This window comes from Flavobacterium algoritolerans (assembly GCF_030010385.1).
GTDB classification, from domain to species: domain Bacteria; phylum Bacteroidota; class Bacteroidia; order Flavobacteriales; family Flavobacteriaceae; genus Flavobacterium; species Flavobacterium algoritolerans.
Map to the genome: position 1 here is coordinate 115343 of NZ_JASCRZ010000008.1, position 57671 is coordinate 173013.

Sequence of the window (57671 nt, forward strand, 5' to 3'; positions counted from 1 at the left end):
GCTTGAAGTTAAAACACGGTGGTAATTTTCATAAAATGGTGTTTTATTATCAAAATGATCATGTATTTCAGAGTAATATTTTTCTAAATCATCAGGATGCACAATTTCATCCCAACGCTCCGGATTATCAAAAATATCCAAAGATTCCTGCTCCAGGATTTTCATGGATTGTGAGGAATAAAAAACTTTATTGGTCGTTAAATCCCAATCCCACACTCCTGCTGTAGAAGCTTCAAGAGCAAATTTAAAACGTTCTTCAGAAATTTTAAGTTTAATCTCCTGTTCTTTTAGGTCGGTCACATCCGAAATTCTTCCATAAAAAGCAATATTACCATCCGGATACAATTCTGGTTTTGATGAAACTTTAAGCCAACGTAATCCTTTTTTAGGCAATAAAACCCGAAACTCAAAATCCCATCTTGTAATATTCCTTTTTGCATGTACTAATGACTGAAAAAACAACAATCGATCCGCTTCAAATATCCTATCATAGACCAAAAATTTGTCACTGTCAACAAAATGATTTGAAGACAATTCAAAAAAATCGTTTACCGATTTACTCACTAAAGGAAATAAATAGGTATTACCCGGAGCAATCACAAACTCAAAAATTAAATCTGGGATCTCATTAAATAATTTACTGTAAAAATCATTTACCTCTTGGCAATTTCCGTTTTGGGGAAAATCAAAAACCATACTCTTTTTTATAACATTTAATATGTGAACAATTTAGATTATATTTTTTATTTAACAGACAAATTAACAATAAAATCGCACCAATTTGATGGAATCTTATGCTGATTTTTTAAAAATTTAATTTTAGACTTAAACCGTAAACCTTTTCTTTCTTAAACAATTCTAAACTTTAAATTATTAACAAAATGTTACTTTCTGGGATGAAATGAATTTAGAACTTGTGTCAGAAATGTTCTGTCAAGATGCACATATATTTCAGTAGTTGTTATCGATTCATGCCCAAGCATCAATTGTATAGAGCGCAAATCAGCTCCGTTTTCTAAAAGATGAGTAGCAAAAGAATGTCGGAAAGTATGCGGACTTATCGTTTTATTCAAATCTATTTTGACCGCTAAGTTTTTAATGATAGTAAAAATCATGGCTCTTGTTAACTGTTTCCCTCTTCTGTTCAAAAAGAGCGTATCCTCAAAACCTTTTTGAATAGTAATAGATGTTCGAATAGAATTCCTATAAATTTGAATGTACTTCTGCGTTAAATCACTTATGGGCACAAAACGCTGTTTATTTCCTTTACCCGTTATTTTAACAAAACCTTCCTCAAAAAATAAATCCGAAATTTTCAAAGAAACTAATTCGGAAACCCTTAATCCACATCCATAAAGGGTTTCGAGCATGGCGCGATTGCGTTCGCCTTCGTTAGCGCTTAAGTCAATCGCAAAAATAAGACTATCAATCTCTTCTACCGATAAAGTATCGGGAAGTTTCCTGCCTGTTTTGGGAGTTTCAATAAGTTCTAATGGATTATCTGCTCGATAATCTTCAAAGACCATATAACTAAAAAAACTTTTAAGACCCGATATGATTCTGGCTTGTGAACGTGGATTGACTTCCTTAGCTACACTATAAATAAATTGCTGAATCGTTTCTTCTCCAATTTTTATTGGTGAAACAACAATTCCATTTTTAGTCAAAAAAAGACACAACCGTTCAATATCGAAAGAATAATTATCTATAGTATTCTTAGACAAACCGCGTTCAATTTTCAAGTATGACTGATAGCTTTTGATGCAGGAAATCCAATTCATAGTTGCAAAGTAACGCTTTTTTGAGCATAAAAAAACCACTACAAAGAGTGGTTTTAAAAGTATTTTTTAAGAATAATAGGTTATTTTCCCCATTTTCCTCCACCCAAATAAAATCCTAAATGAATCCCTAAATAAGAATTTGCTACAGAGCCTTTATTAACTCCGTTAGAATCTTCTAAATTAGTATCAGGAACTAAATTATACTCCAGACCCATTCTGAATTTACCCCATTCAAAACCAGCTCTAACTAAACCACCAAATACACCGCTAACTTCCGGTTGTAATTCTGTTCCAGCATCCACATCAGCTTCATTAAATTCAACATTTCCAATAGCATAATAACCCGCTCCACCTCCAATATAAGGGACAAAAGATTTTCCAGATTTGTTAAAATAATAATCATAAGTACCTAAAAACGAACTACTCGCAGAAAGCTTAGCATTATCAATTTGCCCATTAGTACTTTCTACATCACGAACTATCGCTGCAACACCCATTCTTAAACCAATATTCATATTATCCTGAATATTATACTTTGGTTCCAAAGAAAATAAGATGCCACCACCTCCATTAGTAGGAACAACTCCTAAATCTAAACCAACTCTAAAACCATCTTTTTTTTGCGAATAAACGTTGAAACCAACGAAAGTAATAAGTACTGCTAGAATAATTCTTTTCATTTTGTATGTTTAATTGTTAATAACGACATAAAAGTATATTAATTATAAAGTACTACACTTCCTACCTATTATAAGTTATTAACATATTTTAATTATGACTTTACATAAAAAAACCTCCCAGATTGAGAGGTTTAAGATATTAACTTTTTAAAAATATTAAAATTTGTAACCTACTGAAATTTGAAAAACAGAGTTTTTAGATTCATCTTCTCCGGGGAAAATTTCATCTTGTAAACGTGTCAGACCAAAACTATAACGCACACCAATCATAAAGTTTGGCGTAATATCATATCCTGCACCAAAATTTAAACTTACATCTGTTGATTTAAGCTCGTCCTTAACGTCCTCAGATTCTCCTCCGGATTTAGCTTTAGCAGAGACTAAAAAACCTATTTGAGGGCCTAGTTCAAGACTAAAAGCATCCGCTACATAATATTTAGCCATAACCGGAATAGTAATATAATCTAATTTTAAATCTCCACTTACACCCTCAAACTCTAATTCAGTTCCTTGCGCAGAGTACAAAACTTCAGGTTGAATCGCAAATTTATTACTAATCATAAATTCTCCAAAAAAACCAACATGAAATCCTATTAAAGATTTCGAATTTACTCCATCTACATCAGCATTAGTAATTGTAGAGATATTCAAACCTCCTTTGACTCCAAATGCCATATCTGCTTTCTCTTGAGCATTCACAAAACCAAAAGTGAACACGGTAATTACCATTAAAATAATTTTTTTCATGATTTTTCATTTAAAATTAATACTACCAAAGTTAAAAAAATCAAATAGGAGAAGACTTATTTAAAAGAAAAACTCGTTGAATATCAAATAAATCAGATTAAAAACAATAAAAATAACATTTATAAATATCTGATTATCATTATTTTATATTTTAAAAAAATAAAAAAGGACACTTAATATTACTTTTGTAATTTAGTGGACTAATTTTTGCAGCAATGCATTTTAAGAAAAATTAAACAATAATACTTAAACAAAATAGTTTTAAGTAAAAGTCCCAATTCAATTATTAATATAAAAAACAAATTATGAAGAAAATAATTTTAGTAGCAGTAGTACTTCTTGCCACGTCTGTAGACATGCAAGCACAATTAGTCAAGTTTGGAATTAAAGCTGGTTTAAACTATGCCAACCAAACTGGTAGTGATATTACAATAAATAGTGAAAATTATGATAAAGAAGCTATTACCAGTTATCACGCTGGTTTAATTGCCGAAATCAAAGTAACTGACGGTTTTTCAATTCAGCCCGAATTATTGTACTCTACACAAGGTGCAACCTATAAAAATGCTTTTGAAGAATTCAAAAATGAATTGGGTTATCTATCTATTCCCGTTCTAGCAAAATTTAATTTCAATAAAACAGTCAGTTTAGATCTTGGTCCCCAAGCCTCTTTTTTATTGAGCGAAAGAAAAAATGTGGATTTTAAAGAGTCTGAAACTTTTGAGTTTGGAGTTGCCGGAGGTTTAACACTAAATGTTACAAAAAGCATTTTTATACAAGGACGTTATGTATTAGGCCTTACTGAAGCATCTAAAGATGCTGATATCAAGAACTCAGTAGTGCAAGTTTCTGCTGGATTTAAATTCTAGAAATAAAAAAATTAAATTTATCAAAACCGTTCTTTAAATTAGAACGGTTTTTTTATTTTTACCAAAACTGGAATTATGAAAATTAGTATCATCAACGGACCAAATCTCAATCTTTTAGGAAAACGCGAACCAGAAGTTTATGGCAGCTTAACCTTTGAAGAATATTTTACGACTTTACAAATAAAATTTCCAACAATAGAATTCTCCTATTTTCAGAGTAATATTGAAGGGGAATTAATTGATAAAATTCAGGAATTTGGTTTCACCTACGATGGTATTATTCTAAATGCTGGCGCTTATACCCACACTTCCATTGGCATTGGTGATGCCATTAAAGCTATCACAACTCCAGTTGTTGAAGTCCATATTTCCAATACATTTTCACGTGAAAGTTTCAGACATCAGTCCTACATTTCTGGAAATGCAAAAGGAGTAATCTTAGGTTTTGGTTTAAAAAGTTATGAATTGGCTATTCAATCTTTCGTGTATGTCCCATTTTAGAATAAAAATATTCTTATAAATGTTTAACAAATAATTAATAGCCTCTTTTTAAACTTCTTATATTTTTGTGAAAGAAAAAACTTTCATGAGAAAATACTACCTACTTCTAATTTCATTGGTGTCGCTTACCAACTATGCACAAATAAAAGGAACCGTTTCTGACGAAAAAGGGAATCCTCTGCCTTTTGTGACTATTTTTCAAGAAGAAACCTATAATGGGACTACCTCAAATGAAGTAGGTAAATATGAACTCAACTTGAAGAAAGCGGAAAAGCAAACAGTAGTATTTCAATTTTTAGGTTTTAAAACACAAAGAATAACAATTCAGACGGATAAATTACCCTATTCATTTGACGTTAAAATGATTGAAGAAAGTTATTCTTTGAATGAAGTTGTAATCAATACCAAAATCAATCCTGCAATTGCTATCATAAAAAAAGCGATTGCCAGCAAAAAAGAAAATACTGAAAAAACAGTACGTTTCAATGCTGATTTTTATTCCAGAGGAATTTTCAAACTAAAAAATGCCCCTAAAAAAATATTTGGTCAAAAAATTGGCGATCTGAATGGTTCTTTGGATTCTACAGGAACGGGAATTATTTCATTGTCTGAAACTTTTTCTAAAATTACTTTTGAGAAACCCAATAATCTAAGAGAAGTCGTAACCGCCTCCAAAGTAAGCGGAAGAGATAATGGCTACAGTTACAATACGGCCAGATCTTCGTTTTATGACTTCTATGACAATACGATTGATTTTGGAGTTAATATGATTTCTCCTATCGCAAATAATGCTTTCAATTATTATAAATACAAATTAGAAAGTACTTTTTATGATGCCAATAATCAAATGATTAATAAAATAAAAGTTACTGCAAAACGTGACAGCGAACCTGTTTTTGAAGGTTACATTTATATTGTTGAAGATTCTTGGGCCATATATGCCGTTGACTTGGACATTAAAGGTTATCGAATGAAAGAAGAATTTGTAGATGTAATGACCCTAAAACAAAACTTCAGTTACAACAAAAGCAACAAAATTTGGGCTAAAAACACACAAAGTCTTGATATTACAGCAGGAGCCTTTGGAATAAAATTCAATGGAAAATACACCTATGTCTACAGTAATTACGAATTTGTGAATTCGTTTGCTAAAAAAACGTTTACAAATGAGATTACAAGTGTCGAAATAAATTCAAATAAAAAAGATTCTATTTTTTGGAATAGCAACAGACCCATTCCTTTAACAATTGAAGAGAGTAATGATTATATTCGAAAAGACAGTATTTATAAGGTTCGAAATTCTAAAAAATATTTAGACTCTATTGATGCAAAAGGGAATAAATTTAAACTGCTGAAAATCCTAACGGGTTATACTTATAGAAACAGTTCAGAGAAAAATTCCTTTAGTTACGAAGGATTACTAAATCTAGGTTCTCTAAGTTTCAATACTGTACAAGGATATAATTTTGATTCGGGATTTAGATACTCCAACTGGAAAAATCAAGAAAAGAAAGGAATATACACTTCTATAAGTACAAAAATCAATTACGGTTTTGCTGAAGATCGTTTGCGTGTAACAGGACAATTTATCCATCGGTTCAACAATCAGAATTATGCTACTTTATATATGACAGGAGGTAGTTCAGTCAAACAATTTAATGCAGAACAACCCATTAGTGCTACTATAAATTCGATAAGTTCATTGGCATTCAAGAACAATTTCATGAAGTTGTATAATCTGGAATCGGGGGCAATTGGCTACAGCCAAAATATTGCAAATGGAGTAAACCTAAATGGAAAAATAGAATACCAGCAACGTAAACCATTATTCAACAACACTGATTTTTCTTTGTTTAAGAAGGATGATTTATACACTTCAAATAATCCTTTGGCACCAAATGATTTCACCACTCCAGCTTTTCAAAAACACCATTTGACGAAAGCTACTTTAAATGCGAGAATCAATTTTGGAAACAAATATTCTTCTCGTCCAGACGGAAAATATAATATAAGAAATGAAAAATATCCTACACTATTTTTAGGATATGAAAAAGGCTTTGCTGCCAATGAAAAAAAATATGAATTTGACCATGTAAATGCACGATTAACTTATGATTTAAAATTAGAAAATAAAGGAACTCTAGGAATGAATTTAAAAGCCGGGAAATTCCTGAATGCAGAAAATATCTCCTTTGTAGATTACAAACATTTCAATGGCAATCAAACACACATAGGTCAGACAGAACGCTACTTGAATGTTTTTAACTTATTGCCTTATTATTCTAACAGTACAAATAACCGTTATTTTGAAGCACACGCAGAATACAATGACGAAGGATATTTTATGAATAAAATTCCGTTGTTGAATAAATTAAAATCAACATTAATTCTAGGTGCTCATACACTTTCTACACCAAATATTAAGCCATACACTGAGTTCACGATAGGTTTAGATAATTTAGGATTTGGAAAATTTAAGATGCTAAGAGTTGACTATGTACGTTCCTACCAAAATGGATTTCAAGGTGACGGAGTAGTTTTTGGACTTAAATTTTTAAATATTTTAGAGTAAAACTTCCACAAGAAAAAAAGGCGCAAGAAGATTATTTCTTGTGCCTTTTTTTTGTCTTATAAATTTCAAAATTAATTAAATTATGAAATTAATTCGGTTCTACGTGAATCAAAACGTGACCTAATTCCGGGATTTCCTCTCGCAAGGTATCTTTCAGTTTGTGTGCTAAATCATGCCCTTCTTTTACTGTAATATTCGAATCCACAATTGCATGTAAATCTACGTGATATTGCATTCCTGCTTTTCGAATAAAACACTTTTCGGTATCTATTATTCCGTCTACTTGAAGTGAAACTATTCTAATTTGCTCAATCAAATCATCGTATAAATGTTCATCCATGATTTCGCCCAAAGCGGGTCTGAATATTTGATAACTATTATAAAGAATGAATCCCGAAGCAAAAAGTGCAGCCCAATCATCAGCAGATTCGTATCCATTTCCTAAAATCAAAGCAATTGAAATCCCAAGAAATGCCGCTACCGATGTTATAGCATCGCTACGATGATGCCAAGCATCAGCTCTCAAAGAAGAACTATTGGTTTGAATGCTCCTTTTCATCACTACTCGAAAGGAATACTCTTTCCAAATAATTATTGCCCCTAGAACGATTAATGTCCATGGTTTTGGCAATTCATGTGGCGTACCAATATTGATGATACTTTCATAAGCGATGATGGTGGCAGAAGTGATTAAGAAACCAACAACCAAAAAAGTGATCAAAGGCTCTGCCCTTCCATGTCCGTAAGGATGATTTTTATCTGCAGGTTTATTCGAATATTTTATTCCAAATAAAACTAAAAATGAAGCAAAAATATCCGTGGTAGATTCAATTGCGTCCGCTATTAAAGCATACGAATTTCCAAAAAAACCTGCCAGACCTTTAATAATGGCCAAAGATGTATTTCCAATAATACTAAAATAAGTGGCCTTTATCGCTGTTTGTTCCGTTGACATGCTCTTTTTCTAAAGATGAATTAAAATTAAAAACGTTTAAGTAAACCGTATTGAATGGTTAGATTCAAATCCAATTTGGTTTACTTAAACGATATTTTTGTAATTATTTATTTGATTTATGCACGTACAATATTAGCGCCAATAGCTCTCAATCGTTCGTCAATACGCTCGTACCCTCTGTCTATTTGTTCAATATTCTGAATGGTACTTGTTCCTTTTGCTGAAAGCGCAGCAATCAACAATGAGATTCCCGCACGAATATCCGGAGAAGACATTGTGGTGGCTTTCAATTGTGATTTGAAATCGTGTCCCATAACAACGGCACGGTGTGGATCACACAACATGATTTTAGCCCCCATATCAATTAATTTATCCACAAAGAACAATCTGCTTTCAAACATTTTTTGATGAATCAATACATCACCTCTCGCTTGAGTGGCAACAACAAGAACAATACTTAATAAATCCGGAGTAAATCCAGGCCAAGGAGCATCTGCAATTGTTAAAATAGAACCGTCAATATCTGTTTTTACTTCATATCCGTCTACGTGAGCAGGAATGTAAATATCATCTCCTTTACGCTCCAGGGTAATTCCAAGTTTTCTGAAAGTATTAGGGATTACTCCTAAGTTATCCCAACTTACATCTTTTATCGTGATTTCTGATTTTGTCATTGCAGCAAGACCTATCCAGCTTCCTATTTCAATCATATCAGGAAGAATTCTATGCTCACAACCACCTAAACTTTCAACACCTTCAATAGTCAATAAGTTAGACCCAACACCTGTAATTTTAGCTCCCATGGAGTTTAACATCTTACACAATTGTTGTAAATAAGGTTCACAAGCAGCATTATAAACTGTTGTTTTTCCTTTGGCCAAAACGGCAGCCATAACAATATTTGCTGTTCCGGTAACTGAAGCTTCGTCCAGTAACATATCGGCACCTTTCAATCCTTTAGGCGCTTCTACACCATAAAAATGATCTTCTCTGTTGTAACGGAATTTTGCTCCAAGATTTATAAATCCTTCAAAGTGGGTATCTAATCTTCTACGTCCAATTTTATCACCACCTGGTTTTGGAATATATCCTTTTCCAAATCGTGCCAAAAGTGGTCCAACAATCATAATAGAACCACGAAGAGAACCGCCTTCTTTCTTGAATGCTTCGGTTTCTAAATACGCTATATTCACTTCATCAGCTTGAAAAGTATAAGAGCCAGATCCAGTTTTTTGGATTTTAACTCCTAAATTTCCTAAAAGCGTAATTAGTTTATTGATGTCAATAATATCAGGAATATTATTAATAATCACTTTTTCAGGGGTTAAAAGAACAGCACATAAAATTTGTAATGCTTCATTTTTGGCTCCTTGTGGCGTGATTTCTCCTTTAAGACTAATGCCGCCTTCTATTTTAAAAATTCCCATATTTTTTTACAATTATGAATTATGAATGAATAAACTATGAATTGATAAACTACGATTTTTTTAAACTCATAACTTATAATTGATACCTTATAACTAAATTTTACAACGGTTTTCTATTTTGATTTTTGTGAATCGGATTTGGTTTTCCAGTTTTTGTATTCTTATTACTTTGATTTTTTGGAGGACCAGCCGGTGAGATTTTATTAGAAACTCGCTTATTGGTTCGCAATAAATCAGTGGTATTAAGAAGCTCTTCGGTACTTTGAAGCAAATTCAATTTACCGCCTGACAATTCATATAAATGTTCGAAAATAACATCATCCTTAACAGTGTCTTTGTTCCAACTCAAATAGGATTTTTTCATGTGATTAGCAATAACTTTCACTAAAGCACTTTTCATTTCACCATCTTCCCATTTATTGGCTACATCAATCATGTATTTTATGTTGTTGCCGTAGTATCTATATTTTGGAAAATTCTGAGGATAACTTAACACATCCGGTTTCAATTGTAATACTTCACGGGATGGAATTGGGTATGGAGAATCAGCCACTAATTTAAAATCAGACATAATAAAAATCTGATCCCACAACTTGTGCTGAAAATCAGGAACATCACGCAAATGTGGATTCAAACTTCCCATAACCTGAATAATGTATTTTGCCGCTTTATTGCGTTCTACATCATCTTCAATTTTGGTCGCTTGATCAATTAATTTTTGCAAATGGCGTCCATATTCTGGAATAATCAAATGCGATCTTTCCGCATTATATTCCAAATGATGCACCACATCGTTCGAGTTTTCTTTAATATATTTTGAATTCATATTCGAATGTATATTTTTTAATCTTACATGCTCTTTTTCGAAGATTTGCAATCATTCGATTGTATATGCATCAAAATTTAGTTTTGTATCTAAAGAGAAATAATTCCCTTAATGGTAGAAACTTCTAGGTATTTATCTACTATTTCTTGTGAATCTTTCATGGTTACATCAACAGATATACTGGTAAACTTACCCGTCTTAGATTTTGTCGTTTTTATAACCGCTCCCATACAATCAAAAGCCAGTTGAACACGTTCGATATTGTCCTCTTCAGTTGGCACAATAAACTTAAACAAGTATTCTGCCGGCCATGTATTGCTCATGTCCAACTCTACTTTTAATCTATCATAAAATTCTTGAGTGTTCTTATCCATTTTTCATTTAAAAATAAAGGCAAATATACAGTTTCAAACGTAAATTATGAATTTTGAATTATGATTTTTTACCTAATATTATTTTAACCGCAATCATTTTTTCAAATCCCAATAAGTTTAAGTAAATTTGCCCCTTATTTTTTAAAGGTGCAGAAAGAAATCATAGTTATCATTGGCGGTCCAGGAACAGGTAAAACAACTATCATCGATGGATTGATAGCCAAAGGACATTGTTGTTATCCCGAAATTTCACGGGAAGTAACTTTGGAAGCAAAAAAACAAGGAATTGAGCAGTTATTCCTTGAAAAACCAATCTTATTCAGTGAATTACTCCTTGAAGGAAGAAAAAAACAGTTTCATAATGCTTCCAAAGAGCCACATGAAATCGTTTTTATTGACCGAGGAATTCCAGATGTTTTGGCTTACATGCATTATATTGGCGATAGCTATCCTGCGTCTTTTGACATCGCTTGTCGCGAACATACGTACTCAAAAATCTTCATTCTTCCGCCTTGGGAAGAAATTTATATTAGCGATCACGAACGTTATGAAAACTTCGAACAAGCTAAACTTATCTATAATCACCTTACTGAAACGTATCAAAGTTACGGTTACGAACTCATAGAAGTTCCTAAAGATACTCTGGATAACAGAATTCTTTTTATCTTAGATGAAATTTCTAAATAATTTTCGAGTTTAGAAGTTACAATTTGGGATTTTTTCTACGAATTGAAATCTGTAATCTATGCAAGAAGCGTTAGCTATTCTTCAAAAATATTGGAAACACGACAAATTCAGGTCGCTGCAAAAGGAAATTATTGATTCCGTTTTAAGTGGTCAAGACACCTTTGCATTGATGCCAACCGGAGGAGGGAAATCTATATGTTTCCAGATTCCGGCAATGATGAACGAGGGAATTTGTCTGGTAATTTCGCCATTGGTCGCACTGATGAAAGATCAAGTTGCTAATTTGCAAAAGCGAAACATCAAAGCCATTGCATTAACTGGTGGCATCAGATCCGAAGAAATGATTGATTTGCTGGACAATTGCCAATTCGGCAATTATAAATTCCTCTATTTATCCCCGGAACGCTTACAATCCGATTGGATTTTGGACCGAATAAAAAGCCTTCCCATAAACTTAATTACCATTGATGAAGCGCATTGCGTATCACAATGGGGACACGATTTCCGACCTGCTTATTTGAAGATTTCGGCATTAAAAAAACATTTCCCAAAAGTACCTTTCCTTGCATTAACGGCTACTGCAACTCCAAAAGTCAAAGAAGACATCATCACTGAACTGGGATTGCATGATGTACACGTTTTTGAGAAATCATTTGCAAGAGAAAATATTGCCTACATGGTTTTTGAAGTAGAAGACAAACTTTTCAGAATAGAACAAATCCTGAAGAAAAATCCAGAATCATCTATCATTTATGTTCGAAACAGAAAATCCTGTCTGGACATTTCGGCACAACTGAATTCGTTAGGATTTAAAGCAACGTATTATCACGGCGGACTTTCGTCCAAAGAAAAAGATAAAAACATGCAATCATGGATGAATGAAGACGTTCAGGTTATTGTGGCCACCAACGCCTTTGGGATGGGAATTGACAAAGCCAATGTAAAAACCGTAATCCACATTCAATTACCCGAAAATTTAGAAAATTATTACCAAGAAGCAGGTCGCGCAGGAAGAAATGGCGAAAAAGCCTATGCTGTTTTGCTAACAAGCTCTTCGGATATAATTCAGGCTGAAAATCAATTTATAAATATTCTTCCAGATAAAAAGTTCTTGAATCTCATGTATGTCAAACTCTGCAATTATTTTCAGATAGCTTACGGAGAAGGAATCAACGAGCAGTTTACATTCAATTTGAATCATTTTTGTTTAAAATATGAATTCCCCACATTGAAAACATACAATGCAATGCAATTTCTGGACAGACAAGGAATTATCAATTTGTCTCAAGAGTTTTCTAAAAAAATTACATTACAATTTCTTATTCCTTCCAAAGAAGTGATTCGTTATATGAGTTTGAATCCGAATGACGAAGAAATTATTTTAGCAATATTGCGAACCTATCCCGGGATTTATGAAATGCAAACCGCTTTCAACTTACAATTGATTGCCAAAAAATCAAATCACAAGGAAGCTGAAATACAAGCGGTCTTACATAAATTAAAAGGAAAAGAAATTATTGAGTACCATTCGAAAAATAATGATTCCACATTAATTTTTAATGAAGTTCGGGAAGATGAAAGAACTATCAGTAGGGTTTCAAAATATTTAGAAAATCAAAATCAACTAAAGAAAGAACAACTTCAATCCGTTCTGAATTATATTACCGAAAAAAAGGTTTGCAAGAACAAGCTTATCTTGAATTATTTTGGAGAAAAAAAGGATGTTGATTGTGGAATTTGTTCCTTTTGTATTACCAAGAAAAACAAGAAAAAAGACAACACGTCACTTTCTGCAGCAATCATAGCTTTATTACAGTCTGAAGATTTAAATTCGAGAGACATACAAAACAGAACTAAAAATAACCCTGACGAAGTTATCTTTGCACTTCAGAATTTATTAGAAAACAACACAATTTTGGTTAAACCAAATAATAAATATACTTTAAAATCATAATGGAAAAATTACGAATTGTTTTTATGGGAACGCCCGAATTTGCAGTGGGAATATTAGATACCATACTCAAAAACAACTACGAAGTTGTGGGTGTCATTACTGCCGCAGATAAACCTGCCGGTCGTGGACAAAAATTAAAATATTCAGCAGTAAAAGAATATGCGCTGGCTAATAATCTTATTTTATTACAGCCTGTAAATCTTAAAGACGAAACTTTTTTATCGGAATTGAAATCGTTGAATGCTAATTTACAAATCGTAGTTGCCTTTAGAATGTTACCAAAAGTAGTTTGGGAAATGCCAGCGTTAGGCACTTTCAATCTTCATGCCTCGCTCCTGCCGAATTATCGCGGAGCAGCGCCTATAAACTGGGCAATAATAAATGGAGAGACAAAAACGGGTGTGACTACTTTTTTTATTGATGACAAAATTGATACCGGTGCAATGATTTTAAGTGCCGAAACACCTATCAATGAAACCGAAAATGCAGGTCAATTGCATGACCGATTAATGGATCTTGGAAGCAAGACTGTTATTGATACTTTGGAGATGATTGAAAAAGGCAATGTATCCACAATTATTCAAAAAGACACTGCCGATATTAAAACGGCTTACAAACTTAATAAAGAGAATTGCAAAATTGACTGGACAAAACCAGCTTTAGAAATCAACAATCTAATTCGAGGTTTGAGTCCATATCCAGCAGCTTGGTGTTTCATTCAGGACAAAAATGAAGAATGGAATGTAAAAATATACGAAGCTAAAATTGTTTTAGAAGATCATAATTACAGCATTGGAAGTTTGATTTGTACCAAAAAAGAAATGAAGATTGCGGTAGAAAATGGATTTATTCAAGTCCTAAGTTTGCAGTTTCCTGGCAAAAAGAAGATGAATACAGCAGAATTACTTAATGGAATTGCATTTTCAGCTGAAGCAAAGGCTCATTAACATCAATAAAAACGGGTGTTTTATTGGTTTTAGTAAGAAATAACTTTCTAATTATTAACAAAAGAAATAAGTTATTAACAAAATAAACTAAAATCAAGCAAAACACTTGCAAGGAACGTATTTCCTACTAAATTTGTGTATTAACAATTTTTTTAACCAACAATTAATAACTAATTATTATGAACAAATCAGAATTAATCGATGCTATCGCTGCTGATGCAGGAATTACTAAAGCTGCAGCAAAATTGGCTTTAGAGTCGTTTTTAGGTAATGTAGGCGGAACTTTGAAAAAAGGTGGAAGAGTATCTTTAGTAGGTTTCGGATCATGGTCTGTTTCTGCTAGAGCTGCAAGAGACGGTAGAAATCCTCAAACAGGAAAAACTATTCAAATCGCTGCTAAAAATGTAGTGAAATTTAAAGCAGGTGCAGAATTAGAAGGTGCGGTAAACTAATTTTAGTTCCCCCAATATAATCAAAACCTTCCATCTGGAAGGTTTTTTTATGCGTTTCAACGATTTTATTTTGCATTATTATAATAAAAAACTTAAATTTAATAAAAAAAACACATTCCGATGATTACAGATAAACTAAAGAAAGGATATTTGCTTATAGCAGAGCCTACGATAATTGGGGATCTATCATTCAACAGATCGGTGATTTTATTAGCTGATTACAACGAAGAAGGATCAGTTGGTTTTATAATTAACAAACCCTTGAAATATACTATACATGATTTAATTCCGGATATAGACGCGCGATTTAAGATTTATAACGGCGGTCCGGTAGAACAAGACAACCTCTATTTTATACATAACATTCCAGAATTGATTCCCAATAGCATCGAAATCTCTAATGGAATATACTGGGGAGGTGATTTTGAATCGACAAAGGAATTAATCAACAAAGGAGCCATTAACAACGATAACATCCGATTCTTTCTAGGTTATACAGGTTGGAATGAAAACCAACTAGAAAATGAAATGGAAAGTCATTCCTGGATTATTACCGCGAATAGCTACGAGAATAAAATAATTGGAAAATCAGCTACTCATTTCTGGAAAGAGCAAATCATGGAATTGGGAGGAGAATATATTATCTGGTCCAATGCCCCTGAAAATCCATACTTAAATTAAATTGTACTGATCATTTCATTAAGTTTCGCTAACAATTCAACAGATAGATTCGTACTGAATGCTTTTTTTCGGTATTGTGTTATCGGTTGAATTCCTTTTATGACATTTGTAATAAATAATTCATCTGCTTTTTGAAGGTCAAATGGTGAGATTACTTCCTCTACAACTTCTAAATTTCCTAGTTTTTTAGCCAAACTTAGAATTTGTTTTCTCATAACACCATTTAAGCATCCTTCAGAAACCGGAGGTGTAACTAATTTGCTACCCAATAGCATGAATATATTACCCTGTAAAGCTTCTACAACATTTTTACTATCGTTCAACAGCAAACAATTATCTAGACCATTTTCATTTGCAAAAATGCTTCCTGTTATGTTTATAATTTTATTGGTCGTTTTAATAGACGAAAGCAATTGTTTTGTGATGTAAAAATCCTTGTATAAATCAACTTCATATTGCTTTTTTTCAATTGAATATAACGTATTTTCAAGCGCTATTGAATGAATAATAAAAGATACTGAATTATTTTGCGGCAAATAATATCCACCGTCATTTCTATAAACGGTAATTCGAGCACGAGAAGAATTTAGCGCTTGATTTTTTGCGACTAAAGAAAGTATTTGCTCTTCAAGGTATTCCATGGTAAAATTCATCGGGATTTCCATCCTAACAACACGCATTGAAGACATTAACCTAAAATAATGATCCTCGAGAAAAAGGATTTTATTGTTTATTATTTTAACCGTTTCAAAAACGGCATCGCCATATAAAAAAGCTCGGTTTTGTGTCAATATATTAGCATCCTCAGATACAATAGTTCCATTAAAATTAATCATAAAAAAGCCCTAAATTTTATTCAGGGCAAATATAAGTTATAAAATACTATTTTACTATACGGAACCTATTAGATGTTTAAGGTCTGAGATTTGATTTTCCCACAATAATGTAGCCTCGTCAACCTCATCTTTCTCTGCAAAATCGACAACCATCAAAGAAACATCTTTGGTAAGTTCATCCACTAAAATATGCAACTCAAAAAAGTATTCCGTGTCTTTACTATTCTCATCAACCCATTTGAATTTTACTTTTTCACCTGTTTTCTTTGAAGCAAGTCTAGCTTTCTCTTGGGAATCATTCCAAATGAAGGTAAAAAATTCACCACGAGAATTCACATTATCAGCAAACCATTCAGATAAACCTGACGGAGTCGATATATATTGATACAATAATTGAGGCGAAGAATTTATGGGAAACTCGATTTCGTAACGTACTTTTTGATCCATGAGCTACATTTATTTTTTTCGAAATATATAGAATATAACTCCGAAAAAAAAGCGTTTTTAAAAATATTTTTTTTTATTAAAAATATGCTTGCAAGCATTAATTTTATTTTTATATTTGCACCCGCATTCAGGGATGGTTATGCACCCGGAATCATGGCGAGATAGCTCAGTCGGTTAGAGCGCAGGATTCATAACCCTGAGGTCCCGAGTTCAAATCTCGGTCTCGCTACCAAAGCAAAAACCCTAACATCAATATGTTAGGGTTTTTTATTGAAATTATATTTCGAAAATACCGACTGCAAATGGCTCAAGTGGGGAAAATGAGTGAGGAATTTTATAAATTGAGATAAAAAATCACTAAACATTAAACATTTTAATTTTCAAAGTCATTTTTCAATCATCGGGAATTTGGCAGATTGTTAGACTATTTGATTTTTGGATTGTTCAATTTTAAATCTTCAACATTTTTTTTAAATAAATCTATTTCAAAAATTTTAAACCGCAGTCAATTTAAAGTAAAAAGTACTTCCCAGTCCCAATTCACATTCAACTCCAATAGTTCCACTTTGTGCTTCAATAAATTCTTTACTTATTGCTAAACCTAAGCCCGTTCCAGATTTATTGCTTCCTGGAATTTGAAAATACTTATCAAAAACTTTGTCTTTATACCTTTTATCAATTCCTTTTCCACTATCTACAACTTGAAACACTACTTGGCTGTTTTCTCTTTTGAGTTTGACAATTATTTTACTTTGATTTGAAGAGTAAGTTATAGCATTAGTTAGAAAGTTAATTAATACCCAGCCCGTTTTTTCACTGTCAGCTTTTACATCTGGCAATTCATCTTCTCCATCAATAATTAGTTCAATTTCCTTTTGATCAGCTCGAACTTTTACAGCATCTATAGCATATTTTACCATTTGATACGGGTTACTTTTCTCTATACTTAAATGGATATTTCCTGTTTCTAATTGCGCCATATCCAATAATTCACCTGTAATTTTTAAAAGTCTTTTGCTGTCCTCTTTTATGCTCTCGATTAACTGTTCTTGCTCTTCGTTTATTTTTCCTATTTCTGGTTTTTCTAATAATTGTAAACTTAATTTTATGGATGCAATTGGTGTTTTTAATTCATGTGAGACCGTCGCAATAAAATTTGTTTTGGCAAAATCCAATTCTTTAAAAACGGTAATGTTTCTCAAAATAATCACATCACCAATAGTGGTAGTTTGGTCTTCACCTGTTGATTGTATGGTAATTGTTACAGTTTCTTTCTCGAAATAACTTTCTTTTCCATCCGCAAAAATTTTCATGGGAAGCGATTTTTGTCTTGGATTTTTAATATCACTTTCTAATTCTTTTATAATTAATGAGCGCATCAAATCATTTGTCAAAGCCAAAGAAGGAGCTAGTTTACCAATCACATCTTCTGATTTCAATCCCATAATTTTCAAGGCTTCGTCATTCGCAAATAATACAAGACCATCATTATCCAATCCTATAATCGGGTCATGCATATTATTAATCAGTGTTTCCAATCGTTTCTTTTCAAAAGATAGTTTATGTAGGTTGCTATTACTGTATTCCTCCAGTTTTTGTGCCATCGTATTGAAGGATTTGGCCAAATCGCCATACTCATTATGATTCATAAAATGTACGCGTTGCGAATAGTTTTTATTGGCAATTTCCTTAATACTTGCTGTAAGCTCTTTTATTGGATTGGCAATATTATTAGGCAAATTCACTAATAAATTGAACGCAATCAAAAAACAAAGTGTTCCAATAACGGCTATCCACAAATTAGCGGTTTCTGCAGTATGTTTAGCAATATCACTTTTCTCTTTTATCGCAATCATATTCAATTTCATGATTTCGAAAATGTCCTGACGTATTTGACTTTTTATGTTTTCATCTGTTCTGTTTTTTTCTAAAAAATCAAAACTTTTTTGCAAATTATACGTCACTTTATCTTCCCCGATTTCTGTGATATTGGCAATTTGATTCTTCAGATTAGTTTCAAAAACAGCAATTGCCTTTCCTTTATCGACATTAATTTCATCTAATGAAAGAAGCATGTTCCGAGAATATTCTAAGGTATTATAATTCGCTTTCAGAATGTTTTCGGTATCTTTCTTTATCGAAAAAATATAAAACGAAGCTATTATTGACAAAATAATTATCATTAGAAAAAGCAGCCCAACACCCAGGTTTAATTTAGTTTTAATTTTCATAGTGTCATTGCGAGAAATGAAGTAATCCCATCCTCTTTTATTTAATTCGTTTTTTATTTATCACTACTATTTACGGCTATAAATTTGTGAACTTGCGGCTACATTCTTTTATGACAAAATCACTAAATCAACTTTTGATAACGAAAGACTATTCAATAAGCGTCTGAAAATTGTTGTAGACAAAATTACTTTAAATAAATTGAAGTGTGGTTTTCCTATGCAAACCGTTGTAATGTTTTTTTGCTCCACAATTTTCAGCATTGCATTTGTAATATTAGGATTTTGAACTTTAATCACTTCTGCTCCAAGTTGTGTGGCTAATTTGAAATTGTTTATCAAATGACGCTGCTTGTCCAATGCAATTTTATCACTGCTTTCTTTTGGTGTTTCCACATACAAAACAGACCAATTACAATTGTAATAACTAGCCAAACGAGCTGCTTTTCTGATTACAATTTTAGCCGTTTTATCATTACTGCTGATGCAAGCCAGCAGTTTTTCATGTCTAAAAGCACTATTGTTTAAAACTTCATTCTCTACTTTTCTAAGCACTTGACCCGCAACTTCTTTCAAAGCTAATTCTCGCAATTGCAAAATCTGATCTGATTTGAAGAAATTATTCAAAGCCATCTGTATCTTATCCGCAGTGTAAATTTTCCCTTCTTTCAATCGCGCAATCAAATCCTCTGATGTTAAATCAATATTCACCACCTCATCCGCCAGCCGCAGTACATTATCCGGAATTCGCTCCTGGACATCTATATTGGTAATGCGTTTTACATCTTCGTTCAGACTTTCAATATGCTGAATATTCACTGCCGAAATTACATTAATTCCCGCTTCCAAAATCTCCAAAACATCCTGCCAGCGTTTCTCGTTTTTACTCCCCTCAATATTTGTATGCGCCAATTCATCAACAATAACCACTTCAGGACGTAAATTGATAATGGCTTGCACGTCCATTTCCTCGAGTTGTTTGCCTTTATAGAAAAGTGTCCTTCTTGGAATTACAGGCAACCCTTCTAACAATTCATGGGTTTCTTTGCGAAAATGCGTTTCGATATACCCAATTTTTACGTCAATACCTTTTTTCAATAACGTATGTGTTTCCTGTAACATTCGAAACGTTTTGCCCACACCGGCACTCATCCCAATGTAGACTTTAAACTTTCCTTTACGTGATTTTCGGATTAAATCCAGAAAGTGCTTAACGTTATGTTCTTTTTCTTGTTCCATTGTCTGATAGAATGAAAAGTAAGAAGCAAAATGTGAAATGTTTGTGATTGACCGCATCTCTCCTTTACATTTCACTTCTCACATTTTACATCTTCCTTTTTTTAAAACGAAATCGCTAATGAAGTCGTTAAAAATAAATTTTCATTACTAGGCAAATTATCTTTCAAAAATACCGCATCCTTACTATTCAAATTTCTGGCTTCTACTCTAAACATTACATTTTCAGTAACCAAATAATCAAAATTAGCCGAAAAACCATAAGTCTTAAATCCGTTTGGCGTTCCCGTGGCAATGATTACCTCTTTTTCGTCTTGGTAATATTCGCCTCTTGCTGCCAATTGAATTTTAGCGGTTGGTTTGTATTGCAAAATCAAAATTGGTGAAAACCATACATCATATTTGTCACTTTTATGGGCTGATTGTTGCGAACCAATATCAAAACCAGACACAACACTTGCTTTTTCAGACACTTTAAACAATGCGTAAAAATTATTGAAATAACGCCATTTTCTGTCATTGTTCGGTTGCTCATTTCCAACATAGGTACTCCAGTTCAACGTTGTTTTTGAATTGAGTTTATAACTTACTTGTGTCCCAAAAGCCGGCGTTTGATTGCCTTCGATTTTCTGAATGCGTTGCCAACCGTTCAAATACATCGCAGCCAAATACCATTTTTCTGATTTCGAAGTATAGCCAATTTTAACTCCTGCTTCATAATACGGAGAATTGTCAGCCAAAATACTTCTGGTCAGCGTCATGCAATCTTTACCAATGGCGCTTTCAAAACCAATATGTGAAGGCATGATTCCTGCATCAATCCATAAATTTTGATTTTTAGCAATTTTCACTCCCACATTGGCTTCATATACATTTTTCAATAAGCCCTGTTCTGCGGCCAAATTATATTCGGGATACGTACCAGCCATCAAAGCAAAATTTCCGCGAACATTGTCTTGCGAATAATTCACTTTTGCCAATCCTAAATTCAAATTGACCTCATTATGTTTGTTATGACTGTAAAAAAATCCGGGTCTGACGTGATTGTCGGGTTCGCCAAAATCATAACTGTAATACGTTTCTATATAACTCGAAAACGTGAAAGGACTTTTCTCTTTCCCACCTTCTTGAGCATTGATTGTTGTAAATCCGAAAGCTAATAAAGCGGAAATTATTATTTTTTTCATTGTTTTTGTCATTGCGAGGACCGAAGCAATCTCATCCTCATTATTTATATTAAGAGCTAATCCCGCTATCATTCCAAATCTTTTCTTTTTTTTAAGGAAAAAATAAAAGGATTTTCCCTTCTATCGGGGCTAAAAAATTTGTTCTATAATTTATTTTTTTATTTCAATTCATCCAAAGCTATATTCAACTCCAAAACATTTACCGTTGAAGTTCCCATAACTGTTGGCACATTGATTTTACTTTCTACCAAAGCTTTTACTTTTTCTTCTGATAATTTTCTTGCTTCCGCCACTCGTTTCACTTGAATCAACGCTCCTTGTGGTGAAATATTCGGATCTAAACCACTACCGGAAGCTGTAACCATATCCGATGGAATTTCTTCTTTTTTTAAATAAGGATGAACGATTAAAAAAGTATCAATTCTTTTTTGGACCAAAGCAAGATAATCTGCATTGCTGGGTCCTTTATTACTTCCGGCACTTCCGGCAGCATTATAATCCACCGCTGATGGTCTTCCCCAAAAATAATTTGACTTATCGAATTTCTGTCCAATTTTTTGATATCCTACCACTTTTCCGTTAACGGTAACCGTTTCTCCTTTTCCTTTATTTGGAGCCAATTGCGCTATCCCAAAAATCGCCATGGGATAAATGATAGCTAGCAATACCAGCATGAATAGTGTGAATTTGAGTATTGAAAATATATTTTTCATTTGTTTATTTTTTTAAACCTAACCCGTTTTAAAAATAGGTTAAGCCTGATTCTACATGAATAATGCTACAGCCAAATCGATTAATTTGATTCCGATAAACGGTATAATCAATCCACCAAGACCATAAATCAAAAGATTTCTTTTTAAAATGGCACTCGCGCCAATTGGTTTATAGTCGACCCCTTTTAAGGCCAGCGGTATCAATATTGGAATAATAATCGCGTTGAAAATTACCGCCGATAAAATGGCACTTTCCGGGCTGTGCAAACGCATAATATTCAATCCTTCGAGCGCTGGTATAGCCGTGATGAAAAGTGCGGGAACAATGGCAAAATATTTGGCAACGTCATTTGCAATCGAGAACGTAGTAAGCGTTCCTCTAGTCATCAACAATTGTTTCCCAATTTCTATGATTTCAATTAACTTGGTAGGATCATTGTCTAAATCGACCATATTTCCAGCTTCTTTTGCAGCTTGAGTTCCGCTGTTCATGGCCACACCTACATCGGCTTGCGCCAAAGCGGGTGCGTCATTCGTTCCGTCGCCCATCATCGCTACCAGTTTGCCGTTTTGTTGCTCGTTTTTGATGTAGTTCATTTTATCCTCCGGTTTGGCTTCGGCAATAAAATCATCAACACCTGCTTTTTCGGCAATGAATTTTGCAGTCAACGGATTATCACCAGTAACCATCACGGTTTTTACTCCCATTTTTCGCAATCGGTCAAAACGTTCTTTCATTCCTGTTTTGATAATATCCTGCAATTCTATAACACCCTGAACGATATTATTTTTAACTACAACCAATGGCGTTCCTCCATTAGAGGATATTTCGATTACCTGTTGCGCTGTATCCTCCGGAAATACATTTCCGGCTTGTTTTGCAATATTTTTTACTGCATCCTGCGCGCCTTTTCTAATATCTGTTCCGTCTTTTAAGACAACACCACTGGTTCTGGTTTCAGCAGTAAACTTGATAGTGTGTAAAATGTGAGAAGTGTGTTGTGAAATGTCGGACTCCATTTTACCGTTTACATCTAACATTTTACTGAGCTCAATGATGCTTTTCCCTTCCGGTGTATCATCAGCAAGCGAACTCAAAACTGCCGATTTGATAAAATCGTCTTCCGAGATTCCTTTTGCAGGATAAAAACGAGTTGCTTTTCTATTTCCAATAGTTATTGTTCCCGTTTTATCCAAAAGTAATACATCAATATCTCCGGCAGTTTCCACTGCCTTTCCTGATTTAGTAATTACATTGGCACGCAAGGCTCGATCCATTCCTGCAATTCCAATTGCAGATAACAAACCGCCAATTGTTGTTGGAATTAAACAAACAAAAAGGGAAATGAAAGCCGCAATGGTTATTGGTGCATTTGCATAATCAGCAAACGGTTTTAAGGTCACACAAACAATCACAAAGATTAAAGTAAAGGCTGCCAACAAAATCGTTAAGGCAATTTCGTTTGGTGTTTTCTGACGGCTTGCTCCTTCTACCAAAGCAATCATTTTATCCAGAAAACTCTCCCCTGGTTCGTTTGTCACGATAACTTTAATTTTATCCGATAATACTTTTGTCCCTCCGGTAACTGATGATTTATCACCACCAGCTTCCCGAATTACAGGAGCACTTTCTCCCGTAATCGCACTTTCGTCAATTGTAGCTAAACCTTCGATGATTTCACCGTCAGTGGCAATTAAATCACCTGCTTCACAAATGAAAACATCACCTTTTTTCAATTCAGATGAGCTGATATTTTTGATTTCACCATTAGCTAAAACCTGTCTTGCTGGTGTTTCTTCCCGTGTTTTTCTCAAACTGTCGGCTTGTGCTTTTCCACGAGCTTCAGCGATAGCTTCGGCAAAATTGGCAAACAAAAGCGTTGCTAATAAAATTAAAAACACGATGAAATTATAAGCAAAACTACCTTGATCCTGTGAGCCAAACAAAATGGCAATACACACAGCAAACATAATCGCTGTACCGATTTCTACGGTAAACATTACCGGATTTTTGAACATTATTTTCGGGTTAAGCTTCACAAAAGACTGCACCAAGGCATCTTTTACCTGCTTCCCTTCGAATAATGAATTGGATTTATTTTTAGTCATTTTTTTAGTCTTTTTCCAAAATTAATTTAGTTTTCAATATTCTTTAAACCATTAAGGAATTAAGTGAATTAACCTTATTTAACTTCACTTGCCTTAATATCTTAATGGTTTTATACTAAATTCATTTTAATTTATGGTTTAAATTATTAAATCTATTTTAGGGTAAAATATTCCGCCAATGGACCTAAAGCCAATGCAGGAAAGAACGATAAAGCTGCAATAATGGCGATTACAGCAAAAACCATCACACCAAAAATGGTCGTATCAGTTTTTAAAGTTCCTGCACTTTCCGGAATGTATTTTTTATTGGCTAATAATCCTGCAATAGCCAATGGCCCGATTATAGGAATGAAACGACTCAATAACAAAACAATTCCTGTAGTGATGTTCCAAAACGGATTGTTATCTCCCAAACCTTCAAAACCAGAACCATTATTGGCGGCACTTGATGTATATTCGTATAGCATTTCCGAAAATCCATGATGTCCGAGATTGTTTAACCAGCCTGTAGCATTACCGCTAAACCAATAGCCAATTGCGGTATCATTTGCAGCAAAATAAGAAGCCAAAGCCGTTCCTGACAATATCAATAAAGGATGAAGAATAGCGATAAAAGCAGCTATTTTGACTTCTCGGGCTTCAATTTTCTTTCCTAAAAATTCCGGTGTTCTACCCACCATTAAACCCGAAATAAATACAGCGAGAATAATAAAAACATAGAAGTTCAAGAAACCAACACCGCAACCGCCATAAAAAGCATTGACCATCATAGCCAATAATTGCATGGAACCTGAAACTGGCATCGAACTATCGTGCATACTATTGACCGATCCTGTAGAAATTACGGTCGTAGCAATACTCCAAAATCCAGAAATAGCGGGTCCAAAACGGACTTCCTTGCCTTCCATAGCTCCAGTAGTTTGTGAGATCCCCATTTTTTTGATGGCTGGATTTCCATTCAATTCTGACATTACAGTTGGGATTACCAATAGCAAAAAACCAATAGTCATTACTCCAAAAACTACATGTGAAAATTTTCTTTTCTTTAAATAAAAACCCAGTGCAAAAATCATTGCAAACGGAATGATTAATTGTGCCCATAATTCAACCGCATTCGTAAAATAAGTAGGATTCTCTAAAGGATGCGCAGAATTAGTTCCGAAAAATCCACCACCGTTGGTTCCTATATGTTTGATGGCAATAAATACTGCGGCAGGACCACGAGAAACCGCTACTGAATCTCCTTGTAAAGTGGTAATCGTATCTTTTCCTTCAAAAGTCATTGGCGTTCCGCTGAATAACAAAGCGATAGCTACAATTGCAGAAAGCGGCAATAAAATACGAGTACAACTTTTGATAAAATAATTATAGAAATTACCTAATTTATCGGTAGTTCTTTCTTTCATTGCATTGAAAACCATGGCGGCGGCGGCCATTCCTACACCTGCAGAAACAAACTGCAAGAACATTAAAAACATTTGTGATAAATAAGAAACACCGCTTTCGCCTGAGTAATGCTGTAAATTACAATTTACAACAAACGAAATGGCTGTATTGAAAGCCAAATCGGGTGACATAGATGGATTATTATCAGGATTTAAAAATAAAGATCCTTGAAACAATAAAATGAAAAAGCAAAGGAAAAACCAAACCATATTGACACTCAATAGTGCTTTTAAGTGTTGTTTCCAGTTCATTTCTTCGGTAGCATTGATACCGCTGATTTTGAAAATAAATTTTTCAATTGGATTGAAAATCGGGTCAAGGAATGTTTTATCTCCTATAAAAACTTTAGCAATATATTTTCCAACGGGAATAGCTAAAATTATTGAGAGAATAAAAATAACGATGACACCAAATAATTCTGTGTTCATAATTTGTTGTTTTTTTGTGAAATGTAAATTATAAAATGTGAGATGCGTAGTACTGTAGATTTTTCGTCTTCTTACTCTTTACAATTCAAATTTTACTTTTTACATGAATTAAAACTTTTCAGGTTTGATTAATACATAAACCAAATAGCCGAAAACAGCTATTGAAATAATAAATAGTGCAGTCATAGTTTAGATTTTTTCAAAAAATTCGACGGATTTAAAACAAATCGCAAACAGCAAAACGGCTAATGCGAGTAATAGAATAGTGATTAACATAGATTTTAGATTATTAGACAATCGATTTGCCTCATTATACTCCTGAAGTATTGATTTGTTTAATGTATTCTGCTTTCAACGATTTAGGAAAAAGATTTGAAATACTGCAATGGCGTAATTCCATAAAAGAGGAAACCGAAAAAAGATAAACATTGGAAATAGCGATTTTTGTTTCGTTGCTTCCTGTTATCAATAATTGTTCAGCAAGTGCTAAACATTTTTTTGCTCTGGAAATATTTCCCGTAATAATTGCAGTCTTGGTGATCTCGGCAAAGCGTTCTGCTTGTTTGTAAATCGTGCTGACTTGATTTTTCATAAGAATGATTTTTATGTTCTTCATCGCTTATGCCAAAATGTATTCCAAGAAAAATAAAACTTTATAATTGATTGTGAATTAAGGCTTGATGATTCCCAACTAAAAAAAGACATAAAAAAAGCCTATCAAAATGATAGGCTTTTCTCAAAACAATAGGTTTCTATTATATGTTATATTCGTCTAATTTTCTATAAAGCGTTGCAATTCCTATTTCTAGTAAACGTGCCGTTTCTGCTTTATTCCCTTTGGTGTAATTTATAACTTTCTGGATGTGAAGTTTTTCAATACTTTGCATCGAAAAAGCCGACATCGTCTTATTGGAATTATCTTGCTGATGCTGAATTTCATAAGGCAAAACATCTTGCGTGAGGCTTAAATCATTAGCTAAGATAACGGCTCGCTCAATGACGTTTTTTAATTCTCGAATATTTCCCGGCCAATAATATGTTTGCAATTTAAGAAGGAATTCTGGATCAATGGATAAGGTTTGCTTGTTCGTTTTAGCTGAAAATTGTTTTACAAAATACTGCGCCAATGGAGCAATATCTTTTATTCTTTCTCGCAAGGGCGGAATTACAATCTCGAAAATATTAAGTCTAAAATACAAATCAGAACGAAAATGATGCGCTTCACTTTCGGTTTTCAAATTTCGGTTTGTTGCTGCTATTAGCCTGAAATTTGATTTTTTGGGAGTCGTATCTCCTATTTGAATGTATTCATTAGTTTCTAAAACCCGTAACAATTTAGCTTGCAATTCCAATGGCATTTCGCCAATTTCATCCAGAAATAAAGTTCCTCCATTAGCCTCTTCAATAAATCCTTTTTTATCTTTAACAGCTCCTGTAAAAGCACCTTGCTTATGACCGAATAATTCACTCTCAAGAATTTCCTTGCTGAAAGTGCTACAGTTTAGTGCTACAAATGATTTTCCGATGCGGTTACTGTTTTCATGAATTGCTTGCGCAAAAACTTCCTTTCCTGTTCCTGTTTCTCCTGTTAAAAGAACTGTTGAATCTGTTTTAGAAACTTTTTGAGCCAAATCAATTACTTGCTCCAATCCTTTAGATTTTCCAATAATGGTATCAAATGAATATTTATCTGAGATTCTTTTTTCGAGTTGTTTGACTTTTTTTTGCAATTGCACCTTTTCCAATGCTTTGTACAAAAGCGGAATGATTTTATCATTATCATCCCCTTTTACTATATAATCAAAAGCTCCGTTTTTCATGGCTTGAATCCCATCGGAAATTTTCCCGAAAGCTGTCAATAAGATAACTTCTGTCAATGGAAAACTTGTTTTCATCTTATGAAGAAATTCAACACCATTGCCATCAGGTAGTTTGACATCGCAAAGAACGACATCAATATCTTTGCTTTCCATTTTTTTAAAACCCGATTTTAAATCCGATGCTTCAAAAACTTCAAATCCTTCAGATTTTATAATTCTAGCGAGAAGTCCACGAAGTTTTTCTTCGTCGTCGATGATAAGTATATTTTTCAAAACAGGCTCTAAATAAATTTAATAAACAAAATTACATCTTTGCCTCTTTAGAGAGGTCATATCTTCTAATAAATTTTTATTAATGCAGTTTTAAATTTTAATGTTAACCGTAAACAAATCTCGGTCTCGCTACCAAAGCAAAAACCCTAACATCAATATGTTAGGGTTTTTATATTTAAAATTTGTAAAATTCTTCAGACCTCAACCCCAGTAGTAACGAAAATAGTTAGATCAATATAATACCTTTCGAGTATCTCATGAGTTGAATGTGATGATAAAAAATCTGCAAAGAGTTTTTTTAGACACTTGACAACTTGAAAAACAAACTACCTTACTTTTTATAAACTTGCCTTTACTTCACCGCAAGTCAACATGTTTTTGGGATAATAGGGATTTTTGATTTCCATACTATCACTTAACCACATCGCACTGGTCATTGGGCATACCTGCAGATGTAATGTGGTATCAGCAGCCTTAAATTTAGGTGCCATATTCCAAAATTTCACAGAAAGTAATTCGAAAATTTTACGCTGCTTATTGATGTTTTTAGTTGATGAAACTTCTGTTGCAAGTTCTATAATTTCCTTTCTTGTTTTCGTAGCCTCGTTCATTTGTTCAAGGCTTAACTTTTTAAACTTGAAGTTTTTTAACGAATTCTGTAATGCAGTCGCATTTACTACAACTGCCAGACTATCTGAAATTAGCAAACTATTCTTTAAAGCCAGGTAATTGTTTGTGATTTCCTTTTTATCTGCTTCGCGTTTTGCTACTAATTCTGTAGCTACCTCTTGCTTTGAAGTTAACTGGGCCTGCACCAAACTGCTAAAGCAAATTAATGCTATAACTAATATATTTTTCATATAGTTGTTTTATTTATTTTTGAAACTATTTTATCTATTTCTATCAAAATACCTTCCAAATGTTCTTTGTTTAGACCTGTTGTTACATTCATTAGCTTTGTAACATCAGTTCTTAATCTTAAAAGATGTTGCTTGCTGTATAACGCCACATCACTGCGTTGTGCTGCATTTAAAGCTTTACCGGGTTCTACTTCTTTAGGTAATAACAGCATGTTTAGCTTATCAATATAGCTACGTTGCAGACCTCGTCTGTAAAAATCCAATTTTTCGTTACCACTAAATTTTACCCATACGGTTTGTTGCAAATCGTTTAGAAACTCGGGAACAGTATAAGCCCCTTCAAATTGCATCGCTTTAAGACTGATATTATAAAGCATACCAGAACTTAACAACATATTTAGCACTTGATTTTGCTGATCTGATATTTCGTCTGCGGTTTTCAAAGAAATCAGCTGACTAATCTCTTGCGGATACATCCATAGAGGAGCTGCAAACAATTGTCTGCCAACGTAATCGACAGCTGCTTTAACTTTTGCTTTCGGAATAGGCTGATAAACCAAACCTTTTTCATCAACAGTTCTTTTGGTTATGTAGTTATTACCAATATATTTCAGCACATGATACAAGTACACACCATATTGTTTCACAACTGCTTTATGCATATCTGATAAATTATCATATCCATCGTTAGGCTGGTAAGTCCATTCAATAAGATTAGGCACTACACGCTTTAAATTTTTAATTCCATAATCACTGGCAAGTACCGCATCATCACCAAGATCTTCTGTTTGGCTGCGTGGATCTTCTTCTTTTCCTTCGCCTCCAAACCATAATTTAGGATTAGCGCCCAAGCTATCAGTTGTTAACTTGCTGAGCAATTTCTCTTCCTCAAACTCATCTTTAGCGTTTGGAAAATAGCCATAACCCCACTTAATCGCCCATTTGTCATACATACCAATACGCGGATAAATACCCTCTGGACTAATATTGTCTTCTGGCTGTGCAACATAGTTAAGACGGGCATAATCCATTATAGAAACGGTATGACCATTTGCTTCCACCCATTTTTTATCCCTGAGTTTTTCTACCGGTGTGGCATTGCTGGCTCCCATGTTGTGGCGTAAACCAATGGTATGTCCAATTTCATGAGAAGAAACGAAGCGAATTAATTGCCCCATTAACTCATCATCTAAGTGCATTTTTCTGGCTCTGGGATCTAAAGGTCCTGCCTGAATCATATACCACTTTTGTACTAATTTCATCACATTGTGATACCACCCCACGTGACTTTCGATGATTTCTCCACTTCTGGGATCGCTCACACGAGGTCCATAAGCGTTAGGCGTTTCTGAAGCATAATATCGTACTACAGAATACCGTGCATCTTCCAGACTCATCGTCTTATCATCTTCTGGCCATTCTTTACCAACAATAGCATTTTTAAAACCTGCAGCTTCAAAAGCTTTTTGCCAATCGTTAATCCCTGCAATCAAGTAAGGTCTCCATTTTTTTGGCGTTGCAGGATCAATGTAGTAGACAATTTGTTTTTTTGGTTCAACTAATTCGCCTCTTTCGTATTTTTTAATGTCTTTGTCTTTAGGTTCCAACCGATACCGTTGAACGATATACTTGGCTTGGGCACGCTGCTCATCATCATCAAACAGAACATATTTATTGGCGAAATAACCCACTCTTTCATCAGCAAAACGTTTGCGCATTGGCGTTTTTGGAAGCAGTACAATTGAGGTATTTAATCGCAGTGTTATGCTTCCGCTACTCGCTGTAGCATTTGTGTACGTTTTTGTAGTTTTGACCTCAATGTTAATAGGGTAGACATCTATAGTCTCGATGAACGATTTATCATCTGCAAGAGTCGTTAGTTTTTTATCCGTTTTCTCTTGGCTCGCCAAAGAGAACATTGGATTATCTTTCTTGAAAGCATCTGTTACATCAATGACAATATTCTTCGTATCAGGATTGATTGCTTTTATTGGAAAGGCCGCAACAATTGGATTTTCGTTACTTCCAGCCAATGCTTTTGCTAACATCGAATCTGCGTTGCGGACATCTTGCTTGTATTGCAATGACCTCAAGAAAACGGTATTGTTAGCTCCTTTCTCAAAGTAAATAGTCTGCTCGTTGGCTTTCTCACCACCAAAACGCCCCATTCCTTCAGGAGTAGAAAGATACCTGGTTACCACCAGCATATATCTGTTAAACAAACTGTCCGGAATTTGAAAGAAGAATTTATTATCAACCTTACTAATAGTAAAGAGACCTAATTTGCTTTTAGCGCTTTCATTGATTACCTTACCGTAGGGCTGTATCCCTTTTGGCTGGGTACTAGTACTATCCGCTTTCTTTTCTTGAGTTTGTGTAAAACCATGCTGTTGTCCTGCAACGAGCATGATTATTAATATAAATAATTTCTTCATTCGAATTAAAATGGGAGTTTTTCGTCTGTATTTAATGTAAGTTTTGGATTCTTTGATAGAGCAGACAAAGGAAACGGCACAATGTATAATCTGGAATTGGGCTGTAAAGTATACGTTTTTTGTGGAACGGTCTTGTTAACGATTGGAAATATTCTTGTGATAGTCTTTGCGTATTCCGCTTCATTGTTTAACCTTTTAAGGTCAAAAAAACGATGAAAACCCAATAGTAATTCTTTTCTGCGCTCGTTTATAACAAGCTCCATAGTTGCTGCTCTGGTAGCTGGAACAGCTAAATTTATAGTACCGGATAAAATACGTTTTGCTCTTAATGTATTTAAAACAGTTACAGCCTCACTAAATTTATCTTCTCTGGCATAACATTCGGCCAACATCAAATAGACCTCCGGCGTTTTCATTCCAACAGTAGGATAAAAAAATCTCGTATATTGAGTTCCCCAATACGCTGTACTTGAACCTTGATCCAGATTTGTTGTGCTAGTAGAATTAAAAAACAAATTAAAACGTGCATCATTAGTACCAAATAAAGTTCTTAACTCCGGGCTTATGATATAGCTCTGTGCAAAATTCATCTCATTGTAACCTGTCATGTACATATAGCTAAGTACTTCTACATTATTTGCTGCAGGTACAGCAACTGCTGTTGGTCCTCCCTGTGCATTGTAAGCTTTCATATCAAATATTTGATTATTATAGCTTAGTGACTTTTCTGCAGCCGCAGCAGCACTGGCAATTTCACGCTTAAACAAATGAACTTTAGCTTTAAACGCATAAGCAAATGCTAATGACGGATGGTAAACATCAAGTGGTTTTTCCTGAAGATACGGCAATGCATCCTCTATATCCTTCTGAATAAATTCGTAAACTTGCGCCACAGTAGATTTTGATGGCTGCGCCTCTAAATCAAATTTATCCATGATACAAATACCTCCATCAGTGGTGGCAGTTTGTGGGTCATACCCTTTTGCATAGGTATTTATTAACAAAAAGTGATCGTAGGCTCTATAGATTTTAGCTTCTGCTTTTGCTAGTTGTTTTATACTTTCATCTCCTTTACTATTATCAACTAATGAAATAATGGTGTTCCATCTGTTAATATAAGTATAAGCCTGATTATAAAAACTGGAACCTGTAAATAAAGAAACTCTATCTGTGCTTTCATCAAAAGTAAAATTAATAATATCGATGTTTGGCGTTCTTCCTATTACGTTTGCCTCTCGCATCCATTGATCGTCTGACAAATACTGAAAGTTGTTGATGGGATAACCTCTGTTTGGGAGCGATACCATTTCATGAAATTGTGCAGCTGTTTCAACAACTAAAGCTCCTTTTGGTATAACATCAGTGTAATCTTCGCAAGATGCTACAGTTAACATGATCAGCGATAGCAATATAGTATGTATGTGTTTCATTTTTTTAAATTGTAAGATTAAAACCAAATAAGTACGTTTTTGGCGATGGTAAATTACGTGTACCAGCGTTAACAGAATAGACTTCTGGATCAATACGATTTCCAGCAGCACTCCAGTACCAAAGATTATTTACTTGAAAAGTAAATTTAGCCGATGACATTTTAATTTTATTTGCAAAAGATTTTGGCAAATTATAGCCTAATGAAATGTTTCTAAGCTTGATGTAATCACCATCTACAACATTTACATCTGAATTTCGCCATTGACTGCTGATAGTTCCAGCATAATTTCTAACACTTTCATCAAAATCTACATACAAACGAGTGTTGCCATTTTGTTGCAAATCAGTGTAACGATCTGAAATACCTGAAAGATTTACTGCATCAGAACTCATATCAAGAACCTCTTTACGCATTACATTTCCACCTGAGAAAACAAACAACATATTCAAATCGAATTGTCTGTACGAAAATCGCTGTGATAATGAACCGGTATAAGTTGGTGTTAAACTCCCCATGTTTACTAAAGCATCAGGATTATTAACTGTTTTTATAGTATTTGATATTGGATTACCATTTGCATCAAAAGTGATTGACGGACTTCCATTTTCATCTAAAATATAAGGATACCCATTAATCGTTCCTCCATATTTGTAAGCATACAAACTATTGTATATCTCATTTTCTAAAAAGTAATCTGATGGCGAACTAACATACACCGAAGCATTCGATTGCGCTCTGGTAATCTTTTTAACGGTCGTTTTGTTAAAACCTAAAACTACATTAGAACTAATATGGAAATCACCATTATTGTACCATTCAGAACCAATACTAAATTCGATTCCTTTGTTCAATAAAGCTCCGGCATTAATTCTTCTGGTCAATGCGCCAACAGTAGGATCTAAGTCGGTTGTAGCTAATAAATCAGAACTGTATTTACGATAAATATCGACACTACCCCTTAACTTACTTTGAAACAAGCTGTAATCTATACCTAAATTGGTACTTTGTGTTTTTTCCCATCTCAACAAAGGATTTGGTTGAGCCGTGATATTGATGTATTGTAAAGATTGATATAAGTTATCGTTTCTTCTTGTAGCGGTTACGTATGGAGTGGTAGTTTGATCAATATTTCCGTTCACACCATAAGTCGCTCTAAGTTTAAGTGAGCTTACCCATTGTATTTTTTTCATGAAATCCTCGTTGCTGGCATTCCATCCTAAACCTGCAGACCACAAAGGGCGGTTTTTATACTTTGGATCTACTCCAAACAAATCTGCTCTATCAACCCTATAACTTCCTGTTACGTTATATTTAGATAAAAAGGTGTACCCTAAAGTGCTAAAAACCGAAAAATAACGATGTAAAATTTCCTGTTGAGTTCTTGACAAGGCTGCTAAAGTTCGGTTATTTCCATATATATAACTTGCAACTCCTGTTTGACTAAGAGCAAGGCTATTGATTACAGCAGAGGTAAGTGTAACGGGGTCATAACCGTATCTTAACTGTTCAATAGTTCTGGGAACAAAAGTTTCTCGCATTTCAAAACCAGCTATAGCGCTAACTGAATGTTTACCTTCACCAAAATCTTGGCTATAATCTAATTGGTTTCTAAAAGAATAGTTACTGGCCTGACTGCTAAATTGTTTGTATCGTCCTCCTGTAGAGAATCCATCTACATAGGTATAAGCATTAGTAGTGGGATTATATCCCGTTAAAGAATTAATGGCATAACGCATCTTATAAGAATTGATGTCATTATATTGCTCGTTATCGTTTCTTCTTGTTTCGTATTGAAATTGTGTGTTAAAACTTAAACCTTTCCATATCTTGGCACGCAAGTTTGCAAAAGCTCTTAAACTTAAAGATTTTTCATGTGTAGTACCTTCCTGAAGCGCATTTAAAACATTAAAAGTTACTGGCTTAAAACCACTAAGACTAGCTATTTTTGAAGCTACCAATGGATTAATTACACCGCCTGACGTAAAACCATCGCTAATCCCTACAAATGGAGATATTACAAGATCTCCATTGTCATCGGTAATGCGCTCGTATCTTTTTTGGATATCGTAATTACCAAAACTAGAATCCGTAACATCATCATTACTATATGTTCCATTTAATCCAATGGTAGCATTTAACCAGTTGTATACCTGAAAACTGCTTTTTGCATACAGATTAAATGCTCGGCTATCATTGTTTTTAATACGATTTTTTGACTCGTCATAATTAAATGACACATAGGTATTTTGCTTACTGGTACTACCCGAAAACGCAATATTGTAACGTTGTCTTAATTCATTTTGCCATACATTATCCCGATAGTCTTTATTATAGTCGTTCTTTCTCCATTGGGTAATCGTGTTGTTGTAATCTAAATTGTTAATTTTTCCTTCTTCAAAATCTCTGTTGAGCTGGTAAAGAGGGCTATAATATTTCATACTGCTATTTCCAACATCTCCATAACTGCTGAACATAGTAGCCGTGTTAGCAAATCTCGCTCGTTCTCTATTATATACAGCCTGTTCAAAATCAATTAAATCACTTGTAGAGGCATAATTCATATCCTTTAAATTGGGTTTTGTAGCCATAAAGAAATCCGAATTGATACTCACTTTTAAGCTACCATTTCCTTTTTTAGTAGTTAAAACAATAATACCGTTTGCAGCTCTTGAGCCATAAATAGAAGCTGCTGCTGCATCTTTAAGGACATTTACACTTTCAATATCATAAGGGTTAATCTCTTCCAAAGTCAATTCAGTTGGCAAACCATCAATTACCAATAGCGGAGTGTAGCCTACTCCTAAAGAAGAAAAAGTACCTATACCTCGTAATATAGGTTTATCTGCTGCAGATCCAGAAGGATTTTTTTGAAACATCAAACCAGCCACACGGCCTTCCAGTGCAGTTAATAAATTAGCATTTATATTTTCGTTTAAGGTTTTTTCATCAATTTTAGAAATTGCGCCAGTGGAGTGGCTTCTGGAAAGAGTCTGAAAACCTGTTACTACAACTTCTTTCATTATAGACACTTTCTCTTCAACTACAAGCGTCAATTCAGTACGTCCATTAACAGAAAAAGATTTTTTCTCAATAGTTAATCCTGAGCTTTCAATTGTTGCGTTTTCAGGTACATTATTTAAAACAAAACTACCGTCAGAATCTGTTATTGCTCCAATTTCAGCCCCTAAAACCCGAACATTTACTCCGGGAAAAGGTACATTTTTAGCATTGATGACACGACCGCGAACATCGATAGAACCCGTTCCTTTATCCTCTTTTATAATAGTACTTATCACAATGGTTTGATTGGTGATGGAGTACTTTAATGGCTGAGTATCAAAGATTGAATTCAGAACACTTCTTAACGGAGTATTTTTTACAGAAATAGTGACAAGCTTAGCACTTTTCAGAAGCTTTTGGCTATAAAAAACTTCATAGTTAGCCTGTTTAGCAATGTTTTTCAGCACAGTCTCAAGAGGTGCATCTTTTACATTTATCGAAATATTCTGTGCTTCAGAAGTATAACTACATAGTAGAAATAGTGTACTGAATACCCATAAATAAGTTGATAAATTTAGCCTAGGAATTCTCTTCCCTGGTCTTTGGGGATTTTTTTTTGGTTGTAAATTAAATTTCATACATTTACATTTGGTTAGGGTTAAACAACGAGAACAATTTATATTGGTCATTAACCTTTATCACAACCAGAAGCATCGTAACTGCTTCTGGTTTTTTGGTTAATAGCCTTAATAATCGGGTAAACTTAACATCTAGGGATACACAATAATCGTTTTTCCTTCGACCTTAAATTTTATATTACTAAGCTCAAGTACTTTTAATACTTCAGACAAATTTTTATTCATAAACGTACCTCCGTTAAACCTTACATCCGAAACATCGCCACGGTATTCTACTTTGATTCCGTACCAGCGCTCCAATTGTTTCATTACTGTTTTCAGATTGGCATTATCAAATTTAAAACGGCCATTTTTCCAAGCAATAGCAGCTTCGGTATCCACTTCCCGAATTGCAATCTTATTAAAATTATCAGACACATTAGATTGTTGTCCCGGTTTTAAAATTGCTTTTTGATTTTTATAAGTAATCGCTACACTTCCTTCTAATAAAGTAGTTTTTACAACTGATTCATTGTTATAAGCATTTACGTTAAAATGAGTTCCAAGTACTTCAATAGCATGATTGCCGGATTTTACCCTAAAAGGTTTATTTTTATTTTTGGCTACTTCAAAATAAGCTTCTCCTTCTAACTCTACCATCCTCTGATCTCCATTAAACTGGGTTGGATATTTAATGGATGAAACTGAATTTAGATAAACTTTGGTTCCATCTGCCAAAACTATATTGTATTGTCCTCCTGTGGGTGTTGAAAGTGTATTGAATGAATTAGCATCATTTTTTGAAGCATCAGCATCTGGATTTACGATATACGTGATAACTCCATTTGCATTCATCTTAATTGTAACTTCTTCTTTTTCTCCTTCTTTGGCAATAGTATCTTTTGCCGAAATATCAGCCAGAACAATTTGCTTTCCGTTCGAAAGTGTCAAGATTCCCCTATTTCCTCCAGGAGCAATTTCCTGTGGTTTTTCAACAACCTGAATAACTTGCTCTTTTGGTTTTGTAAAATAAAATATTCCCGTACCCAATAATAAAGCTATTGATGCCGCAACTGCTACACGTGGCCAAAGACTAACTACTTTTTTTTCATACTTTAATGGCAATTTCGATTTTAGATATTCGTAACTATCTTGCAGTTCATACTCGCTAAGCTGCCCATTACTATTAGACGCTTTATGCAAATACCACGCATCTAGTTTATCCTTATCTTCATTAGATAAAGTACCTTTCTGGTATTTTTGTAGCAACGCTAAGATTTCAGTTTCATTCATAACTACAACACGAAATTTTGTCCTGTTTTAAGTAAGACAGTTAGAAATAACTTTTGTCATAGACAATGACAAAAAAATTAAAAAAAATATTATTATATCGTTAATAAATCCAGACCAATGTTATTTCTTTTTCATCAACAAGGATGTTCTGACTAGATTCTATCATAGAAATTAACAAAAAACACTACTATAATTTACCAAACAAAAACGCTCATTAAAGACTTGAGTTTTCCTCGTAGTATCTTCAGCGAATTATACACTTGCTGCTTGGCTGTTTTATCCGTAATATTTAATTGAAGTGCAATTTCATCATAGGAGAGTTCTTCTACCTTTCTTAAAAGAAAAACTTCGCGCATTTTTTCTGGAAGTAAAGCAATTTCTCTTGCAATAATTGCCTCTAATTCTTTTTCTCTAAGATTAGAATCTGCTAAAACGTAACTGTTTTCGATAAAGTTTGAAATTGAATCTGCATAACGCGAAACCACTTTTTCATGGGCGATATGATTTAGTATTCTGTTTTTTGTGGCTTTGTATAAATAAGAAGAAAAAGATCCGGTAAGCGTTAATTCATAGCGTTTGTTCCAGATTGATAAGAATACTTCCTGAACAACATCATTTGCTTCATCCCGATTGCCCAGCATTTTATAAGCATGATTAACTAAAATTTTAGAATACCTTTCAAAAATTTCTGTAAACGCCAATTGATCGTCTTCCTTAAGAAGATTTAATAAAATATGATCAGCATATTTGCTATAAACAGACATTAATTAAAAGAGGTGAAGATCGAAAAAAGCAATATTAAACATTTTTTATGTTAAAAACAAAAAGATGATTCAGTTAGAAAAAATGCACCTATTTATAACCATTATTTTCTTATATAATAGGTTTTTAACCAGCATAAAAGGTTACAATACAAAAGTGAAAAATTAGAGTGACGCACTAAATTCAAAAAAAAAAGAATTTTATACGCGTCCTCTTCAATTTCTATTTTTTCTAAATGGTTGAGTTAATATCACCAGAATTTGCACTTAACACTACCTTAAAACTACAAGTCCAAATAATCTATGTCTTTATCCTAATTAGTTTTAGCAATTTTAAATTTCAACCTATTTGGAAAAAGCTAAAATCAAAAAAATAAAATATGTAAGAATTTGTTATTTAACACTTTACAGCTATTTCGAAATTTATTAAACACTCCATAAAAGGGCGTCAACCAATAACTTTACATTCCATTTTGTTTATTAATAAAAGAATACATTTTGTTAAAATTATCATAATACACCATAAACATCCTACAACTAAGTTTGTCCTCGAAAATCAAACTTTACAAAAAATGAAAATCTTAGGACAAAAATTATTGTTTTTTTTATTTGTTTTTTCTGTTCACTTAATTAATGGACAAACAAAAACAATTACCGGGAAAGTAACCGATCAATCGGGGCTTCCATTACCAGGCGCCAGTATTATGGTTAAGGAAACCAAAATGAGCTCCATATCAGATTTAGACGGAAACTATTCCATTAAAACTGAAAATGGAAAAACGTTAGTATTCTCTTTTATGGGTTTTAAAACCAAAGAGATTTTAACTTCCGAAGGGTCTAAAATAGATGTGGTATTGGATGATAACTCATTGGCTTTGGGGGAAGTCGTAGTGACAGCTTTAGGTATCAAAAGAGACAAACGAGCTCTTGGATATGCTTCGCAAGAATTAAAATCAGATGACATTAATAAAGTCAACTCCACAAATTTTGTTTCTAATCTATCAGGAAAAGTTACCGGTGTTCAAATAACAGGCTCCGGAAATGGGATTACAAGCTCTTCTAGAGTGGTGATTCGTGGGGATAAATCTTTAAACATAAATAATAACAGTCCACTATTTGTTGTTGATGGAATACCAATAAACAACAATACGTATGGAGTTGGTGGTAACTCAACCAATCAACGTGATTTACCAACAGATTATGGTAATGGCGCATCCGAAATAAACCAAGAAGATGTAGAAAGTGTGAATGTATTAAAAGGTGCCGCAGCATCTGCCTTGTATGGATCAAGAGCCGCAAATGGGGTTATTGTTATTACCACAAAATCAGGTAAAAAAAATAAAGGACTTGGTGTTTCCATTTCTTCCTCATACATGACAAGTGAAGCCTTGAGATTGCCAGAAATACAGGGTGTTTACGGTGCAGGATCAAAACTAACCTATGATCCGGGAGCAGATACTAATTTAGGTCCCAGACTAGATGCCGGATTGTCTATTTTACAAAACGGAAGTCCAGGTTATTCCGTTGGTCAAGGAGTTGCATTACCTTTTCAATTCAGATATGATTTGAATGACTTTTTCAGAAAAGGGAGTTCGATTTCTAATTCGGTATCCATCACCGGTTCAGACGAGAAGACTAATTTCCGTTTGAGTTACGGAAAGACCACCAGTGAAGATATTGTACCAAATTCAAATTTAAAAAGAGATAATATCAGTTTGAACTTAAACTATAAAATTTCTGATAAATGGAAAGTAATAACAATAGCAACCTATACAAAAAGCGGTAGTGACAATACTCCTGTAACTGGATATGGAAGCCAAGGACTTATGTATAATCTATTGTGGAACCACACCAATGTTGATTTAGACTGGCTTAAGGATTACTGGATTACAAAAGATGTTCAACAAAACAGCATGTTCAGTTGGGGAGACAATCCATTTAAAATTGCTTATGAAAACATCAATGCCTTCAAAAAAGGACGTTTATATGGAAACATAGCATCAACGTATGATTTCAATGAAAACCTTTCCTTGATGGTTCGAATGGGAATGGACAACTCTAATGATTTCCGTTGGTCACGAAGACCTATTGGTTCTTCCAGATATCCACAAGGAATGTACCGTGAACAAAGCATCGCTTTTACAGAGTACAATGCAGATGCTTTGCTTACTTACGACCGTACTTTTGGAGATTTCTCTACAAAATTATCTTTGGGTGCAAACCGAATGAATCAATACACTTCCGAAGGTAAAATTGAAGGACAAGGAATTAGTATTCCTGGAATTTACAACTTACAGAACATTAATGTAATGCCTATACAATCCAGAAATATTTATAAGAAACGTATAAATAGTACTTATGGAATGGCAAATATTGGGTACAAAAACTATCTTTATTTAGATCTTACCGCCAGAAATGACTGGTCTTCTACACTTCCGGCAGATAATAATTCTTATTTCTATCCTTCGGCGTCGTTGAGTTTTATTCCTACTTCATTGTTTGAAATGAATAAAAACATTGATTTTTTAAAATTTAGAGCAAATGCTGCATCTGTAGGAAATGATACTGATCCGTACCGTTTAGTAAAAACGTATGAAAACGGAGCTTTGGCAGGTACATTGACAAATCCAAGTACTATTTTAAACAGTAATTTGAAACCTGAAATCGCAACATCGTATGAAGTAGGTGTTGAAGCTCAGTTTTTCAACAAAAGAGTAACATTAGATGCCAGTTATTACATTACAAACTCTAAAAATCAAATTGTTGGTTTAGATGTTTCACAAGCAACCGGATCTACATCAAACGTAATCAATGCAGGAAAAATTCAGAATAAAGGTATTGAAATTGGTTTAGGGATTACACCTGTTAAAAGTGAAAATCTAGAATGGTCGATTAATGCTAACTTTAGCCAAAACAGAGGGGTTGTAAAAGAACTAACGGAAGGAATCAGCAGTTATATTATTGCACAAGGACCTAATGGCGGAACTGTAGAAGCTCGTGTAGGAGAAAGAATGGGAGACATGTACGGCAGAGGATATCTTAGAAGTCCTGATGGTCAAATTGTTTTTGATAATACCGGTTCTCCAATTTTGGATACCCAAATTAAAAAAATCGGAAACTACAATCCGGACTGGATGTTGGGTCTTTCTACTAATTTAAGGTTTAAAAATGTAACTCTTAACGCCTTATTTGACGTTAGACACGGTGGGAAAATCTATTCAATGACTAATGCAATTGGTATGGAAAGTGGCATTTTGGCCGTTTCATTACCAGGAAGAGAAACAGGAATTGTTGGCGATGGTGTTGTACAAAATTCTGATGGTTCTTACAGTCCAAATACAACAGTGATAAGTGCCGAAAACTGGTATTATTCAAATGCTTTCCGTCGTGATAATATTGAAGCTAATTCATTTGATGCTTCGTATGTAAAATTGAGGGAAGTAAGTTTGAACTATAGATTTCCACAAAAATTAATCAAAGCTGCCAACGTGCAAAACATAAGCATTGGCTTAGTAGGAAACAACCTTGCTCTTTGGACAAAAGTGCCTAATATCGATCCGGAAACTCAATCTTTAAGCGGAGGGACATTATTACCCGGATTTGAAGTACTGCAACTTCCATCCTCAAGAAGCTATGGTGTAAAACTAAATGTTTCATTCTAAAAAAAACAATCATGAAAAAATTTCTAATATTCGTTCTATTATTAAGTGTTTCGATTTCTTGCACCGATCAATTCGAAGAAATTAACACCAATAAAAATCAGCCAACAGCAGCCCAACCTAAAACGCTATTGCCAAATGTCATTTTTAATTTGGCAAATGAAAATGTGTCAAATGCTTTTGACTTTGGAGATATTGTGGCTCAATATGGTGGAAACTATGAGTACAATGAGCTTGATGTATATAACTGGGGAGCCAGTGGCCGTTTTTGGGATATGTACAAATGGCTTAATGACATCAATGACATTAAGAAACAGGCAGCTGTCATAAATGATAAAAATTACGAAGCAGTTTCCCTAATTTTAGAATCCTACGTAATAAGTGTAATTACTGATACGTATGGTAATGTCCCTTATTCAGAAGCATCAAGAGGAGAAGAAGGAATCTTGAAACCGGTGTATGATTCTCAAGAACAGATTTACACAAAAATATTTGAGAATTTAACTACTGCAAATTCCATTATTGAAACGAGTAAATCAATAGAAGGTGATTTATTGTTTAATGGTTCTATGTTGAAATGGAAAAAATTCTGTAATTCACTTCATGTACGATTGTTGATGCGTGTTTCTAATAAGACTGTTGTGAATGCAAAACTAAGTGAAATAATTTCGAAACCAGCAACCTATCCCCTATTTGAGTCCAACTCAGATAATGCAAATTATAAGTACACGGGTGTTTTTCCAAATATATCTCCTATGAGTGATGGGATAAACCGATTGTATGGATACAATATCGTTATGCCTACCACCCACATTGTAAATACACTAATCACTAACAGTGATCCACGTTTGGAGGAATGGATAGATCCAATTGCCGGAACCACGAATCACAAAGGAGTTCAACCGGGTCTTGCTTTAGATCAAATTGGGGAACCAACAAAATACTCCAGAAGAGCCGAAAATTATTTTTATAACAAGACTAAAATAACTTCGATATTCATGACTTATAGTGAGCTAAATTTCTTGTTAGCCGAAGCCCGCCAGCGAAATATAATTACTACCGGAACTGCTCAAGGATATTACAACACTGCAGTGCAAGCATCATTCAATCAATGGAATGTTGCTATGCCTGCAAATTATTTAATCACAACGGCACCTTATAGTGCTACAAATGATGTGCTGTACACACAAAAATGGCTGGCTTTGTACCACACTGGTGCAGAAGCTTGGATAGACTGGAAAAGAACTGGAAAACCAAGCTTTATTCAAGCCGGACCTGGAGCTAAAAATGGCGGTAAAGTCCCTAGAAGAGTTATGTATCCAAGTATTGAGCAATCAGTGAATGCCGAAAACAATAGTGTTGCCGTAAAAGCAATTGGAGGAGATAACATTAATACTAAAGTTTGGTGGGATAACTTTTAAAGTTTTACCATTAAGAGATTAAATGGCATTAAGCTTAATAAACTTAATGCCTTAATGCTGATTATATTTACTCTTTATTTTATAAATTAGTTTTGTGGCAGAACCACTTTTAATAAAAAACAATGAAAAATTTCAATAGACTATTCACAATACTGCAATTGTTGCTATTAACAAACAGTATCTTTTGCACCGCTCAAAAAAATGAGGCTCCAGCGACTCCGCTTAATGAAAGTTTCAAAATCGCATTTGGTTCTTGTGCCCATCAGGACAAAGAACAGCCTATGCTTCAAAAAGCCGTAAAACTAAATCCTGATTTATTCATCTATCTGGGTGATAATATTTATGGAGACACACGAGACATGAATGTATTAAAGAATAAATATGAAAAATTAGCGTCCAAAGTTGAGTTTCAAGAACTGAAAAAAAGCACTAAAATTTTATCGGTTTGGGATGATCATGATTTTGGAGAAAATGACAAAGGAAGACACTATCCGTTTAAAAAAGAGTCTAAAGAAATTTTTATGAACTTTTGGGAAGTTCCCCAAAACTCTGAAAGAAGAACTCATGACGGTATTTATGGTTCCGAATATGTAAAACTAGGTGACAAAACGCTCCAGATAATAATGCTGGACACGAGAACCTTTAGAGATGATTTATTAAATAACGAACCTAAAAATTCAGCCTATAAAAATGACTATATACCTTATACTAAAAAAGATAGTACGATACTTGGAAACAAGCAATGGAAATGGTTAGAAAATGAGTTGTCAAAAAAAGCAGACATCAGAATCATTGCCTCAAGTTTGCAATTTGGGCATGAGTATAATGGGTATGAATCCTGGACAAATATGCCTCATGAACAAGCAAAATTTGTTGATTTAATAGCAAAAACCAAAGCCAATGGTGTTGTATTTATTTCGGGAGATGTTCACTGGGGTGAAATTTCAAAAATGAAAACAAATAATTCGTATCCTTTGTATGATGTTACCTCAAGCGGTATAACCCAAACATGGACTAGCACTGAGTCGAATAAAAACAGGATTGGTGATGTGATTATACAGAACAATATTGGTTTAATAGAAATTTTCTACAAAGACAAAGAGCCGTTGATTAAACTGAACTTATTTGACAAAAACGGCATCGTTAGTAATCATAATTTTCTATTATCGGAGATTTCATTTAACTAATAATGGTTATCTCTTTAGGAATCAATAATCAAACCATATACAGATTGTTCTAACAAAAGTAATCTGTATTATAAAAACTGTAATAGCTAATGATGAAGCCTTTAAAAAGCCAATTCATTAGCTATTTTTATTCTATTTTTATTCTATTTTAATCCTTCCTTATTCTAAGCTAATGGAGAATAACTTAAAGGTTAATAACTATTTATTGTTAAATACTAACAACGAATTTCATTCTGAAGTAATTTTACAAAATGAGATTACGAAGCCTTAATTTGAGAAGATTATTGACTTTGTGGCAAGTGTCAAAAAACTGTCATTTGTTTTGAATCCCAAGAGTGTTACTTCTGTAAATTCTTGTCTCAATAAAATATTTGTTTGCATTATATCATCTACATAAACTAAATTCATGGATTCAGATACATTTATTTTCTGCCTCGAAGCCGTTCCCGATATAGAAACTGACACCGTTACTGAAGTAGTCAAAAACCTGGAGCAATTAGCCTTTGAACAAGGCATTACAAGTATTTATAAAACCTGTGATACTATTGAAGGACTAGAAGAAAGCTTAAATACATTGCTTTATGACGACCATAATTTTACCAATTATGAAATAATCTACTTAGTGATGCAAGGCGAAGGAAACAATATTTGCCTCAATGAATATTACTACAGTTTAGAAGAAATAGCCGAGCTTTTTGAAGGAAAAATGAAAGGGAAAATTTTACATTTTGCCAATGCAAAAGTATTGGACTTGAGCCAGGAAGAAGCACAATATTTTTTAGATATTACAGGAGCACGTGCTGTTTCCGGTTATGGAGCAAAATTCAATACCTTAACCAGCAGTAATCTTGACAAAGCTTTCTTTAGTTTATTTGAAGAACTAGATGATGTTGTTGAAATTGTAGAAGAATTATATCAAAAACATTATGCGCTTTGTAAACTACTTGATTTCAGGTTATATTATTAAAATGAATCATTTCTAAAATGTATACTTTTCTATACTATCTACTGTAGTTAAAACAAATTCAATACAATAGCTTATATTGCAATACTTATAAATTCTGTCGCGATGAAAGATTTAAAAAAATACAGTAATAAAACAAAAGCCGCTTTTGTTTTACTGATTGTTATGTTTATCATCTTATTGAGTAATTTCAATACACTGCAAAATTCTAAAAAAACGAATGAGGATATCAATACAATCTATAATGACCGATTAGTTGTGGCTCGTTATATTTTTCAGTATACAAATGAGCTTTATTCCATAAAAGCTAACGCAGTAGAAGCAAAACTAAATGATACTCAAAAAAAGGAACAAATCACAGCCGCTTTAAAAAACATTCAAAACATAAATAAATTATACCTGAAAACTGTTTTAACTCCCAAAGAAAAAACATCTTTAGTTGCATTTCTGGCTTCTTGTTCTGCGATTAATAAAGAGGCTAAAAATAAAAACTGGAAGCAAGTAAATTACTCCAGTAATCAAGCTTTGCAAATACTGGAACTGTTGTCACAAATTCAAAGTAAAGAGGGTAAGTCTAAATTGACACACTCAAATACCTTGCACAACGACAATAATCTTCTTGGTCAACTTCAGATTGCTTTATTGGTTGTTTTAGGCGGAATAACCTTATATCTATTGATGTCAAAGAAAAACAAGATAACTATCAAACTCCCAGAACCACAAAGCATGAATTAACCATTAGCCAAAAGTATTTTGATGCTAATCTAAAAGCTACAAGATGTAAAAGTATTTTCAGCCCTACTTCGTCTTTATTACAATGACTCCACTAGCACCTTGAGCTCCATAAATAGAGGCCTCGGCATCTTTTAATACACTTACACTTCTTACATTATTAGGGGAAATAAAGTCTATACTTGATACAATAACGCCATCAACTACAAATAATGGTTCCGAGATATTATTAATTGAACTCACCCCTCTAATGATTATTCTATTATCCCTTGTGACAGTAACTCCAGCTAAACGTCCTCTTATAAGGTCATAAATAGTATTAAAAATACTTGAATTTTTATCATTTTGAGCATCTAAACTTTTTATTGTATTGACCTTATATTGTTGATCCACATCAGAATACCCGATAGTAATCTTATCCCCATTTTTGGCTCGGTCTTTTATCGATTTTTGCGATTCTAAAAACATGAAATTCATTACATTTTCATTATTGAATTTAGAGGACAATAAACCAAACTTATACGAATATACATTAATAACTGCTACTCCCTCAGGAAGCAAAACTTCAAAATCCCCTTTGCTATTCGTAGTAACATTTGAATAAATGGAATCTAAATATATTCTGGCATTTGCCACTGGATTATTCTTATAATCCATAACTTTTCCCGTCAGCTTATTTTGGGCATGACCAAAACCTACAAATACGAAGAATACAATTACCAATGTTCTAGAAATTTTCATAATACAATATTTTATAAATTTTATTAAATGTACTAAAAAAGTGATCTAAAATTATTATTTTTTATTAAAATAGATATTTGTCGGGCTCAATAAGCCGTTAATACCCAATTAGAAAGAAATTATATTAAAATAAAACTCAGTTTAAATAATTAACAAAAGCCTTGTCAAATAAATACTTTATCTAAAATTTAAACTATTTAACGTTTTTAACATGATAAAAACAACTTTAAGCGTATTTAATCGATTAAATAACACGTTTAAACGAAAATTATATTGTTTTTACTAAATATTTGATTTAGTTTTGGGCTTCAAAATAATCTTTCATGAAAAAAAATTACCTAATAGCTTTTTTTACCATTTTACTGTTAAATCAATTTTCTTTTGCACAGCAAACTCCAATAGCTAAAAGAGTTTCAATTTCAAAACCATCTCAATCACAACTTTTGCAAATTAAAGATGCAGGGATTGATCTGAGTTGCGGGGCAATTTTCAGTGAAGACAATCTAACACTTGAACTTGATAGTCAAGAATTAAAAAGCTTAGAAAAAGCAAAAATTGACTATACAATTATCATAAATGACTTAAAAGCCTATTATGAAAAAGTCACAAAAAAAGAACTTCCAAAAGCGAAGCGCGAATTAGATGAATTAAAAAAGCAATCTAAAAACAATGCAAAATCTTATAGTGCTAAATCAACTAGTGTTGGAAATTTTATACAATATGAAGAATGCAGTGAAGTAGATTGGGCTGTTCCACAAAACTTTCAATTAGGTAGTATGGCAGGCTGTTTGACCTATGCAGAAGTTCTATCCCAATTAGATTTAATGAGAACTAAATTCCCTAATTTAATATCCATAAAAGCAAATGCATCTCCAACAAATCAAGTAACACATGGTAATGCTTTTACTAATTCAGGGGCTTACAGTACATGGCCTGGGCAAACAATATATTATGTTAGAATTTCAGATAATCCTGATGCTGCTGAGGTAAACGAGCCAGAATCTTTGTATTCTGGAATGACACATTCAAGAGAGGTTAGCAGTATGATGAATATCATTTACTACATGTGGTATGTATTAGAAAATTACAGCACTAACCCTGGTATTAAAAATCTGGTTGATAATCATCAGATGTACTTTATTCCGGTAGTAAATCCAGATGGTTTAAAATGGAATGAACAAATAGCTCCTAGTGGAGGCGGTCTGCAACGTAAAAATCTTAATCCTACAGCAAATCCTGGGAATAATGAAGCTAGAGGAGTCGATTTAAATAGAAATTTTAATTATTTCTGGGGTTCAAATCCAATATATGGAGGTTCATCAGGAACGGCAGCCAATCAAACTTACAGAGGTACTAGTGCTGTATCTGAACCTGAAACTAAAATAATAACAGATTTTTCATTAGCAAGGAATTTCAAAACTGCTCTAAATCATCATGCGTTCCAAAATTTAATGCCACATGCTTATAATGGGTATCCTGGAGCACCTGCCTCTGGAAGAGAAAATGAGTTTGCAAAATTTTGTCAGGACTTAACACGATTTAATAGATACATTTATGGGGAAGCACCAGATGTCTTAACTGTTGCAAATGGCGATCTTAGTGACTGGATGTTAGGAGGCGTTGCTGATGTAAATGGATCAACAGGATCAGGAAAACAAGTCTTAGCACTCTCTCCTGAACATGGCGCACCTGATGGAAGCGAAGGAAGTTTTTGGCCAACTGGTACACAAATTGTCAATATTGCAAAAAGAGGTATGAGAATGAATTTTGTAAATGCTTATTATAGTGGTAAATTTGCTCAATTTCACGATTTAAATACAACAGACATCACTACAAAGACTGGAAATTTTAAATTTGGTCTTGAATATTTGGGACAAACATTAGGCAATCTTACATTAACAGTTACACCTATTTCCTCAAATATAGTTTCTGTAACATCTCCGTCAACACAAACTGGATGGTCTAAATTAGAACAACGTACCCTGAATGCAGCTTATGTTTTAAATGATGACATTAAAGCTAATGAAATTATTGAATTTAAGGTTTCGTTAAGAAACGATGATGGCTATGTAATGTATGAAACCAACATAATTAAACATTTTACTCCAACAGTTTTATTATTTGAAAACCCGGATGTTTCTGGTATTACAAATTGGACTAGTTCTGGAGGCGCGTGGGGAACCACTACGGATTCTTTCTCTGGAACTACTGCTATTACTGATTCTCCTTCAGGGGCTTACGCAAATAATACTAGTAAATCCTTAAAACTAAACACAGCTGTTAACTTATCTAACGGTGCAGGATCTGTTGTTCAATTTTATGCAAAATGGGATTTAGAGAGAAATTTTGATTATGCTCAATTTCAAGGCTCAAAAGATGGTACTAACTGGGTTACACTATGTGGAAAATACACAAAACCTGGATCATCTTTAATCACAAATCCACATAATAGTAGTCTTAGTTCCGTTCCTACCCCTACAAAAACCAATACTGATAAGAATAATCAACCGGCAGGTCTATCAGTATACGAAGGGGACACCATGGATAAATGGATAATGGAAGAAATTTATATCAACGCTACAGAAAACAGTTTCTTGTCAGGACAAACTAATGTACAATTTAGATTTTTATTAGATTCAGATTCCTCAAATAGAACGGATGGATATTCCACAACTTTTGATGGTTTTGTTTTTGACGATTTCAAAATTATAAAAATACCATCAGCTCCACCAGTAGCAGTATGTAAAACAGCCACTTTATCATTAAACAGTAGTGGTTCATTAACTGTTTTGCCTAGTGATGTGAATAATAATTCTACTGATGATGTAGGTATCACTACACTAACAGTTTCTCCGAATACATTTGATTGTACCCATGCAGATACGACACAAAATGTAACCCTCACAGTGACCGACGCAGACGGGCAAACCAGCACATGTATTGCTAATGTAACTATCAAAGATGTAACACCTCCTGTAACTCCAACTTTGGCAGATATTAATGGACAATGCTCCGTTACTCCTGTTAGTCCTACAACTACTGATGCTTGCGCTGGTACAATTACTGGTACAACAACTACGACTTTCCCTATAACTACATCAGGAACCACAGTGGTAGTTTGGACATTTAATGATGATAATGGGCAATTAGTAACAGCAAATCAAAATATAATTATTGGCTCAACAACATGGGACGGTTCCTCTTGGTCAAATAGTGAACCCGTTTCAGGTATGAAAGCTATCATATCTGCAAATCTGACTTTAAACACAAACCTTACGGCTTGTAGTCTTACTGTAAATAACAATGCTGTAGTTAAAGTAAATCCAGGGTTCAATTTCAATATTGCGGGTGATGTAAATGTTGCGTCAGGTTCTTCGTTAACATTTGAAAGTAATGCCAACTTGATACAAACCAAAAGCACTAATGGTAATACCGGAAACATTATTGTAAAAAGAAAGACATCTACTTTAATGCTTTTAGATTATGTATTATGGAGTGCTCCTGTATCTGGTCAACAATTGCAATTATTCTCTCCATCTACACTATCGAATCGTTTTTACACTTACAATCCTTCAACCAATTTTTATAATGGTGTAACTTCTACAACTAATTTTGCAACAGGAACTGGTTACTTAATTCGCATGCCAAACAATCATCCTACAACTCCAACTATCTGGGAAGGAGAATTTCAGGGCATTCCTAACAATGGAAATTATAATTTAGCCGTTACCAATAATACCTATAACGCTATTGGAAACCCTTATCCTTCTACTATAAATGCCAATACTTTTATTACAACAAATAATATTACTGAGGCATTATACTTTTGGAGAAAAACAAATAACAGCTTGACTTCCTCCTATGCAACTTATACTCTTGCAGGTGGAACTGCTAACGCAGGCGGATTAAGCAGCATTCAACCTAATGGTATTATTCAAGTAGGTCAAGGCTTTATTGCCAAGGCTACTGCTAACACTATTTTATTCACAAATGCTATGCGTTTGGGTAATAATGGAGACCAGTTTTTAAGAACTAAAAATATAGAGCGCAATAGAATTTGGCTGAACCTCTCCACTCCTACTGCTCCAGTAAACCAAATGTTAGTTGCTTACATGACTGACGCCACCACAGGAATTGACGCCACAATAGACGGAAGGTATATTAATGACAATCCTATTGCTTTAAACTCTTTAATCGAAAATGAAGAGTTTATTATACAAGGAAGAAGCCTTCCATTTGTAGACACTGATATTGTCCCCCTAACATTCAAAACTAATATGAGCGGAAACTACACCATTGCTATTGATCATGTTGACGGATTATTTACTAATCAACAAGGCATATTCTTAATGGATAAACTAAATGGTTTTATTCATGATTTGAAAAAAAGCGACTATCCTTTTTCATCAGCAATTGGAACATTCAACAACCGTTTTGAATTAATGTATAAAAACAGCAGTACACTTGGTGTTGAAACTCCTGTAATTGACGAAAATAATATAGTAGTTTTTAATCAGAAAGGTGTTTTAAATATCAATTCCGGTACAATAATTATGAAAAACGTTACACTATTTGATATCAGAGGAAGGTTAATCTTTGAGCAAAAAGAGATTAATGCTACTTCAACTTCAATCAAAGATTTTGGTGCGGCAGAGCAGACTTTAATTATTAAAATAACATCTGACAAAAACAAAGTTATTACTAAAAAAGTAGTTTATTAATCTTGTTTACTTCTACAAACTGGATAAAATCAAAAACATAAATCGAAAAATGAAAAACATACTATTAAAATTATATTGTACCCTCTTTTGTACCTTATCCAGTGTTATGCTATTTGCTCAAGCTGGTGATGACACTCCTACCGGCGATTTAGAGAATACAGATGCACCTGCTGCCCCAATAAACGGTAAACTTTTTGTATTGGCTATTGCAGGAATTATTTTTGCCTATTATACTTTTAAAAAATATAGAAAAATACAAGGTATTTAAGATACATATCCGAGCTTTATTAAAACATTATTTCTAAAGTTCGGATAAAATCAAAATCAATCAGATCGTTTGCATTTTAAACAAACCCACTAAAAAAAATTACAGAACACGAAATAAAACCGATACAAAAATTTAGCATTTATTTTTTTATTTATCCAAAGCCATAGTTTTAATTTTATCATTACTGATAAATTAAAATTTTGGCTTTTCGTTTTAAAATTAAACTATTTTAAAAATAGCACTAAATAAAAGAGTTAACAGTAATAGATAAACCTATCTAAAATTTGTCGTTATTTCGATTAAAATCAATTTTTCAGTAACTCTATCCTCAATCATTCAAAAGACTCAGCGTAACAAAAATGCACTTCGTCGATAAATTAATGCGTTTTATCGATTTTTAAATTGTTTTTGTTAAAATTTTATTTTAGTTTTGATAACCTAAATTATTTTACCATGAAAAAAACTACTTTTATTTTTCTTTTGTTTTCTTTTATTTTCATCAAATCTTACGCTCAAACAAAATCTATTACTAGTAATTCTAGTCAAATTGAAGATACAGAGTTTAAGTATAAAAGAGTTCAGATTTCGAAAAGTTCTCCCGATGTTATCAAAAAATTAATGGAAACTGGTGTAGATCTAGATTGCGGTATAGTGAATACCGCTACCTATATTCAATTAGAACTTTCTGATTATGAATTAGGCAAAATCAAATCTGCCGGCTTGAAATATAAAGTAGTAATTGAAGATCTTACAAAATTATATTCGGAAAGAGCTCAAAAAGATATGCCTCAGGCCCAAAGCAATTTACTTAGAGAAAAAAATAGCTCAAAAACAAACAAATCATTGAGCGTAAAAAATGTTATTATTGGTAATATTGGACAACAAAATGATTGTAGTGAAATCAACTTTGTAACACCTACTAATTTTACTATTCCGTCAACTTTTGGTGGATGTTTAACTAATAACGGAATGATTGCTGAATTAGATAAAATGCAGCAAATGTATCCAAATCTAATATCTGTTAAAGCAAATATTTCTCCATCAAATCAACTAACACACCAGGGAAGACCTATTTATTATGTAAAAATCTCTGATAACCCATCAGTGAATGAAACAGAACCAAATGTTCTTTATACTGGTATGACACATTCAAGAGAAGTAAGCAGTATGATGAATACTATATACTATATGTGGTATTTATTGGAAAACTACTACTCAGATCCTTTTATAAAAAGTATCGTTGATAATACCGAAATGTATTTTGTTCCTGTAGCAAATCCGGATGGATTGTCTTGGAATGAAACTATTGCGCCAACCGGTGGAGGAATGCAACGTAAAAATTTAAGACCTGGAATTTGTGATGCTGGAACTACAGCATCCAGTAACAATACTAGAGGAGTTGATTTAAATAGAAATTACGGTTACTATTATGGATTAGTTGGTTCTTCTACTGTTTTATGCGACAATACTTATAGAGGAACAGCTGCCTTTTCTGAGCCAGAAACTCAAATGATGAGAGATTTTGTTTTAACAAAAAATTTCAAGACAGCTTTAAATCATCATGCGTATTCAAATCTTCTTCCGCACCCAATAAATGGGAAATCGGGAGTTTTAACAGGGAGAGAAAATGAATTTGCTAAGTTAAGTCATGATATGACACAATACAACAGATATGTTTATGGACCTGCTCCAGGAATATTATATGCTGCGAGTGGCGATGCAAGTGACTGGATGACGGGCGGAGTTAATGACGGAACAGGTTCCACCGGATCTGGAAAAAACACTTTATCGTTATCCCCGGAAAATGGAAGTTTAGCAGAAGGTGGTTTTTGGCCTAGCCCAATAAATATTACCGCTATTGCAAAAAGAGCCTTGAGAATGAATTTAATTGCTGCTTACTATGCCGGAAAATATGCGAAATTTCATGACCTTACACAAAGCAGTATCACATCCTTAAATTCTAATTTAACTTTTGGAATTGAAAGACTTGGGCAAACTACTGCAAATTATACGTTAACAGTTACACCTGTATCCAGCAATATCGTTTCTATTACATCTCCAACGGTACAAACCGGAATGACTGTATTAGAACAAAGAAATGTAACTGCTGCAATACAATTAGCTCCTGGAATTTTACCCAATCAAAAAATTGAATATAAAATTTCATTGAGTAACGGGGATTATATTTTATACGAAGCTAATTTTATAAAATATTACCAGCCAACTGTATTATTCAGCGATAATCCTGACGCTAATTTATTGTCTAAATGGACACAAGCTGGTGGCACATGGGTAAATTCGACCAGTGCTTACTCAGGAACAAGATCAATTACTGATGCTTCAACTGTAGCATACGCAAATAATCTTAACAAAACCCTTACTACAGCCACTACTTCAAATTTATCTGGAGCGACTAAAGTTTTAGTACAGTATTATGCAAAATGGGATTTAGAAAGAAATTTTGATTTAGTTCAAATGCAAGGTTCTACAAATGGAACAAACTGGACTCCATTGTGCGGTACTTACACTAAGCCTACATCAACAACCGAAACGAATCCACATGCCACCAAATCATCTACTAATAATTTCCAGAATACTGCCGGTGCTGGTGGTGTTTTATATGATGGAAATCAAATGGGTAAATGGGTAATGGAAGAAATTGTAATTGATGCCAGTAACAATTCCTTTTTAGTTGGTGCTACAGCTGCCAGATTCAGATTGTATATGAGATCTGACAGTTCCAATAATACTGATGGTTATACGACTACCTTCGATGGTTTTTATATCGACGATTTTAAAGTCATCAAAATTTTAGACTTATCTGCAGCTCCTGTAGCTATTTGTAAAGACGCAACTTTATCCTTAAACAGTAGCGGACAATTAACCGTATTGCCAACAGATATAAATAATGGATCTACAGATGATGTTGCCATTACTTCTATTTCGGTTTCTCCAAACACTTTCAATTGTACCCATAGAAACACTACTCAACTAGTGACTCTGACTGTTACTGATGCTGACGGACAAACTTCAAGCTGTACTTCTAGTGTAACTATTAAAGATACAACTGCGCCAATAATTCCAACTTTGGCTACTGTAATGAGTCAAAATGCCGTAACGCTTACTGCTCCTACAACAACTGATATATGTGCAGGAACAATAATAGGAACAACTGACGCAACATTTCCTATAACTGCACAAGGAACAACTGTAGTAGTATGGACTTTTGATGATGGAAGCGGACAATCTGTAACAGCAAATCAAAATGTAATTATAGATAACACAGCTCCTACAGCTCCTACTGAATTAATAGCTTCGGGAACCACTCAAACCTCAACTAATTTGTCATGGACAGCTTCTACTGATGATACTACTGTAACAGGGTACGATGTATATCAGGGAAGTACTTTAAGAGCGAGTGTTACAACTACTTCCTATGCAGTAACTGGATTAACAGCTTCAACTGCGTATACTTTTTCTGTAAAAGCAAAAGATGCTGTCGAAAACATCTCGGCTGAAAGCATTATGGTAAATGTTACCACACTAGACCCAATTGTTGACACAACTGCCCCTTCGGCTCCAGCTTCATTAGTCGCTTCTGGGACCACTCAAACCACAACTAATTTGTCTTGGACAGCTTCAGCAGATGATACTGCAGTTACTGGCTATGATGTGTATCAAGAAACTACTTTGATGGCCAGCGTAACAGCAACTTCTTATACAGTAACTGGATTAACAGCTTCAACAGCCTATGCATTCTCAATAAGAGCCAAAGATGCCGCAGGAAACATTTCAGTTTCAAGTAATGTGGCAAGCGTAACAACCTCAGCGTCTATTGCAGCTTATTGCGTTTCTAAAGGAAATAGTGTCACAAAAGAGAAAATTGGGAAAGTTGTTTTTGGAACAATAAACAATACTACAACTGGTGGAACAGGTTATGAAAACTACACTGCAATTGCAACAAATGCCACAAGAGGAACTTCATACACTATTACAATAACACCTTCTTGGGCTTCAACAAAATACAAAGAAGGATATAGCGTTTGGATTGATTACAATGGAGACGGTGATTTTGTAGATGCCGGTGAACAAGTCTTCACAAGAGCAGCTACAACAACTACACCCGTTACTGGAAGCATCACCGTTCCTGCTACAGCAAAAATTGGAGCAACCAGAATGAGAGTTTCTATGAAATACAATGCAATTCCTACTTCATGCGAAACATTTGCTTCAGGACAAGTTGAAGATTATACGGTAAATATTACCGCTCCAGCTGCCCGAACAAATGAAACCAGTAAACAGAAAGAGATTACAAACGATATTGTAGTCTACCCAAATCCAACGACATTATTCCTACATATAAATTCAGTTTCTGAGGATGCAACCTATAAAATCTACAATGTAATTGGTCAAACCATTATGAAAGGGAAACTATCAAATAATTCCATTAATGTTTCTTCTATTGCCGAAGGAAATTATTTACTGGAAATAACTGATAAAGAAACCACTACAATAAAACGTTTTATAAAACAATAATACTTCGTTACATTGAAACTAAAAAGCTATCAAAATATGATAGCTTTTTTTTTCAATAAGGTGTTTCTTACTCACTAATTAATTTTCTTTTTCTGATTAAAATCATAAAACATTGAATTTAAACGCTAATAATTGCTTTTTGTCGTTAAAAAGGCATTGTAATTAGGAATAAATATTTTACTTTTGACATATTAAATTATTTTTTTTAAAGCATTAATTATCTGATAATTAAAACCAAATAAAGAATAAATACGTAAATGAAACTAGACGTAGCCAAAATATACATAGCTTATGAATAAATTATTACTCAAAAAAGTAAAAAACATACTTATAATTCTTTTCATTTTAAATTGTTCAGTAATATTTTCACAACAAATTGATGTTTACGGAAATGGAAATATAATAAATGATAATGGAGGTAATTCACCATTAGTACTCAACCAAACTAATTTTGGTTCTACTAATGAAAGCTCTGGTGTAATAACGAAAGTTTTTACTATCACAAATAATGCATTGGCAACAAACCTTACTCTTGGTTCCATAACTATCGCTGGTGCAAATGCATCTGATTTTACTGTGACAAGACAACCAGCAACAACAGTAGCTCCGTTAGGAGGAACAACTACATTTGAAATAATTTTTAACCCAACAGCTTTGGGTGTTAGAAATGCAACCATATCATTTAGTACAAATGTAACTGGAAAAAACCCCTATAACTTTAACCTAAGCGGAACAGGAACTAGCTTTCCATCGCAAAGCTATACTTTATTTTACGAAAATTTTGACGCTAATAATGGCGGTTGGACTGCAGCTAGTTCTGCCGGAAGTAGTTGGACACATGGTAATACTCCTTACAATGGAGAAGGTA

The 57671-nt window shown here is 33.7% G+C and carries 43 protein-coding genes and 1 tRNA gene (2 of these 44 running past the window's edge); 18 read left to right on the top strand and 26 right to left on the bottom strand.

The window, feature by feature from the left end; all coding sequences use genetic code 11:
• From QLS65_RS15010 to QLS65_RS15025, 4 genes are all read right to left on the bottom strand, one after another.
• Nucleotides 1–696 carry the start of a PAS domain-containing sensor histidine kinase gene (locus QLS65_RS15010; protein ID WP_282718547.1) on the bottom strand. 831 nt of this gene lie to the left of the window's left edge, so only the first 696 of its 1527 coding nucleotides appear in the window; it begins with the start codon at nt 694–696; its stop codon lies off the left edge, out of view.
• Between the two features lie 188 nt (nt 697–884).
• A complete protein-coding gene (gene xerD, locus QLS65_RS15015) occupies nt 885–1781 on the bottom strand; it encodes a site-specific tyrosine recombinase XerD (protein ID WP_282711476.1) in 897 nt (298 codons plus the stop codon).
• Nucleotides 1782–1861: 80 nt separating this feature from the next.
• Nucleotides 1862–2461, bottom strand: a complete 600-nt coding sequence (locus QLS65_RS15020) for a hypothetical protein (protein WP_282718548.1) — start codon at nt 2459–2461, stop codon at nt 1862–1864.
• Between the two features lie 156 nt (nt 2462–2617).
• On the bottom strand, nt 2618–3208 hold the full coding sequence (locus tag QLS65_RS15025) for a porin family protein (RefSeq protein ID WP_282718549.1): 591 nt from the start codon (nt 3206–3208) through the stop codon (nt 2618–2620).
• A gap of 305 nt (nt 3209–3513) precedes the next feature.
• Here QLS65_RS15025 and QLS65_RS15030 point away from each other — a divergent pair, with 305 nt between their 5' ends.
• From QLS65_RS15030 to QLS65_RS15040, 3 genes are all read left to right on the top strand, one after another.
• Nucleotides 3514–4077: a porin family protein gene (locus QLS65_RS15030; protein ID WP_282711479.1), complete on the top strand. Its 564-nt coding sequence runs from the start codon at nt 3514–3516 to the stop codon at nt 4075–4077.
• 75 nt (nt 4078–4152) lie between these two features.
• On the top strand, nt 4153–4578 hold the full coding sequence (aroQ, locus tag QLS65_RS15035; protein ID WP_282711480.1) for a type II 3-dehydroquinate dehydratase: 426 nt from the start codon (nt 4153–4155) through the stop codon (nt 4576–4578).
• Between the two features lie 85 nt (nt 4579–4663).
• On the top strand, nt 4664–7150 hold the full coding sequence (locus QLS65_RS15040) for a DUF5686 and carboxypeptidase regulatory-like domain-containing protein (RefSeq protein ID WP_282711481.1): 2487 nt from the start codon (nt 4664–4666) through the stop codon (nt 7148–7150).
• 88 nt (nt 7151–7238) lie between these two features.
• Here QLS65_RS15040 and QLS65_RS15045 read toward each other — a convergent pair whose 3' ends face one another.
• The 4 genes from QLS65_RS15045 to QLS65_RS15060 all read right to left on the bottom strand — a co-directional run bounded on the left by QLS65_RS15045 (nt 7239) and on the right by QLS65_RS15060 (nt 10732).
• A complete protein-coding gene (locus QLS65_RS15045; RefSeq protein ID WP_282711482.1) occupies nt 7239–8105 on the bottom strand; it encodes a cation diffusion facilitator family transporter in 867 nt (288 codons plus the stop codon).
• 116 nt (nt 8106–8221) lie between these two features.
• Nucleotides 8222–9532 (bottom strand): UDP-N-acetylglucosamine 1-carboxyvinyltransferase, encoded by a 1311-nt coding sequence (gene murA / locus QLS65_RS15050; RefSeq protein ID WP_282711483.1) that lies wholly within the window; start codon nt 9530–9532, stop codon nt 8222–8224.
• 100 nt (nt 9533–9632) lie between these two features.
• Nucleotides 9633–10358 carry a DUF4290 domain-containing protein gene (locus QLS65_RS15055; RefSeq protein ID WP_282718550.1) on the bottom strand — a complete coding sequence of 242 codons (726 nt, stop codon included), beginning with the start codon at nt 10356–10358 and terminating at the stop codon, nt 9633–9635.
• Between the two features lie 89 nt (nt 10359–10447).
• On the bottom strand, nt 10448–10732 hold the full coding sequence (locus QLS65_RS15060) for a DUF493 family protein (RefSeq protein WP_099716115.1): 285 nt from the start codon (nt 10730–10732) through the stop codon (nt 10448–10450).
• A 147-nt stretch (nt 10733–10879) separates the two neighbouring features.
• Here QLS65_RS15060 and QLS65_RS15065 point away from each other — a divergent pair, with 147 nt between their 5' ends.
• From QLS65_RS15065 to QLS65_RS15085, 5 genes are all read left to right on the top strand, one after another.
• Nucleotides 10880–11419, top strand: coding sequence for an AAA family ATPase (locus QLS65_RS15065; RefSeq protein WP_282718551.1), 540 nt, complete (start codon nt 10880–10882; stop codon nt 11417–11419).
• 58 nt (nt 11420–11477) lie between these two features.
• Nucleotides 11478–13373 (top strand): RecQ family ATP-dependent DNA helicase, encoded by a 1896-nt coding sequence (locus tag QLS65_RS15070; RefSeq protein WP_282718552.1) that lies wholly within the window; start codon nt 11478–11480, stop codon nt 13371–13373.
• The gene (fmt, locus tag QLS65_RS15075) at nt 13373–14320 is read left to right on the top strand and encodes a methionyl-tRNA formyltransferase (protein ID WP_099716118.1); all 948 of its coding nucleotides are present in this window, start codon (nt 13373–13375) and stop codon (nt 14318–14320) included. Before QLS65_RS15070 ends, fmt begins: the two co-directional genes overlap by 1 nt.
• A gap of 179 nt (nt 14321–14499) precedes the next feature.
• Entirely contained in the window at nt 14500–14772 is a 273-nt protein-coding gene (locus tag QLS65_RS15080) for an HU family DNA-binding protein (RefSeq protein ID WP_073017033.1), read from the top strand.
• A gap of 120 nt (nt 14773–14892) precedes the next feature.
• Complete coding sequence (locus QLS65_RS15085) at nt 14893–15453, top strand: YqgE/AlgH family protein (protein ID WP_121341195.1); 561 nt, start codon at nt 14893–14895, stop codon at nt 15451–15453.
• Here QLS65_RS15085 and QLS65_RS15090 read toward each other — a convergent pair.
• Nucleotides 15450–16289 (bottom strand): aminotransferase class IV, encoded by an 840-nt coding sequence (locus QLS65_RS15090; protein WP_282718553.1) that lies wholly within the window; start codon nt 16287–16289, stop codon nt 15450–15452. The genes QLS65_RS15085 and QLS65_RS15090 overlap by 4 nt on opposite strands.
• 54 nt (nt 16290–16343) lie before the next feature.
• Nucleotides 16344–16736 carry an START-like domain-containing protein gene (locus QLS65_RS15095; protein ID WP_099716121.1) on the bottom strand — a complete coding sequence of 131 codons (393 nt, stop codon included), beginning with the start codon at nt 16734–16736 and terminating at the stop codon, nt 16344–16346.
• Nucleotides 16737–16891: 155 nt separating this feature from the next.
• On the opposite strand from QLS65_RS15095, the gene QLS65_RS15100 reads away from it, so the two are divergent.
• Nucleotides 16892–16968: transfer RNA gene (locus QLS65_RS15100), tRNA-Met, on the top strand.
• Nucleotides 16969–17230: 262 nt separating this feature from the next.
• On the opposite strand, the gene QLS65_RS15105 is transcribed toward QLS65_RS15100, so the two are convergent.
• The 15 genes from QLS65_RS15105 to QLS65_RS15175 all read right to left on the bottom strand — a co-directional run bounded on the left by QLS65_RS15105 (nt 17231) and on the right by QLS65_RS15175 (nt 38577).
• Nucleotides 17231–18967, bottom strand: coding sequence for an ATP-binding protein (locus tag QLS65_RS15105; protein WP_282718554.1), 1737 nt, complete (start codon nt 18965–18967; stop codon nt 17231–17233).
• 108 nt (nt 18968–19075) lie between these two features.
• Entirely contained in the window at nt 19076–20203 is a 1128-nt protein-coding gene (locus QLS65_RS15110; RefSeq protein ID WP_282718555.1) for a sensor protein KdpD, read from the bottom strand.
• Nucleotides 20204–20304: 101 nt separating this feature from the next.
• Nucleotides 20305–21387 carry a porin gene (locus QLS65_RS15115; protein ID WP_282718556.1) on the bottom strand — a complete coding sequence of 361 codons (1083 nt, stop codon included), beginning with the start codon at nt 21385–21387 and terminating at the stop codon, nt 20305–20307.
• Between the two features lie 158 nt (nt 21388–21545).
• Nucleotides 21546–22100, bottom strand: a complete 555-nt coding sequence (locus tag QLS65_RS15120; protein WP_282718557.1) for a K(+)-transporting ATPase subunit C — start codon at nt 22098–22100, stop codon at nt 21546–21548.
• A 51-nt stretch (nt 22101–22151) separates the two neighbouring features.
• Nucleotides 22152–24209, bottom strand: coding sequence for a potassium-transporting ATPase subunit KdpB (kdpB, locus tag QLS65_RS15125; protein WP_282718558.1), 2058 nt, complete (start codon nt 24207–24209; stop codon nt 22152–22154).
• Nucleotides 24210–24361: 152 nt separating this feature from the next.
• Nucleotides 24362–26083 carry a potassium-transporting ATPase subunit KdpA gene (kdpA, locus tag QLS65_RS15130; RefSeq protein ID WP_282718559.1) on the bottom strand — a complete coding sequence of 574 codons (1722 nt, stop codon included), beginning with the start codon at nt 26081–26083 and terminating at the stop codon, nt 24362–24364.
• Nucleotides 26084–26191: 108 nt separating this feature from the next.
• Complete coding sequence (gene kdpF, locus QLS65_RS15135) at nt 26192–26269, bottom strand: K(+)-transporting ATPase subunit F (RefSeq protein ID WP_072975519.1); 78 nt, start codon at nt 26267–26269, stop codon at nt 26192–26194.
• A 124-nt stretch (nt 26270–26393) separates the two neighbouring features.
• A complete protein-coding gene (locus QLS65_RS15140; RefSeq protein WP_282711493.1) occupies nt 26394–26675 on the bottom strand; it encodes a DUF7674 family protein in 282 nt (93 codons plus the stop codon).
• A gap of 163 nt (nt 26676–26838) precedes the next feature.
• Entirely contained in the window at nt 26839–28176 is a 1338-nt protein-coding gene (locus tag QLS65_RS15145; RefSeq protein WP_282718560.1) for a sigma-54-dependent transcriptional regulator, read from the bottom strand.
• Between the two features lie 338 nt (nt 28177–28514).
• The gene (locus QLS65_RS15150) at nt 28515–29036 is read right to left on the bottom strand and encodes a DUF3347 domain-containing protein (RefSeq protein WP_282718561.1); all 522 of its coding nucleotides are present in this window, start codon (nt 29034–29036) and stop codon (nt 28515–28517) included.
• On the bottom strand, nt 29033–31471 hold the full coding sequence (locus QLS65_RS15155; RefSeq protein WP_282718562.1) for a zinc-dependent metalloprotease: 2439 nt from the start codon (nt 31469–31471) through the stop codon (nt 29033–29035). The genes QLS65_RS15150 and QLS65_RS15155 overlap by 4 nt, the downstream gene beginning before the upstream one ends.
• Before the next feature lie 5 nt (nt 31472–31476).
• Nucleotides 31477–32901, bottom strand: coding sequence for a RagB/SusD family nutrient uptake outer membrane protein (locus QLS65_RS15160; RefSeq protein ID WP_282718563.1), 1425 nt, complete (start codon nt 32899–32901; stop codon nt 31477–31479).
• A gap of 4 nt (nt 32902–32905) precedes the next feature.
• On the bottom strand, nt 32906–36541 hold the full coding sequence (locus QLS65_RS15165) for a SusC/RagA family TonB-linked outer membrane protein (RefSeq protein WP_282718564.1): 3636 nt from the start codon (nt 36539–36541) through the stop codon (nt 32906–32908).
• A 132-nt stretch (nt 36542–36673) separates the two neighbouring features.
• Nucleotides 36674–37813, bottom strand: a complete 1140-nt coding sequence (locus QLS65_RS15170) for a FecR family protein (RefSeq protein WP_282718565.1) — start codon at nt 37811–37813, stop codon at nt 36674–36676.
• A 194-nt stretch (nt 37814–38007) separates the two neighbouring features.
• Nucleotides 38008–38577, bottom strand: a complete 570-nt coding sequence (locus QLS65_RS15175) for an RNA polymerase sigma factor (RefSeq protein ID WP_282718566.1) — start codon at nt 38575–38577, stop codon at nt 38008–38010.
• Between the two features lie 569 nt (nt 38578–39146).
• On the opposite strand from QLS65_RS15175, the gene QLS65_RS15180 reads away from it, so the two are divergent.
• The 5 genes from QLS65_RS15180 (at nt 39147) to QLS65_RS15200 (ending at nt 46540) form a co-directional block, all read left to right on the top strand.
• Nucleotides 39147–42236: a SusC/RagA family TonB-linked outer membrane protein gene (locus tag QLS65_RS15180; protein ID WP_282718567.1), complete on the top strand. Its 3090-nt coding sequence runs from the start codon at nt 39147–39149 to the stop codon at nt 42234–42236.
• An 11-nt stretch (nt 42237–42247) separates the two neighbouring features.
• Nucleotides 42248–43654 (top strand): SusD/RagB family nutrient-binding outer membrane lipoprotein, encoded by a 1407-nt coding sequence (locus QLS65_RS15185; RefSeq protein ID WP_282718568.1) that lies wholly within the window; start codon nt 42248–42250, stop codon nt 43652–43654.
• A 122-nt stretch (nt 43655–43776) separates the two neighbouring features.
• On the top strand, nt 43777–44841 hold the full coding sequence (locus QLS65_RS15190) for an alkaline phosphatase D family protein (protein WP_282711503.1): 1065 nt from the start codon (nt 43777–43779) through the stop codon (nt 44839–44841).
• 406 nt (nt 44842–45247) lie between these two features.
• On the top strand, nt 45248–45808 hold the full coding sequence (locus QLS65_RS15195) for a DUF6642 family protein (RefSeq protein ID WP_099716153.1): 561 nt from the start codon (nt 45248–45250) through the stop codon (nt 45806–45808).
• A 102-nt stretch (nt 45809–45910) separates the two neighbouring features.
• The gene (locus tag QLS65_RS15200; protein ID WP_282718569.1) at nt 45911–46540 is read left to right on the top strand and encodes an MCP four helix bundle domain-containing protein; all 630 of its coding nucleotides are present in this window, start codon (nt 45911–45913) and stop codon (nt 46538–46540) included.
• Between the two features lie 63 nt (nt 46541–46603).
• On the opposite strand, the gene QLS65_RS15205 is transcribed toward QLS65_RS15200, so the two are convergent.
• Nucleotides 46604–47278, bottom strand: coding sequence for a TonB-dependent receptor plug domain-containing protein (locus QLS65_RS15205; protein WP_282718570.1), 675 nt, complete (start codon nt 47276–47278; stop codon nt 46604–46606).
• A 323-nt stretch (nt 47279–47601) separates the two neighbouring features.
• Between QLS65_RS15205 and QLS65_RS15210 the strand changes: the two genes are divergently transcribed.
• The 4 genes from QLS65_RS15210 to QLS65_RS15225 form a co-directional block, all read left to right on the top strand.
• Nucleotides 47602–51999: a M14 family zinc carboxypeptidase gene (locus tag QLS65_RS15210; protein WP_282718571.1), complete on the top strand. Its 4398-nt coding sequence runs from the start codon at nt 47602–47604 to the stop codon at nt 51997–51999.
• Between the two features lie 49 nt (nt 52000–52048).
• Nucleotides 52049–52267, top strand: coding sequence for a hypothetical protein (locus QLS65_RS15215; RefSeq protein WP_282711507.1), 219 nt, complete (start codon nt 52049–52051; stop codon nt 52265–52267).
• Nucleotides 52268–52720: 453 nt separating this feature from the next.
• Nucleotides 52721–56803, top strand: coding sequence for a M14 family zinc carboxypeptidase (locus QLS65_RS15220; protein WP_282718572.1), 4083 nt, complete (start codon nt 52721–52723; stop codon nt 56801–56803).
• Between the two features lie 291 nt (nt 56804–57094).
• On the top strand, nt 57095–57671 hold the beginning of the coding sequence (locus tag QLS65_RS15225; RefSeq protein WP_282718573.1) for a DUF8202 domain-containing protein. Its footprint extends 4499 nt past the window's final position; 577 of the gene's 5076 nt are visible here — the first part of the coding sequence; it begins with the start codon at nt 57095–57097; the stop codon falls past the right edge of the window.

Bases quoted from the DNA above. Each gene is read 5' to 3' on its own strand.
- QLS65_RS15170 (WP_282718565.1), bottom strand. From the start codon at position 37,813: ATGAATGAAACTGAAATCTTAGCGTTGCTACAAAAATACCAGAAAGGT.
- QLS65_RS15115 (WP_282718556.1), bottom strand. From the start codon at position 21,387: ATGAAAAAAATAATAATTTCCGCTTTATTAGCTTTCGGATTTACAACA.
- QLS65_RS15060 (WP_099716115.1), bottom strand. From the start codon at position 10,732: ATGGATAAGAACACTCAAGAATTTTATGATAGATTAAAAGTAGAGTTG.
- QLS65_RS15140 (WP_282711493.1), bottom strand. From the start codon at position 26,675: ATGAAAAATCAAGTCAGCACGATTTACAAACAAGCAGAACGCTTTGCC.
- QLS65_RS15090 (WP_282718553.1), bottom strand. From the start codon at position 16,289: ATGATTAATTTTAATGGAACTATTGTATCTGAGGATGCTAATATATTG.
- QLS65_RS15040 (WP_282711481.1), top strand. From the start codon at position 4,664: ATGAGAAAATACTACCTACTTCTAATTTCATTGGTGTCGCTTACCAAC.
- QLS65_RS15095 (WP_099716121.1), bottom strand. From the start codon at position 16,736: ATGGATCAAAAAGTACGTTACGAAATCGAGTTTCCCATAAATTCTTCG.
- QLS65_RS15200 (WP_282718569.1), top strand. From the start codon at position 45,911: ATGAAAGATTTAAAAAAATACAGTAATAAAACAAAAGCCGCTTTTGTT.
- murA (WP_282711483.1), bottom strand. From the start codon at position 9,532: ATGGGAATTTTTAAAATAGAAGGCGGCATTAGTCTTAAAGGAGAAATC.
- QLS65_RS15150 (WP_282718561.1), bottom strand. From the start codon at position 29,036: ATGAAAAATATATTAGTTATAGCATTAATTTGCTTTAGCAGTTTGGTG.
- QLS65_RS15030 (WP_282711479.1), top strand. From the start codon at position 3,514: ATGAAGAAAATAATTTTAGTAGCAGTAGTACTTCTTGCCACGTCTGTA.
- QLS65_RS15020 (WP_282718548.1), bottom strand. From the start codon at position 2,461: ATGAAAAGAATTATTCTAGCAGTACTTATTACTTTCGTTGGTTTCAAC.
- QLS65_RS15105 (WP_282718554.1), bottom strand. From the start codon at position 18,967: ATGAAAATTAAAACTAAATTAAACCTGGGTGTTGGGCTGCTTTTTCTA.
- QLS65_RS15085 (WP_121341195.1), top strand. From the start codon at position 14,893: ATGATTACAGATAAACTAAAGAAAGGATATTTGCTTATAGCAGAGCCT.
- QLS65_RS15190 (WP_282711503.1), top strand. From the start codon at position 43,777: ATGAAAAATTTCAATAGACTATTCACAATACTGCAATTGTTGCTATTA.
- QLS65_RS15070 (WP_282718552.1), top strand. From the start codon at position 11,478: ATGCAAGAAGCGTTAGCTATTCTTCAAAAATATTGGAAACACGACAAA.
- kdpF (WP_072975519.1), bottom strand. From the start codon at position 26,269: ATGACTGCACTATTTATTATTTCAATAGCTGTTTTCGGCTATTTGGTT.
- kdpA (WP_282718559.1), bottom strand. From the start codon at position 26,083: ATGAACACAGAATTATTTGGTGTCATCGTTATTTTTATTCTCTCAATA.
- xerD (WP_282711476.1), bottom strand. From the start codon at position 1,781: ATGAATTGGATTTCCTGCATCAAAAGCTATCAGTCATACTTGAAAATT.
- QLS65_RS15045 (WP_282711482.1), bottom strand. From the start codon at position 8,105: ATGTCAACGGAACAAACAGCGATAAAGGCCACTTATTTTAGTATTATT.
- aroQ (WP_282711480.1), top strand. From the start codon at position 4,153: ATGAAAATTAGTATCATCAACGGACCAAATCTCAATCTTTTAGGAAAA.
- QLS65_RS15180 (WP_282718567.1), top strand. From the start codon at position 39,147: ATGAAAATCTTAGGACAAAAATTATTGTTTTTTTTATTTGTTTTTTCT.
- QLS65_RS15165 (WP_282718564.1), bottom strand. From the start codon at position 36,541: ATGAAATTTAATTTACAACCAAAAAAAAATCCCCAAAGACCAGGGAAG.
- fmt (WP_099716118.1), top strand. From the start codon at position 13,373: ATGGAAAAATTACGAATTGTTTTTATGGGAACGCCCGAATTTGCAGTG.
- QLS65_RS15120 (WP_282718557.1), bottom strand. From the start codon at position 22,100: ATGAAAAATATATTTTCAATACTCAAATTCACACTATTCATGCTGGTA.
- QLS65_RS15155 (WP_282718562.1), bottom strand. From the start codon at position 31,471: ATGAAGAAATTATTTATATTAATAATCATGCTCGTTGCAGGACAACAG.
- QLS65_RS15220 (WP_282718572.1), top strand. From the start codon at position 52,721: ATGAAAAAAACTACTTTTATTTTTCTTTTGTTTTCTTTTATTTTCATC.
- QLS65_RS15215 (WP_282711507.1), top strand. From the start codon at position 52,049: ATGAAAAACATACTATTAAAATTATATTGTACCCTCTTTTGTACCTTA.
- QLS65_RS15055 (WP_282718550.1), bottom strand. From the start codon at position 10,358: ATGAATTCAAAATATATTAAAGAAAACTCGAACGATGTGGTGCATCAT.
- QLS65_RS15175 (WP_282718566.1), bottom strand. From the start codon at position 38,577: ATGTCTGTTTATAGCAAATATGCTGATCATATTTTATTAAATCTTCTT.
- QLS65_RS15205 (WP_282718570.1), bottom strand. From the start codon at position 47,278: ATGAAAATTTCTAGAACATTGGTAATTGTATTCTTCGTATTTGTAGGT.
- QLS65_RS15185 (WP_282718568.1), top strand. From the start codon at position 42,248: ATGAAAAAATTTCTAATATTCGTTCTATTATTAAGTGTTTCGATTTCT.
- QLS65_RS15210 (WP_282718571.1), top strand. From the start codon at position 47,602: ATGAAAAAAAATTACCTAATAGCTTTTTTTACCATTTTACTGTTAAAT.
- kdpB (WP_282718558.1), bottom strand. From the start codon at position 24,209: ATGACTAAAAATAAATCCAATTCATTATTCGAAGGGAAGCAGGTAAAA.
- QLS65_RS15110 (WP_282718555.1), bottom strand. From the start codon at position 20,203: ATGGAACAAGAAAAAGAACATAACGTTAAGCACTTTCTGGATTTAATC.
- QLS65_RS15080 (WP_073017033.1), top strand. From the start codon at position 14,500: ATGAACAAATCAGAATTAATCGATGCTATCGCTGCTGATGCAGGAATT.
- QLS65_RS15025 (WP_282718549.1), bottom strand. From the start codon at position 3,208: ATGAAAAAAATTATTTTAATGGTAATTACCGTGTTCACTTTTGGTTTT.
- QLS65_RS15195 (WP_099716153.1), top strand. From the start codon at position 45,248: ATGGATTCAGATACATTTATTTTCTGCCTCGAAGCCGTTCCCGATATA.
- QLS65_RS15160 (WP_282718563.1), bottom strand. From the start codon at position 32,901: ATGAAACACATACATACTATATTGCTATCGCTGATCATGTTAACTGTA.